A 57,671-nucleotide genomic window follows, 5' to 3' on the forward strand; every position below is an offset into this window, starting at 1 on the left:
CTGTCACCGACCAGACTCCGGGCGGTATCGGTTCGGTAACCGACGCGCCACATCGGCCCGCTGACGCGCTAGGTTCTCTTCGGGGTGGGGCTCTGAAGGAGCGACAGAAAAGTCATGGCACGCAATGCCTCTCGGATCACCGCTGCGGCACTTGCCGTGGGAGTGATGGGGCCGCTGCTGGTCTGGATCCACCCTGCGGGTGCGCAACCCAGTCCGGGCGTGCCGTGTATGGATCTTGTGCAGCACCTGGCAGCCGAGCCGCCCAGCGTGCCTGACGCTCTGGCGACGGCTGCCAATGTCCTCGATGGCGCGGTTCCCGCAGAGCCACCCAACGTGCCCGCACTGCCCGTCGCCGAGGTTGTCCACGGCATAACCGCGCTGACCGCACCGGGCCCGGTGCCGGTGCCTGTCGATCTGGTGGCGCCGGCCGTGGTGGAGGCCGCGCCGCTGGCCCACGCGGCAGCCGCCGCGCCGCCGGGCCCCATTGCCGCACCTGCTGCACCTGCGGGCCCTGCTGTCATGCCACCGGTTCCTGCTGCGGTGCCACCGGTTCCCGTCGCGGTGCCGGCCGTTGCGGAGGCCGGCCCCGCTATCGCAGCGCCGGTCATTCCGGAGGCTTCTGCTGTCGCGCCGCCGGCCGACACCATCGCAGCATCGTCGGGGGCAGACGAAGCGGTCGTCCCGGCGCCTGCCGCGACGCCGCCAGAACCTGTTGGGCTCGAATCGATTCCGGACGGCGCAGTGCAGGATGCTGTCGAGGTGGCGGCGCTGGTGCCCGAGGCCCACGCACCGCCTGTCGTCGCGCCCGAGTCGGCACCGGTGCTGCACGCCGCGGGCGGGCCCGGACTCGCGCCGGCTCCCGGGCCGGTCCCGCCCGTGGTGCCGGCCGGGATGCCGGTCACCGCGCCTGCCCTGTCCATGCCGGCGGTGCCGTTGGGTGACGCCTTCCCGGCGCTACCGCTGCTCCCCGCGACGTTGCCGATGCCGACCGATCTCATCTGCGAGGGCACCGCGTGGTCAGCCGGGGCAACTGACGCCGGCGAAAATCCGCCCGAAACCGTCGATGCGGTGCGCGCCGAACAATGGTGATTCCTGTTGTGGCAGTAAACGTGTACCCGTCGTCACGTGTCACCCATCAGGGTGACGTTGCCGTCAAAGCACCCATCACCATCTGCAACGATGGCATCTTGGTGTGGTGATTCGTGCCCATGCCCGCCTGATACCGGGTTACTGTCTCGGGTGGTTCTGGAACTGACGCTGGGAGGATATGGATGAGCACCTATCAAACCGTGGTGGTTGGTACCGACGGATCTGATTCGTCGTTGCGTGCCGTCGACCGTGCCGGCCAGATCGCTGCCGGGGCGAACGCCAGGCTCGTGGTCGCCACCGCCTACTTCCCGCAGAACGAGGATCAACGAGCCGCCGATGTGCTCAAGGATGAGGGCTACAAGATGTCGGGCAACGCCCCGATCTATGCCATCCTGCGCGAGGCCCGCGACCGTGCCAAGGCGGCCGGCGCACAGAACATCGAGGAGAAGGCCGTGGTCGGCGCTCCGGTCGATGCGCTGGTGGAGCTGGCCGAAGAAGTCGGTGCCGACCTGTTGGTCGTCGGCAACGTCGGTTTGAGCACCATCGCCGGACGCCTGCTGGGCTCGGTGCCGGCCAATGTGGCGCGACGGTCCAAGACCGACGTGCTCATCGTGCACACCACGCCCTGAGGGCAAGACTTCAGCGAGTGGACCCTGGGCCGGTGAGACCGACCCAGGGTCCTGCGCTGTCTAGGTGTTGGATGCCTTGGCGATCGCACTGATCGCGGAGTCGAGCGCGGCATTGAACTCATCCTCGCTCTGCTGGGCGCTCAGGCCCTCGGTGAGCGCTCGGGAGAAGCTCGCGATCACACCGTGGTTGGCAGCCAGTTTCTCGCAGGCTTCGTCGCGGTTGTAGCCACCTGAGAGCGCCACCACCCGCAGTACCTTCGGATGGTCGACCAGTTCGCGGTACAGATCGGTCTCGGTGGGCAGCGTCAACTTCAGCATCACGACCTGGTCCTCGGCGAGGCTGTCGAGGCCCTTGCGCAGTGCGGCCTTCAACTGCTCCTCGGCCTTCGCCTTTTCCGGGCTGTGAATGTCGACCTCGGGTTCGATGATCGGCACCAGTCCTGCGCCCAGGATTTGTCGGCCCACCTCGAACTGCTGGTCGACTACGGCTTCCAGCCCTTCGCCGGGCAGCTTGATGACCGACCGCATCTTCGTTCCGAAGACGCCCTTCGCGCGTGCACGCGCGAGCAGATCGTCGAGGCCGGGAATCGGCTTCATCACCTGGGCGCCCGCGTTCTCCTCGGCCAGACCCTTGTCGACCTTGAGGAACGGCACGATCTTCTTGACGTCCCAGAGGTATTCGGCGGTGCCCCGGCCGTCGATCTCGCGGTCCATGGTGTCCTCGAACAGAATGGCGCCCAGGATGCGGTCTCCGTCGAAGCTCGGGCTGGTGATGATGCGGGTCCGCATCTCGTGCACGAGGTTGAACATCTCCTCATCACCGGAGTAGGCGTCCTCGGCGATGCCGTAGAGCTTCAATGCCTTGGGCGTGCTGCCACCGCTCTGGTCCAACGCGGCAATGAAGCCGGCGCCGCTCTGCGCCTTCTTGAACTGATCGCTGCTCATGTTCCCTTTCCTGACTACCTCGTCACCATTGCGTCACCAGCCACGCTCTCGCCACTCGCCCAGATGAGGGCGCTCGGCACCGAGCGTGGTGTCATCGCCGTGTCCTGGATACACCACGGTCTGATCTGCGAAGACGTCGAACACCCTGCTGCTGACATCACTCAGCAGCTGCTCGAAGTCGCCTTCTTTCCAGGTCTTGCCGACGCCGCCGGGGAAGAGGCAGTCGCCGGTGAACAAATGCACCCTGTCATCGGTCGCGGGACCGCTCAACGCCAACGCGACCGAGCCCGGGGTGTGTCCCCGCAGGTGGATCACGTCGAAACGGAGCATGCCGATGTCGATCGTATCGCCGCCGGCGAGCAACGTGTCCGGCGTCACCGGCAGTGGCTCGGCATCGAGGGAGTGCGCCGCGGTCGGGGCGCCGGTGGATCGCACGACCTCCTCCAGTGCCAGCCAATGGTCCGGATGCTGATGGCTGGTGACGACCAGCGACAGCTTCGGGGCGTAGCGCTCGACGAGCTCCAGCAGGATCGGCGAATCGTTGGCGGCATCGATGAGCAATGTCTCACCTGTTCGGGAACACGTCACCAGGTAGGCGTTGTTGTCCATGGGTCCCACCGACACCTTGACGATGGATGCGCCGGGGAGGGTCCGTCGCGCCGCCGTCTGAGGCTCGACGTGGCCCGTGTAGTTGTCGTCGACCACTGTCATGATCGTCACGTTACTTTGCCTGGTAAGGCGCTTGCAGACGCCGTCGGTCAAACGTGACGCCAACCGTCGGTGGGGAACGTGTCGCGGCTCTTGTCGGTGGGCACACCTAGCATGGGCCTGTACTGCGTCCCGATCACATTCGGGGACGCATTGGGCATGACTTGAAAGGACATCGTTGGCCGACCGCCTGATCGTCAAGGGTGCCCGGGAGCACAACCTTCGCGGGGTCGATCTCGACCTGCCGCGTGACGCAATGATCGTTTTCACCGGACTCTCGGGTTCCGGTAAGTCTTCGCTGGCTTTCGACACCATTTTCGCCGAAGGTCAGCGGCGGTACGTGGAGTCGCTGTCGGCCTACGCACGGCAGTTCCTCGGACAGATGGACAAGCCCGATGTCGATTTCATCGAGGGCCTCTCGCCTGCGGTGTCGATCGACCAGAAGTCCACCAACCGCAATCCTCGGTCCACGGTGGGCACCATCACCGAGGTCTACGACTACTTGCGCTTGCTCTACGCCCGGGCCGGCACGCCGCACTGCCCGGTGTGCGGTGAGCGCATCGCGCGCCAGACTCCGCAGCAGATCGTCGACCAGGTCCTGGCCATGGACGAAGGTCTGCGTTTCCAGGTGCTCGCTCCGGTGGTCCGTACCCGCAAAGGCGAGTTCGTCGACCTTTTCGACAAACTCAACACCCAGGGATACAGCCGCGTACGGGTCGACGGTGTGGTGCATTCGCTGAGTGATCCGCCCAAGCTGAAGAAACAGGAGAAGCACGATATCGAGGTGGTCGTCGACCGCCTCACGGTCAAAGCCACCGCCAAACAACGCCTGACCGACTCGGTAGAGACGGCGCTGAACCTCGCCGACGGCATCGTGGTCCTCGAGTTCGTCGATCGCGAAGACGACCACCCGCACCGCGAGCAGCGGTTCTCCGAGAAACTGGCCTGCCCGAACGGGCACCCGCTGGCCGTCGACGACCTGGAGCCTCGTTCCTTCTCCTTCAACTCGCCCTACGGAGCCTGTCCGGAATGCCTGGGGCTGGGTATCAAGAAAGAGGTCGACCCCGACCTGGTCGTGCCCGATCCGGACCTCACCCTCGCCGAGGGAGCCATCGCACCCTGGGCGGTGGGGCACACCGCCGAGTACTTCACCCGGATGCTGTCCGGGCTGGGTGACCAGCTGGGCTTCGACGTCGACACCCCGTGGAAGAAGTTGCCGGCCAAGGCGCGTCGGGCGATTCTCGAGGGCTGCGACGAGCAGGTGCACGTGCGCTACAAGAATCGTTACGGACGCACCCGGTCCTACTACGCCGACTTCGAAGGCGTGATGGCTTTCTTGCACCGTCGGATGGAGCAGACCGACTCCGAGCAGATGAAGGAGCGGCTCGAGGGCTATATGCGCGACGTGCCGTGCCCGGAATGCAATGGCACCCGGCTCAAGCCGGAGATCCTGGCGGTGACAATGACCGCCGGAGCGTTCGGGGCGAAGTCGATCGCGGAGGTCGCCGAGTTGTCCATCGCCGAGTGCGCAGAGTTCCTCAATGCGCTGACGCTGGGCACGCGCGAAGCCGCGATCGCCGGTCAGGTCCTCAAGGAGATTCAGTCGCGGCTGGGGTTCCTGCTCGACGTGGGTCTGGACTATCTGTCGCTCTCACGCGCCGCCGGAACGTTGTCCGGCGGTGAGGCGCAACGCATCCGGCTGGCCACCCAGATCGGGTCCGGACTGGTGGGCGTGCTCTACGTGCTCGATGAGCCCTCGATCGGCCTGCATCAGCGTGACAACCGCCGACTGATCGACACGCTGGTGCGGCTGCGTGACCTGGGCAACACCCTGATCGTGGTCGAACACGACCTCGACACCATCGCGCACGCCGACTGGGTCGTCGACATCGGCCCGGCCGCCGGTGAGCATGGCGGTCAGATCGTGCACAGCGGCACCTATGCCGACCTGTTGAGGAACCCGAATTCGATTACCGGGGCCTATCTTTCGGGCAAGGAGGAAATCGAGGTCCCGGCGATGCGGCGGGTCGCGGACAAGAAGCGCCAACTCACCGTGGTCGGTGCCCGCGAACACAACCTGCGCGGAATCGACGTTTCGTTCCCGCTCGGTGTGCTGACCTCGGTGACGGGGGTGTCCGGGTCCGGTAAGTCCACACTGGTCAACGACATCCTTGCCTCGGTGCTGGCCAACAAACTCAACGGCGCCCGGCTGGTGCCGGGCCGGCACACCCGGGTCAACGGCCTCGATCATCTCGACAAGCTGGTTCGGGTCGACCAATCGCCGATCGGGCGCACCCCGCGGTCAAACCCGGCCACCTACACAGGCGTCTTCGACAAGATCCGCACCCTGTTCGCGGCCACCACCGAAGCCAAGGTGCGCGGCTACCAGCCCGGGCGGTTTTCGTTCAACGTCAAAGGCGGCCGCTGCGAAGCCTGTTCGGGTGATGGGACCATCAAGATCGAGATGAACTTCCTGCCCGACGTGTACGTGCCGTGTGAGGTCTGTCAGGGTGCCCGGTACAACCGAGAGACGCTCGAGGTGCACTACAAAGGCAAGACCATCGCCGAGGTACTCGACATGTCGATCGAGGAGGCCGCGGAGTTCTTCGCACCGATCACCTCGATCCACCGTTACCTCAAGACACTGGTCGACGTCGGTTTGGGCTACGTGCGGCTCGGACAACCGGCCCCCACCTTGTCTGGCGGCGAGGCCCAGCGCGTGAAGTTGGCCTCCGAACTGCAGAAGCGTTCCACCGGCCGGACCATCTACATTCTCGATGAGCCGACCACCGGATTGCATTTCGAGGACATTCGCAAACTGCTGACAGTGATCAACGGCCTCGTCGACAAGGGCAACACAGTCATCGTGATCGAGCACAATCTCGACGTCATCAAGACCTCGGACTGGATCGTCGACATGGGACCCGAAGGCGGTTCCGGTGGCGGCACCGTGGTCGCAACAGGCACCCCCGAGGATGTCGCGGTCAACCCCGACAGCTACACGGGGCACTTCCTCGCAGAGACCTTGGGGTTGACCCGGGCCAAGCCCAAGCCGACGGTCAAGTCGAAGACGCGCAGCCGTAGCAAGGTCAGCGCCTGATCGTCGCGGCGGACAGGCCTTTGCTCGCGGGCGAAGGAAAGCGCGGATTCACCCGCACGCCACCAAGCCAGGTGGTCAGATCATCGGCACGTGCCATCAGCGCCTGGTGCGCCGCACGCCCCACATCCTCGAACATCACCAACGCGACCCGTCCTTCGGCATCCTGGCCCCACGCACCGACGATGCGACCGTCCACCCATACCGTCGGTCCCGCGTTACCGTTGCGGTCGAACACCTGACCGCGATACGGGCCCAGATACCAGCCCCGGTCTGTCCAACCCATCGTCGTGACATCGAGTGCGGGCAGCAGGGCGCACCACGGCTCAACCTCGTGCACCGCTTCCTCGTCACCGGGCAGGACGTAGCCCGGGACGCCGTCGAGATCGACCTCGACGGCGTCGACATCGGCCAACGCCTGCCGCAGCCAGCCGAGGGTGGTGCCGAACCACCATCTGATGTCGGCGACGGTGGCGGGCCCGAAGGCATACAGCCAGCGTCGGATCAGCTCCGCGCGGGCCGCCTCTGCTCCTATCGCGGCATGCGAGGTCAGCCACTGCCCGGCGGCCACCCACCTCGGCCGGGACGCTGTCCAGCCGCCGTCGTTGGGGCCCCGGAAGATGTCACCGCGCGCAGACAGCACGGTCAGCACGCGCGGGGCCAGATGCCCCTTGCCGCCGTAGGGTTTCCCGGGGGCGGGGTCGTATGTGCCGGTCAGTTCGGGAAGCGCCGCGCGCAGTTCCGTGGCTGTACATGGACCCGCGGTCCCCAGGTGATGCACCACCGCGGCGCACGCTGCCTCGAGCCACGCAAGACCGTCACCGGCCACACCCGCTTTCTCGGCGTCGGCGGCAAGCCTGCGACTCTCGTTGGCGGCCACGCGATCACTGGCCACCGACTGAACCGCAGGCAGGTCCTCGGGGCGTATCACCCACAGCGTGCGCCGCATCGCGAGGTGCTTGACCAGCGAGCGTTCCTTGAAGAGAGCGGCATTCATGTCCTCGACGGTGTATCCGGGTAGCCGCGCCCACAGTGACAGATGAGGAGTTGCCGGGTCGGTCGCGTGTAGACCCACCATCCTGGCGGTCACCTCGCGCAGTGAGCTAAGGAGTTCCGGGCCGGGAGCCAGGTGGTGACGCACGGCCATTCTGGCGCGTCGTTGATCAGCGGTGAGGGACGGCATCGAGGAGAACCTACCGCCACCCCCCGACGAGACGGCGGCAGAAGTTGGGATCGGTAGCTGCCCACCTCGGATGGACTCACCCCGACGACGCCATGAGGCGTTGCACGAACGAAGGGAAAACACGTGGACGGGAAGACCGCTGTCAATCGGATGGTTGCGGCCGTGATCGGCGTGAGCGTGGGTACCGCGCTGCTGGTGGGCTGCGCCGACGACAAGAGCGACCCCGCGCCCTCGCCGGCGCAACGCACCGAGGCCGCTGCCCAGCACCAGGCCAACACTGCAGGCCAGACCGAAGTCAAAGTCGACGGCGCCGATCTGGCCGGACTCGACCTCAACTCGGTCACCTGCGTCAAACAGGGCGGGAAGATCAACGTCGCCAGCGCAGCGATCGGCGGCCAACAGGGTCTGGGCATCGTCATGACCGACGAACCGACGCCGGTAGTGGAGTCACTCGGCATGGTTGTCGACGGCAATGCGCTCGCCGTCGCCAATGCGATGGGTGCACAGTCGGGCTCCGCGGAGGTGACGGTCGACGGAGACAACTACACCATCACCGGCGAAGCCGTCGGCGCGGACATGAGCAATCCGATGGCGGGCATGATCACCAAATCGTTCACGGTCACGGTGACCTGCACCTGATTGGTGGCTCGCGCCGAAGCGGCGGGCGTGCCCGACGCGCCCGCCGCTTCCTATGATTGCGCGGTGACCAGCAGTCCCGGGCGTCCCGACCTTGAAGCAGAACTCGACCGGGCGCGGCGCCTGGCCGTGGCCGCCGACGAGGGCGCGGCCAAGCAGCTGCTGTTGTCGTTGATGCCTCGCATCGAGCAGGCCGACCGCGACGATCTCATGCTGGAGGTCTACGCCCAGCTCGGCGAGATCTACCTGGTCCGAACGGCTTACGACGGGGTGACCGAATGCCTGAGGCGCATCGAGGAGTGTCTGCAGATCTACCGGGAAGTCCGGGCCGGCCTTCGTCCGGACGCTGCCGCCGAGGTGTCCCTGTCGGCCGACCGGATCGAACAGATGATGTCCCGATACCATCGGCGGGCCCTGTTCCTGCGGACCGGTCTGTCGGCGGCAAAGGGTGAACACGAATCCGCTGCAACCAGTTTGGCCGCTCTCATGGACGATGCCGGCAACTTCGCCGGGCTGTCGCACGAACACGCCCACCTGGTGATCCACGCCCACATCCTGTGCGCCGTCGCGCTGTGCGACGACGATCTCCACGTGCAGTCCATCCCACTGTGGCGCAACGCATTCGATGCGCTTGACAGACAGGACCACGCCGATGAGTCCGCTGACGTGCTCAGGGTGCTCGCCGGAACCGGTTACGGCCGGTTCTGCGTCGAGACAGGGCGTCTGACCGAAGCGGGGCCCTGGCTGCGTCGCGCCGAAGCGCGCGCCGGCGCCCGTGGGTGGCGGCTAGCTGCTGCGCGGGCACAACTGGAGCGTGCCACCGCGGCGTGGGCGGCAGGAGAGCGCGCACAGGCGCAGCATCTCGTCCACCGGGCCTACCCGGACATCGCCGAACATGCCCGTGCTCATGACGTCTCGCGCAGCTGGCTGTATTTCGGTCTGATCAGCATCTCGGTCGGAGCGCTCGACGACGCCGACGAGCGTCTGGGCCACGCCGAACGGCACTGGCGGGAGCTGGGCAAACCATTGCACATTCACCGGATCCTGCTGCAGCGCAGCTGGGTTGACATCCTGCGCGGAGATTTTGTCGCGGCCTCCGACCGGGTGGCGCAGGCCCGCGCACTTCTGGACAGCTGGCCCCGGCGCAGCTGGTTGCAGTACGCGCGTCTCGACGACCATCAGGGGTCCATTCTGCGAGCACAGGCACTGGACGACCCCGACACCGCGCCGGAGAAATTCGCGCAAGCCGCCGACCTCAAAGTGCCCGCTGCGCTGGCCGTCGACTCGGTGCGCTACGCCCTCGGCGATGCGGATGCCAGGATGCGCTGGGCCGCACATGTGTCGGCCCGCCTGCTTGCCGGCGCTTTCGCGGTGGCCTGGGAGTGGGGGAACACCGCTTTGGTGAGCGAGCTCATCGAATATCACTGCGCCAGAGGAGTGTTCAGTGTTCCGACGATTCCGCACGGTGCGGACTGGACGGACACCGCCACCGCCGCGTCCCCGGTCGAGGACCCAGACGACTACGCGCTCGTCGCGGCCGGCGACCGGAGTGCCGGCGGGGGAGCGCTCACCCGGCTCGGACCGCTGCCGCCGTTGCGAATGGATCCGCAGGCCGGCCCGGTGCTCGCGCGATACCGCGAGCTGGCTCATCGGCGCTACGGTCGGCAGATCACTGCCGGCGAGACCGAATGGCGCACGTGGCCGTGAACAACACGGCCGAGACCCTGGTGTTGCGCTATGCCGATGTTGGCGTCGCGACCTACGCCAGCCTGCGGATCGTCGGACGGCCGGAAAGCACCGTCACGTGGGTGGTCGAGGAGTCCGCGCTCGGTGGCGTGGACAGCGTGCTCAGCGCTGCGCTGCCTGACCCCAAAGCTTCCGAGAGCATTCATGAGGCCCTCGAACGCGCCTTCACCGTGGGGTCGTTCGCGTCCCCGGTGGCCGAGCAACATCTCGCCGATGCCCTCGGCGAGCAGCTGATCCCGGCCGGGGCCTGGGAACTGATCATCCGACAGTCCGCGGCGCGACACTGCACGCTGTTTGTCGGGCCGACCGGAAGACTCGCGCAGGTTCCGTGGGCGCTGTTGGCGGACCCGCGCGACGGCAACCGACGGCTTCTCGACCTCGCCGACGTCCTGATCGCAGCACCACCGAACATCGCCAATGCCGTCCGCACACCTGCGCGATGGGAACAGCGCCGTGACCACGGACCGCGGTTGCTCGTCCTCGATCCCCGAGTGCCGGGCCAGCGTCCCGACTCGGCGCTCGGCTCGGTGCTGGGGCGTCCGGATCCCGATAGCGCTTTGACAAAGCACTTCGACGATCTGCGGGCACGGCGCCCAGTGTTGCCCGAGGTAGCCACCACCGTCGAGTTGTTCCGCAACCCAAACGCCGACCGCAACTGGCTGGCCACTCAGCTCAGCTGCGCACCCAGCCGACTGTTGTTCGTCGGTCACGCCACGGCCGCCGACGGGGACGTCGGCGACGCCGCGCGCGCCTTGCTACACCTGGCCGACGAGCAGCCCTTGAGCGCTGCCGATCTGATGACCGCGAAGCTGGAAATTCCGCCCCGGGCCGCGCTGCTGGCGTGTTCGTCCGGCGGCGATTATCGCTTCGACGAGGCGACCGGCCTGGTGGCGGCCCTCATTCTCGGCGGTGCCCTGGTGGTGACTGCCACGCTGTGGTCGCTGCCCACCGCCGCTGGCTACCGCCGGTTCGCCACCGCCGGCGCGTCCCACGATCCGATGTCTGAGGTGGTCGTCGCCGTCGACACCGCCCACGAGGCCGAGAACGCCGGGCGTGCCGTCAACGCGTGGCAACGTAGCCAACTGCGCCGGTGGCGCACCGGGGACGGCACGGCCAGCCCGGTGTACTGGGCGGCGCTTGCCACCTTCGCGGTGGACGGGGCGCGATGAGCGGCGGTCACCGGGCTGCCGGCACCCACACCGCGGCCGACGTGTCGTCGCCGGGGTGGTAGCAGATGTCGACCACGCTGCCGGGAACGAAACGATCCAATGAGGATCCGGGAATCGGAACGGTGTGGCGGGCTGCGAACTGCCGGCCACCCGGACGGCGGACCATCACATCGATTTCGACCGAGAGGCACTCGGCATCGAACTCGTCGGTGGGGCGCAGGGCATGTGGCCAGGCTGGAGCACCCGGTCGGCTACCGGACGCAACTTCTATCCTGATTCGATGAGCGCCGCCCCCGGGACCTCGGCGACCGTGCGGCAGCCCCGCCGCGCGGTCATCGATCGCGGCTGGCGCGCGATCGGTCCCGGCGTCGAGGTTCTCAGCACCGACGACGGAGGACCACTGAGTCGGACGGTGAAAAGGATCATCGACCCGCTGGTGCTGCGGCTACGCGTCAACACCAGGTACTCCGCGCCCTTCGTGGCACCCGACGTCGGTGCCGAGATGCATGCGGAGATTGTCGGACAAGCCGATACGCTGCGTGCCGCCGCGTCGTGGTTCGACGTGCTCAAGCGGGAGCGGCGCCGACTGCGGATCACCAACGGGAACGCCCAGGAACTGTACTTCCCGTTCTGCTTCGAACTCGCCGTCACCCGTGGAGACCCCGACGAGAACGACTGTGGTGCAGCGGAATCACTGCTGATCGAACTCCATTCCGGGCGGAACCGGACGGCGGCCGAGGCGCTCGACAGGTATCTCGGAGACGACGACGCCGTCGAAGCGCTCGCAGTGCAGCTGGAATGTAGCTGGCGTGACGTGCGCCCCGGTGACGAGATCACCGGGCCGTTCCTGGCCGGACTGTCGACAGTGCTCGGCCGCGCCGACGGTCACACTGCGGTGATGGCGCGTCAGCGGGTCTGGTCGGCGCTGATCGCCGATGTCACCCCGTACAACTTGGGCGCCTCCGCGCACCGGTCCGGTGCGATGCTCCCGTGGTCGATCGTGGAGCTCGGGCTGAGTTCGGCACTGCCTCAACAACCTCCGGCGATCACAGGCAGCCGCGGCGATCGACCGCTGGACCGCAGTATTGCCGACCGGGTACGGGCAACGCTGCGCCGCACCTCGCCGGCCCGCGACGAGCTTCCCGACATACCGCTGTTGTGTGCCGAAGAGGTCGACCGGGCCTGCGCGCCGTGGGGTCTGCTGGGTGAGGACAAGCAGGCGACGGTGATCGCCGGAATCGAGGTCGGGGTCGACCTTGCGCCCCTTGAGGACGCCGCGCAGGCCCGCCATGATCTGTCCCGGCATATCCAAGCCCGCCTGCGCAAAGAGGCCTATGTGCTGCACGCGCGGCGCTACCTCGTCGATGGTGGGCCGGTGCATCCGCGCCAGCAGGCGGTCATCGACGAACTGGCGGCGTTCCGCCGACCGTATCTGAGCCGGCTGTGGGCCCGGCTGCACGGTCGCGACGTGTGGCAGGAACCGTGCTCAGACGTCGACGAAGTTCGCGAGCTCCTCGAGGGGGTCGCAAGGTCGGTCAGTCTGGACCACCGTCAGCGGATCAAGTCGATGCTCGCCGCGGGGCAGCGGTGATGCGGTTCATCGCCCAAGCGGGTCTGTGGACCACCGGATCGGCCCCGGATGCGCCGCCGGTGACCGCGGTGCTGGAGGTCTCCGGTGCGGTGTTGTCCTGGACGGTTGACGGAGCACCCAATGACGTCCACTTCGCGTTCACCGATCCCGCACGGGCGGACTGGCTGTGGCGCATCACCGGCGAAGAGGCACACAGCGCGGTGATTTCCGCGCTCGGGTCGGCCGTCGCCCAGGGGGAGCTGGAGGTCGGCAAGGCCGACGTGCAGCCCGACACCCTGCAGCCGCTGCGCCGCCTCGCGCTCGGTCACTGGCTGCGACGTTGGTGGCCCGCAAGTCGGCGCGACGGTATCGCCGAGCTAGACGCGGCGGTTCTCGACGGCGAGCTCGCATTGCTGACCGCGGCCGCGCCGGATTATTTCACCGACGACACGTTCGACTCTGACGTCGAAGCGCTGCTCGGGCCGCACACCGCGGCGCTGGACGGTCTGACCCGGCACGTAGACCAGCGGGTCCGGGATCTTGCGTATGCCTGCGCCGAGTTGATCTCCGAACTCGGCGTGCACCCGATCGGTGTGGGGCCCGTTGACGAGCGAGCAACCCGCCAGGACGACTACGCCCTGGTCGCCGGTGCGGGTGCCACCGGCGCCGCAGCGGCCATCGCGACCGGGGTTTCCTCGGTACGCTGGGCTGCCGTTCCGGCCGGGGTCTTCGACGCGGCCGACAACACCATTGCCTGGCGCATCGAATCGACCGGCTCTGTCGTTGAAGCGGTGGTCCAGGTCGAGCTGTCCGGTCCTGGGTCGCCCGCAGGCATCCCGGTGTCGGTGAGGTCGGGCGGGTTCGGCGGAACGGGAACGCTGGACGGTTCGGGAACGGCATCCGTAACGATCGTGGATGCCGAACTGGCCCCGCTGACCGAATCTGTTGCCTGGGGCCTTGATTGGGTGCAGGCAGCGGTTACGGTAGGAGTCGAGGTCGCCGAGCCGGCGCAGCTTCGGGAACGGGTACGCAGCTACGCGCGCAGTCGCCTGGCACTGCGCGGACCCGATACCTTCCTGGCCGAGATCCTCGCCGCCGAATCGGATTACTGATCGTCGCGGTGGTTCGCCGTCATGGACTTGCGGATCTGGGCAAGCCGCTCAGCGGCGGCTCGCTGACGCGCGTCGTACTGCTGCTCGACGGCGCGTCCCTCCGGCGTCTCGGCCGCCAACTCGGCGGAACCGATCGAGGTGGCGTAGCGGTTCTCGATCTTCTCGCGCACCGAGTCGAAGGTCGGCACCCCATCGTCGGTATAACCAGTGTCGACCGGGATCGCCGGGTCGTCGGACAGTGCCGGGCCGTCCGGCAACGCTGAGGCGTCAGGCAGGTCGCTGGGTTCATCCGGCATGACACCAAGCTACCCGGCCGTGCAGTCGTGGCTGTCAACTCACCGGGGCTTGGCCAGTGGGAACGGAAGCGTCTCCCGGATCGATCGCCCGGTGATCAGCATAACGACCCGGTCCACACCCATACCGAGCCCGCCGGTGGGCGGCATCGCGTATTCCATCGCCTGCAGGAAGTCCTCGTCGAGCTCCATCGCTTCTGGGTCCCCGCCCGAAGCCAGCAGTGACTGCTCCTGCAGTCGACGCCGCTGTTCGACCGGATCGGTCAGCTCGCTGTATGCCGTCCCGAGTTCCACGCCCCAGGCCACCAGGTCCCAGCGTTCGGCGACGCCGGCAGTGCTGCGGTGCGGCCGGGTCAGCGGCGACACCGAGGTGGGGAAGTCCTTGTAGAACGTCGGCTCACGGGTCTGGTCCTCGACGAGGTGCTCGTAGAGCTCGAGGACGACGGCCCCGGCGTCCCAGTGGCTCAGGTACGGGACGCCGGCGGCATCGCAGAGCCGCCGCAGCGTGGAAAGCTCGGTATCGGGAGCGACGCGTTCACCCAGAGCTTCGGACACCGCGTCGTGGACGGTCTTGACCGCCCACTGCCCGGAGATGTCCACCGGCTCCAAGACGCCGTCGGCGCGCGATCGCATGAATACCTGAGCACCGTTGGCGGCCTGCGCGGCGTTCTGGATGAGCTCACGACACCCGTTGATCCAGACGTGGTAGTCGGCGTGCGCTTGATAGGCCTCCAGCAGCGTGAACTCGGGGTTGTGGCTGAAGTCCACGCCTTCGTTGCGAAAGGCGCGGCCGAGCTCGAAGACCCGTTCGACACCGCCCACACACAGCCTCTTCAGGTACAACTCGGGCGCGATCCGTAGATAGAGGTCGAGGTCGTAGGCGTTGATGTGGGTCAGGAACGGCCGGGCATTGGCGCCACCGTGAATCTGCTGCAGGATCGGTGTTTCGACCTCCAGGAAACCGTTGGACACCAACGTTTCGCGAATCGCGTGCAGAACCCCGCTGCGCGCGGTGATCAGCTCTCGCGCCTCGCTGTTGACCGCGAGATCGACGTAGCGGGCACGCACGCGGGCCTCCTGGTCGGTCAGCCCCTTCCACTTGTCCGGCAACGGACGCAGGCACTTGCCGATCAGCCGCCACCGGGTCAGCAGCGTCGACCACACCCCGGAACGGCTGTGGCCCATCTCGCCGGTGGCCTCGATCAGGTCGCCGAGGTCGATCGTTCGGGTGAAATCCGCGGGTGTGCTGCCGTCGAGAAGCGACGTGTCGAGCACCAGCTGAATCTCGCCGGACCAGTCCCGCAGTTGGACGAACAGCACGCCGCCGTAGTCCCGCATCCGCAGTACTCGACCGGCAACCGTCACCGGTGTGCCTGCCTCTTCCGAAAGCGCCTGCGCCACTGAGTGTGTCGGCGGGACGCCGACGGGGTAGGCGTCCACGCCGCTGTCCTGCAATGCTTTCAGCTTGGTGAGCCGAACCCGTACCTGCTCGGGCAGACGGGGCATCTGGGCGGGGTCGGTACCTATCTCGACCGTGCCCGCATCCGGTGCGGTGCCGTCCTGATGGAGCAGGCCGGTGGCCACCAGGGTTCCCGGGGCGGCGACATGCCGGCCGGTGTGCGGCTGCTCATGGCGTCGCGAAAACGGCAGCACCAGAAAGCCTTCGGCGATCACCGAGGCAACTCCGACCCGGGGCACTTCCCGTGCGTCGTCGTAACATGCATACCGCGGCACCCAGTCGGGCTGGTATTTCATGTTCGACCGATACAGCGTTTCCAGTTGCCACCAGCGGGAGAAGAACACCAGAAGCCGGCGCCAGAGTCGGGCAACGGGCCCGGCGCCCAGTTGTGCCCCCTGTTCGAACGCGGATCGGAACATCGCGAAGTTCAGTGACACCCGCGTGATCCCGATGTCCTGAGCCTGTCGGCACAACTCGCTGACCATCAGCTCGATGGTGCCGTTGGGCGATCGCGGGGAGCGGCGCATCAGATCCAGCGACACACCGGTGGTGCCCCACGGCACCAACGACAACATTGCTACCACCTTGTCACCGTCGATACCCGCCTCGACGGCTTCGACCAGTAGACAGTCGCCGTCAGCGGCATCGCCGAGGCGGCCCAGCGCCATGGAAAAGCCACGTTCGTCGTCGGTGTCGCGCCACGCGTCGGCGCGCTCGATCACCGCCGCCATCTCCTCGGCACCCAGGGTGCGGTGCCGACGCATCCGGACGGTGACGCCGGCGCGACGTGCGCGAGTGACAGCCTGGCGTACCGCACGCATATCTGGTCCGGAGAGCCGAAATTCATCGGTGTGCAAGATTGCTTCGTCACCCAGTTGCAGGGTGTTGAGTCCGGCGCTGCGGAAGGCCTGGGCGCCGGCCGCGGAGGCACCCATCACTCCGGGTGCCCATCCGTAGCGCTGGCACATCTGCAGCCACGCATCAATGGCCGCCGGCCAGGCTTTGGGATCACCGATCGGGTCACCGCTGGCCAGGCATACCCCGACCTCGACCCGGTAGGTGATCGCAGCTCGCCCGCTTCGTGCGAACATCACCGCTTTGTCGCGGCGGGTGGCGAAGTAGCCGAGTGAATCGTTGTTGCCGTAGGCCTCCAGCAGGCCGCGGATCGCCGATTCGTCCTGCCCGGTCAGCGCGTTGACGGCGCGTTGCGACTGAAACAGCACGATCGCGGCCGCCACCAGCGCCAGTGCGCCGAACAAGCCGAGCAGGGCGTTGACGAAGACATGTGGTTCGCCCGAGAAGGAAGCCGCGTCGGCGCCGGCGAACGCACCGACCCGGTTGAGCGCATACCAGAACCGGTACGGGCGAGTCAGGGTCCCGGGGAACAGCTCCAGCAGCGCCCAGCCGATCAGCGTTCCGATACCCATCCCGGCGATCAGGACGACTGCTGCCTTCAGCAGCGCCCCGCGCCGCACCTTGGCCCAGAACTCCTTGCGCGCCAGGAGCAGGAACGCCACCGCTGCGACGTGGAAGCCCAGGCCGATCAGCTCCCCGACGTGCTCGGGCCAGCGCTGGCCACCGCTGATCAGATCGATGGCGTTCACGATGCCGGCACCGACGAGATAGCCGAGCAGGATCCACCAGGCGATACGTTTGCGGGCGGCCAGCGCCGCGGCCAACAGCGCCAGCACGACAGCCCACGCGAAGCTGGTGTCGGGAAAGTTGAAGATGTAGTCGTCGACGAATTCGCGGGGCACCCGGATCACCGACCGCACCAGCGGGGAGATGCTCGCCAGCAGCGACAACGTCGCGATCACGCCGACGAACCAGCCGGCTGCCGCCGGAACCCACCGGTTACCGGATGGCGACCGGGTCCGCCCGGCGGTGATGTGCGTCATGGGCCGCGGTGAATTCGGTGTCACCAGACCGGGCCGGTGTATTTCTCGCCTGGACCTTTTCCGGGTTCGTCCGGAGCAGCGCTGGCCTCGCGGAAAGCCAGCTGCAACGTCTTGAGTCCGTCGCGGACCGGTCCGGCGTGCGGGCCCAGATATTCTGCAGACGCCGTGACCAGCCCGGCCAACGCGGTGATCAGGCGACGGGCTTCGTCCAGGTCGCGATGTGGGCTGTCGTCGGGATCGTCGGCCGACAATCCCAGCTTCTCGGCCGTCGCGCTCATCAGCATCACGGCGGCCCGGGTGATCACCTCGACGGCGGGAACCTCGGCGAGCTCGCGCACCGGCGGAGCGTCCGGGGATTCGGCGTGTGCAGGATCATCGGTCATAGCTGCTAGACTTGCACGCGCGACCGCCCCGGCGAACGCTGGGCGCAACAAGTGGAGTCCCACTCCCACCGCTGGCCGATGAAGTTTCGAGGGTACAGCGGTCCGGTCACAGACATCGATGATGTCTGTTCTGGTCGGCACTGGGCCCTGCATTGAGCAGGGCTTTCTGTTCTGAGGAACAGGGTGTCGACGGCGTGGGCACTCCTGAGGACAGCAGGCACTATCCAGGGAGGCCCCATCAGCACTGAGACCCGCGTCAACGAGCGCATTCGCGTACCTGAGGTTCGCCTGATCGGACCGGGCGGTGAACAGGTAGGCATCGTGCGCATCGAAGATGCTCTCCGCGTCGCCGCGGATGCTGATCTCGATCTCGTCGAAGTAGCTCCCAACGCCAGACCACCGGTCTGCAAGATCATGGACTACGGCAAGTACAAGTACGAGACGGCCCAGAAGGCGCGCGAGTCTCGCAAGAACCAGCAGCAGACCGTCGTCAAGGAACAGAAGCTGCGTCCCAAGATCGACCCGCACGACTACGAAACCAAGAAGGGTCACGTCATCCGCTTCCTGGAGGCGGGGTCGAAGGTCAAGGTGACGATCATGTTCCGCGGACGCGAGCAGTCGCGGCCCGAACTGGGTTTCCGGCTCCTGCAACGCCTGGGCGCCGACGTTGCCGAATACGGCTTCGTCGAGACATCGGCCAAGCAGGACGGCCGCAACATGACGATGGTGCTGGCACCGCACCGCGGCGCGAAGACTCGCGCCAAGGCGGCGCACGACGCCGATGCGCCGGCCCGGGGATCCGGCGGCGCGCAGGCCGACCATCAGACCGACCCACAGAACTGAGGAAACATGCCCAAGGCGAAGACCCACAGCGGCGCTTCGAAGCGGTTCCGTCGCACCGGCACCGGCAAGATCGTGCGGCAGAAGGCAAACCGTAGGCACCTGCTGGAGCACAAGCCGTCCAGCCGCACCCGCCGCCTCGACGGCCGCACCACAGTGTCCGGCAACGACACCAAGCGCATCGCGAAGATGCTGGACGGCTGAGCTTTTCCGCCGTTGAGCCCCTGAACTGACCCGTACGAGATAGGAACACCCCATGGCACGCGTGAAGCGCGCAGTCAACGCGCAGAAGAAGCGGCGCACAATCCTCAAGGCTTCCAAGGGTTACCGCGGCCAGCGGTCGCGCCTGTACCGCAAGGCCAAGGAACAGCAGCTGCACTCCTTGACCTACGCTTACCGGGATCGCCGCGCCCGCAAGGGCGAGTTCCGCAAGCTGTGGATCTCGCGGATCAACGCGGCCGCCCGCGCCAACGACATCACCTACAACCGGCTGATCCAAGGGCTCAAGGCCGCCGGCATCGAGGTGGATCGTAAGAATCTCGCCGAGATCGCCGTCAGCGATGCGGCCGCCTTCACCGCGTTGGTGGAGGCTGCCAAGGCTGCGCTGCCCGCCGATGTCAACGCTCCGTCAGGCGAGGCTGCCTGACCCTCACCGAGCGATCTGCCCGGGTGGTCGCGGCGACCAAGCTGCACCGCCACACCGGGCGCCGCCGCGCCGCACGCTTCCTCGCCGAGGGCCCCAATCTCGTCGAGGCAGCGTTGCGGCGCGGAGTCGTTTCCGAGGTGTTCGCCACCGAGGTTGCCGTACAGCGATTTCAGACGCTGCTGACAGACGTTCCGGTCCAACTGGTCACCGAGCGCGCCGCCAAGGCGCTGTCGGATACCGTGACTCCGGTTGGTCTGGTTGCCGTGTGCACGATGCCCGAGGCGTCGCTGTCTCACCTCGTGGAGAGTCGGCCACGATTGGTGGCCGTGGCCGTACAGATCGCCGATCCCGGTAATGCCGGAACGCTGATACGGCTCGCCGATGCCATGGGCGCCGACGCGGTGGTCCTTTCGGGCGACGCCGTCGACCCATACAACGCCAAGTGCCTGCGGTCGTCGGCGGGCAGCATCTTCGCGCTGCCAGTTCTCGAGGCGCCGGATACCGCCGCGCTGATCACCGCGCTGCAGGAAGCGGGCATGACGGTGCTGGCCACCACCATCGACGGCGAGGTGCCGCTCGATGATGCGCCGCTGTCGGGACCGACCACCTGGCTGTTCGGATCCGAGGCTCACGGGTTGTCTGCGGCCACCGCGGCTGCCGCGGACGTGCGAGTGCGCATTCCCATGGCCGGTAGTGCCGAGAGTCTGAATGTCGCTGCTGCCGCCGCGATCTGCTTGTACCAGAGCGCCCGGGCGCATCGACGATAAGGGCGCTGTTCTGATCCTCAGCTGATCATCAAGAGTTAGCTGACATCGTCGGTTCTGCGTAGCCTGGGCTCCCGTCTGCCGGCCGACGCACCGTCCGCCTCGGAGATCCATAGCTGATCATGGCAGCATCTCACCGCGCCATGACGACGTGGCGAACCCTCGGAACTCATTGCTGTACTGCCTTTTTGGCTCACAGCAAAGCGGCGTCGCCGGCTGGCATCATCGGCTTGCCGGTTTGCTGTTGCCCACCCGTCAATATCGTGCGGGTGACTGTGGTCACCATCCGGTAGGCTGGGACTACGTTCGCTCTTGCAGATTCAGCGAATCGCCAGGGGAATCACAGTGGCAGGGGGGCCATGAAGAGAATTTTCGTATTACTCAGCGCCGTGGCCATCGGGTTCGCACCCGGTGTGGCCCACGGCGCGACCGCGCTGATCGTCGGCGGGGCAGGGCCCTACGCCGAACTGAACGAACAACAGATCCGCTCCGCGCTCGGTGGGTATTTCGCGGACTACGACCTCGTCAAGGTGCCGTTCCCCGGCTGGTCGACCTTCGCCTACTCGATCGATGTCGGTTCCGACAACATGATGGCCGCCATCGAGCGGACAGCCGGACCGAAGACCATCGGCGGAGTATCCAAGGGCGGGCCGGTGATCGACGAGGTACTGCGTCGGTTGATGGCAGATCCAGACCGACCGCCGCGCGAGGAACTCAATGCCGTCATCTACGGCTATCCCAACCGCACCGTGTTCGAGAGCAACGGGGTCGAGTATCGTCCGCTGCCAGAAACCCCATACGACATTCTTATCGTCAAAGCCGAGTACGACGGCCTGGCCGACTGGCCGGACGATCCGAGGAATTTCCTGGCCGTGGTCAACGCGTTGATGGGTGCTACCCAGCTGCATGTGAACGCCGCGTTCTACGACATCAACACCGTGCCTCGGGAGGCGCCCTATTACATCGAGACCACCAATAGTCTGGGCGGAACCACAACGAGCATCCTGATTCCCACGCCGATCCTGCCGTTGTTGCGTCCGCTGGCGCCTTTCGGCACGAATCCCTTCGTGCGGTACCTGGACGCGAGCCTGCGACCGATCATCGATGCCGCCTACGACCGTCCCGCGGCGCCGACACAGTCCGCGAGGACACCTGTTGCGCAGCGGTCGAAGGTCGAAACCGACACGTCCGCAGAGGAGTTGGTGCCGGTCGAGTCACCCGCCGTGCGCGAGACCAAAGTCACCGCGGACCTCGCGGACCTCACGGACCGAGCAGACCTCGTCGCCGATCCGCCGTTGCCGGCGAAGGAGCGCACACGGCCGTCGCGCGCGACCGACGCCGGTGAGACGTCGGTGCGCCGGGCCGGCAGCCGCGCGGGGGTCCGATCCTCCACGGGATCAGGCGAGTCCCGGACGTCGACCGGACGAAACCCGTAGCTGAGCCACAAATATCACGCAATACTCTGCAGTCACACCGGTCACAGCGGTACCTCGCGAAGTAAGGGCCCGCGAGTGCCCGCCTCGCAGCGACAACGCAGCGACACGGCCGTCGTGTCAGCCCGGCATGTCATCGTCCGACCATGCGGAGAAAAACGTTGGTACGTGGCCTCGACCAGCGGTACCTCTTGACGACCTACATTCACGAGCGCGGAGTAGCGACTGTCGACGAGCTCATCGATTGCCCGGACTACCACGGGTTCGAAGTCGGGGACCGGGCTTGGAAGGTGGTATCGGATGCGCTGCGATGGGAGTGTTTGCGCGAGCGGGTGATTCGTGTCGGCCGCGGTCGGTACCGACAGGGTTATCTGCTGCGCGCCACCGCCTACCGTATCGATCTGCGGGTATGGGCGTTGCGCCAGCAGGCTCGGGGAGGGGACGGGGCGACCGGTGCGGCATGACCGGCCGTGGCGTCTTGTCGCTGCGCTGTCGCTATGAGCCGGGCATCTGCCGGTGGTTGGTCTGGTCGTGACCGGTGTGGCCCAAGGACGTACCACCCCTCACCGGTCTCAGTCGCGTAACAACCCCTTGGCCACATGAGTGATCTGTACCTCGTTGCTCCCGGCGTAGATCATCAACGATTTCGCATCGCGGGCCAACTGCTCGACCCGGTACTCGGTCATGTAGCCGTTGCCTCCGAACAGTTGGACGGCTTCCATCGCGACGTCGGTAGCCGCCTGCGAGCAGTACCACTTGATGGCCGAGGCCTCGGCCAGCGACACGGGCTGGCCGGCCTCGGAGGCTTCGATCACCCGGAAAAGCATGTTGCGCACGTTCATTCGTGCAACTTCCATGTTGGCCAGCTTCAACTGGATCAGCTGGAACTGTCCGATCTCCTTGCCCCACAGCGTGCGTGACTTCGCGTAATCCACACTCAGGCGCAAGCACTCCTCGATGACACCCAGAGCCATCGCAGCCACCCCGATGCGCTCGGCGGAGAAACTCGACCGCGCGCTTTCACGGCCATCGCCGGCGCTGTTGTCCTCGGTCTCACCCAGCAGTCGATCCCTGCCGAGTCGGACGTCATTGAAAAACAGTTCACCGGTGCGGGAGGAGTGAATCCCCATCTTGTGGAATGGCTTGGACTGGACGAAACCCGGCATGCCCTTGTCGAGTACGAAGGTCAGGACCTTGCGGTCGCGTTTGTCGATCGACGGGTTCCCCTCTTCGAGCTTGGCGTAGACCACCACCACGTCGGCATCGGGACCATTGGTGATGAATGTCTTCTGCCCGTTGAGGATGTAGTCGCCCGAACCATTGGGGTCACGCGTCACATAGGATTTCATGCCACCGAAGGCATCCGATCCCGAGTCGGGTTCGGTGATGGCCCACGCGCCGACCTTGTCGTAGGTCACCAGGTCCGGCAGCCAGCGTTCCTGCTGCGCCAGGGTACCCCGGCTCATGATGGTCGGGACGGTCAAACCGAGGCTGACGCCCATACCGGTCACCACGCCCATGCTGACCCGGCAGAGCTCACTGACCACCACGAAGCCCATCCCCGGCGAACCGCCCGCGCCGAACATGCCCCCGCCTGCGCCCTTGGCCACCGTCACCTCTCCGCCGCGCAGCCGCTCGAGTCGCTTGTTCAGCGATTCGCGGGCCATGTCGGCGATGCCGAACGTGGCGAAGAGCTTCCGGATGATCGGGTAGGGCTCCATCTCGCCGCTTTCCAGCGCGTCGACATGAGGCCGAATCTCCTTGTCGACGAACTCGCGGACCGCGTCACGCACGGCAATATCAACGTCAGACCATTCCAGCATGGCTTCAGGCTGCCTTATCTGCGTTCGGCGGGCGTACCCCGGCCAGCGAAAACGTGGTGTGGATGAGCGACCCGACACGGTTGAGCAGCGATTTGTGCGGCGGGAAGTAGTGCATGGGCATATTCCGGCGGTCCCGTGGCGGTGCCATGAAGGACGGCGCTTCCACCAGCGGAGCGTCGACTGCAGTCTTGCCTTCCGTGCGCCGGTAGGCGGCCACGGCACGGGGATGCAGCCGGATCTCGTCGGGGACGGCGAGGAACGCGATCTCGACTGCCTTGCCGAACAGCCGCAGCAGAATCTCGTCGCCCGGCGTCCATCGCAAACCCGCCTTTTCGCGAACGGCCGCATCGAACACTCCCGCAGCGATCCACCGCTGAGCGTCGACCATGGGCTTGAACAACTGATCCCACAGCACGGTCGGCATCAGCACGAACCGGGGCTTGGGAATGCGGATCGAGAAAATGTCCAACGTGGCCTGGTTGATCTCCAGCTCCTCGCGGCACTTGCGGTCCCAGTACTCGCAGAAGCCCTCCCACGATTCAGGCACCGGACGCATACTCATCCCGTACATCCGGTACCACTGCACATGTTCGTCGAACAGCTGGCGCTTTTCGGCCTCGGTCAGCCCGCCGCAGAAGTACTCGGCGGTCTTGATGATCAGCATGAAGAACGTCGCGTGGGCCCAGTAGAACGTCTCGGGGTTAAGCGCGTGGTAACGGCGTCCGTGGGCGTCGGTGCCCTTGATGGTCTTGTGGTAGCCGCGGATCTGTGCGCCGGTCTGTGCGGCACGCTCGCCGTCGTAGACCACCCCCATGATCGGGTACACCGAACGGGCCACCCGTTGCAGCGGCTCACGCAACAGGATCGAGTGATCCTCGACACCGGCACCCAACTCCGGGTACATGTTCTGGATCGCCCCGATCCACACTCCGAGCATGCCGGTGCGGACATCGCCGAAGTACTTCCACGTCAGCGAATCCGGGCCGAGGGGATTGTCTCGCACCCCCCCAACGTACTGTTGACAACATTGGTTGTCTACGAGTCGGATCGTGTGTCGCGCAGGCGTTACGGACCCTCCATCCGGCCGGCATTTGGCCGTGACCTGCTGCTTTATCGGGTGTGTTGCGCTGGATTAGGCTGAGCGTCGTGGACGACGACCCGCCGGGTGAACAGACACGGGGCCCGGCATCCGGGCCGATCGACTGGTTGCGGATCGCCAACCAACACACCGGTGTCATCTCCCTGGTGCGGCGAGCCCGCAAGGCGTTGCCGGGAGATCCCGACTTCGGCGATCCGCTCTCGGTGGCCGGGGTCGGTGGCCCTCGCGCAGCAGCCCGGGCCGCCAGTCGCCTGCTCGACGGCAGCGCCGTGACCCGCGAGGTGAGCCTGGGGGCACTGCAGGTCTGGCAGGCGCTCACCGAACGCGTCTCGGGTCGGCCGGCCAACGCCGAGGTCACCCTCGTGTTCACCGACCTGGTGGGCTTCTCGGCGTGGTCGCTGACTGCCGGGGACGACGCCACACTGCGCCTGCTGCGGCGTATCTCCCAGGTGGTGGAGCCGCCGCTACTGGAATCGGGCGGTCACATCGTCAAGCGAATGGGTGACGGGCTGATGGCGGTATTCGCCGACCCGACGACGGCCGTGCGTGCGGTGCTGACCGCCCGCGAAGCAGTCAAGGTTCTCGAGGTCGACGACTACACACCGCGGATGCGGGTGGGAGTGCACACCGGCCGTCCGCAGCGTTTGGGCTCGGACTGGCTGGGTGTGGACGTGAACCTGGCGGCGCGCGTGATGGAGCGCGCCACCCGCGGCGAATTGGTGGTCTCGCAGGCGGCTCTGGAGCGGATCCCGCCCGAAGAGTTCGACACCCTGGGTGTGACGGCGCGCAAGCTGCGCAGACAACTGTTCGCTCCCAAGGCCGACGGTGTGCCGCCGGATTTCGCCATGTACCGGCTCAAACCTGCTGAGGCGCCCTAGGAGAAGCGCGCACTCGAAGGGCCTTCGGTGGCATCGCCTATGATCGCCGGGTGGCTGATCAGCCAGTAGACCTCTCAGACGATGCGCTGGCCGAAGCGGTCAGCGCAGCCGGGCGTGCGTTCGGTGCGGCCACCAGCCTCGACGAGCTTGCCCGGGCGAAGACCGAGCACCTCGGTGACCGCTCACCGGTCGCGCTGGCGCGACAGTCCCTGGGCGCGCTGCCCAAGGCCGACCGCGCCGACGCCGGCAAGCGTGTCAACGTCGCACGCGCCGATACGCAGCGTGCCTACGACGAACGGCTGGCCCAGCTGCGGGCCGAGCGCGACGCGGCCGTGCTGGTCGCCGAACGTATCGATGTCACCCTGCCCTCCACACGTCAGCCCATCGGTGCGCGGCACCCGATCACGATCCTGGGTGAGAACATCGCCGACACCTTCATCGCGATGGGCTGGGAGCTCGCCGAAGGTCCCGAGGTCGAGACCGAGCAATTCAACTTCGATGCGCTGAACTTTCCGCCCGACCATCCGGCGCGCAGTGAGCAGGACACCTTCCATGTGGCGCCGGACGGTTCCCGGCAGGTTCTGCGCACGCATACCTCTCCGGTGCAGATTCGCGCACTGCTGGAGCGCGAGCTGCCCGTCTACATCTTCTCGATCGGACGCACTTTCCGCACCGACGAACTCGACGCGACCCACACGCCGGTCTTTCATCAGGTCGAGGGTCTGGCCGTCGATCAGGGCCTGACGATGGCGCATCTGCGCGGAACGCTGGATGCGTTCGCCCGGGCCCAGTTCGGCCCGCAGGGGCGCACCCGCTTCCGGCCGCACTTCTTTCCGTTCACCGAGCCTTCTGCCGAGGTCGACATCTGGTTTCCGAACAAGAAGGGCGGACCGGGCTGGGTGGAGTGGGGCGGCTGCGGCATGGTCAATCCGAATGTGCTGCGCGCGTGCGGTATCGACCCCGACGTTTACTCCGGCTTCGCCTTCGGCATGGGATTGGAGCGCACCCTGCAGTTCCGCAACGGTATTCCGGACATGCGCGACATGGTCGAGGGAGACATCCGGTTCTCGCTGCCGTTCGGGGCGGGAGCCTGATGCGCCTCCCGTACAGCTGGCTGCGCGACGTGGTGTCGGTGGGCGCCCCCGGTTGGGACGTCACGCCCGAGGAGCTTGAGCAGACGTTCATCCGGATCGGACACGAAGTCGAGGAAATCATCCGACTCGGACCCGTCACCGGACCACTGGTGGTGGGCAGGGTCGTCGAGATTGACGAATTGACCGGCTTCAAGAAGCCCGTCCGCGCGGTCAAGGTCGACGTCGGTGAAAGTCATCCGCGCGACATCGTCTGCGGTGCAACTAATTTCGCGGTCGACGACCTGGTCGTGGTCGCCCTTCCCGGCGCCGTGCTGCCCGGCGACTTCGCCATCGCCACCCGCACCACCTATGGGCGCACCTCCGACGGGATGATCTGCTCGGCTTCGGAGCTCAACCTCGGCTCCGATCACACCGGGATTCTGGTGCTGCCGGCGGGTACCGCCGAACCCGGCGCGCCCGCGGCCGACGTGCTCGGGCTCGACGATGTGGTCTTCGACCTCGCGATCACCCCGGACCGGGGCTATTGCCTGTCGGTGCGTGGGATGGCCCGTGAGGTCGCCAACGCCTACGGCGTCGACTACGTCGACCCCGCCTTCGACCCGGCGCGAGTCACGCCGCTGCCGGCCGAGGGGGAAGCGCTGCCGGTGACCATCGACGCCGGCACCGGCGTGCTGCGCTTCGGTCTGCGACCGGTCACCGGGATCGATCCAAGCGCGGTGTCGCCGTGGTGGGTTCAGCGTCGGCTTCTGCTCAGTGGCATCCGGGCCATCTCGCCGGCGGTCGACGTGACGAACTACGTGATGCTCGAACTGGGTCATCCGATGCACGCCCATGATCGATCGCTGATATCGGGCGGGTTCCGGGTCCGGTTCGCCGAAATGGGGGAGAAGGTCGTCACACTCGATGACGTCGAACGCACACTGGATGCCGCCGACGTGCTGATCGTCGACGACGTCGCCACCGCGGCAATCGGCGGCGTCATGGGGGCGGGGACCACCGAGGTGCGTGACAGCACCACCGACGTCCTGCTCGAGGCCGCGGTGTGGGACCCCGCCGCCGTGTCCCGCACCCAGCGACGCCTACGGCTCTACAGTGAGGCAGGACGGCGCTACGAGCGCACCGTCGATCCGGCGGTGTCGGTGGCCGCACTGGACCGCTGCGCAGCGCTGCTGGCTGAGATCGCCGGTGGCACAGTCGAACCGACACTGACCGACTGGCGGGGCGAGCCGCCGCGCAGCAACTGGTCGCCCCCGGCGGTCACCATCGCAGCCGACCTGCCCGACCGGACCGCCGGGGTTGTTTATCCCGCCGGCACCACCGAGCAGCGGCTGCGCCAGATCGGCTCCGAGGTGACCGTTGACGGCGATCAGGTCTCCGTCGTGCCGCCCAGCTGGCGCCCTGATCTGCGCCAACCCGCGGATCTGGTCGAAGAGGTGATGCGCCTGGAGGGCCTCGACGTAATCCCGTCGGTGTTGCCGGCCGCTCCTGCCGGACGGGGCTTGACAGCCGTCCAGAAGCGCCGCCGGGCGATCGGTAAGTCGTTGGCGCTCAGCGGGTTCGTCGAGGTGCTGCCCACGCCGTTCCTGCCTGCCGGGGTCTTCGAGCAGTGGGGGTTGCCGGCTGACGATGTCCGCCGCAACACCACCCACGTCCTCAACCCGCTCGAGGCCGACCGCCCCCAACTGGCCACCACGTTGTTGCCGGGCCTGTTCGAGGCACTGTCGCGCAACGTCTCCCGCGGATCGGTCGACGTGGCTTTGTTCGCCATCGCCCAGGTGGTCGAGCCCACCAGCGAGACTCGTGCGGTCGAGCGCATCCCCAACGACCGGCGGCCCACCGAGGATGAAATCGCGATGCTCGACGCGTCGCTGCCGCACCAGCCTCAGCACGTCGCGGCGGTGCTGGCCGGCTTGCGCGAGCTTGCCGGACCGTGGGGTCCGGGTCGTCGCGTCGAGCCCGCCGATGCCTTCGAGGCTGTCCGGGTCGTCGGCCGCGCTGCCGGCGTGGACTTCGTATTCCGAGCTGCCGAGTATCTGCCGTGGCATCCGGGGCGCTGCGCGGAGTTGCTGATCGGCGAGCAGGTGGTCGGCCATGCGGGGCAGTTGCACCCGGCGGTGGTCGAACGGTCGGGCCTGCCAAAGGGTACTTGCGCGATCGAGATCGACCTCGACGCCGTGCCGATCACCGAGCGGTTACCGGCGCCGGGCGTGTCGCCGTTCCCTGCGGTGTTCCAGGATGTCGCCCTGATCGTCGAGGGCAGCGTGGCGGCGCAAAGCGTGATCGACACGGTCCGCGACGGGGCCGGCCCGTTGTTGGAGGACGTGCGACTGTTCGACGTCTACACCGGCCCGCAGATCGGTGAACACCGCAAGTCACTGGCATTGGCGCTGCGGTTCCGGGCCCCCGACCGGACCCTGACCGAAGACGAGGCCAGCGCCATGCGCGACGCTGCGGTCGAGGCGGCGGCCCGCCGGCACGGAGCCGTCCAGCGCAAGTAATGGGTTTGCATGCTTATGCATAACCATGCAGAATGTTGGCCATGACCTCCGTCGCCGTCGCCGGTGCCAGCGGGTACGCCGGTGGCGAGATCCTCCGCCTGCTCCTCGGCCACCCGGCTTACACCGAGGGTCGGCTGACCATCGGTGCGCTGACCGCTGCGGCCAGCGCCGGATCGGTTCTGGGTGAGCACCATCCGCACCTGTGGCCGCTGGCTGATCGCGTGCTCGAACCTACCGAGATCGGTGCCCTGGCCGGTCATGACGTCGTGTTCCTCGGGTTGCCGCACGGGCATTCCGGCCCGCTGGCCGAACAGCTCGGTCCCGACACGCTGGTCATCGACTGCGGCGCCGACTTTCGGCTCACCGATGCCCAGGTGTGGCAGCGCTTCTACGGCTCTGACCACGCGGGCAGCTGGCCCTACGGACTGCCTGAACTGCCCGGCGGACGGGACCGACTGCGCAACACCAAGCGCGTCGCCGTGCCCGGCTGCTACCCGACCGCGGCGCTGCTGGCACTGTGGCCGGCGTTGGCCGAAGGGTTGATCGAGCCGGCGGTCTCCGTCGTAGCGGTCAGCGGCACCTCCGGAGCGGGCCGATCCGCGAAGGTCGATCTGCTGGGGGCTGAGGTGATCGGTTCGGCCCGGGCCTACAACATTGGTGGTAAGCACCGCCACACCCCCGAGATCGCTCAGGGTTTGACCGCGGTGTCCGGCGCGCCGGTCAGCGTGTCCTTCACCCCGGTCCTCATCCCGACGTCGCGGGGCATCCTGGCAACCTGCACCGCGCGGACCACCAGTTCGCTGTCCCAGCTGCGGGCCGCATACGAAAAAGCCTATGGTGGCGAGCCGTTCGTGCGTCTGCTCGCCGACGGGCAGCTGCCCAGGACCGGTTCGGTGATCGGCAGCAATGCCGCACACCTGGCGGTGGCGCTGGATGAGGACGCTCAGACCTTCGTCGCCATCGCCGCCATCGACAACCTGGTCAAAGGCACGGGCGGAGCTGCCGTGCAGTCGATGAACCTCGCGCTCGGATGGCCGGAGACGGCCGGGTTGTCGACGGTCGGAGTCGCGCCGTGACGCGTCTGCTGCGCACCCAGGGGGTCACTGCTCCCGCAGGTTTCCGGGCGACCGGGATCGCTGCCGGCATCAAGGCCTCCGGTGCCGCCGATCTTGCCCTGGTCTTCAACGAAGGTCCCGACTACGCCGCGGCCGGGGTGTTCACCCGCAACAAGGTCAAGGCGGCCCCGGTGCTGTGGTCCCAGCAAGTCTTGACCACCGGCAGGTTGCGCGCGGTGATCCTCAACTCCGGTGGGGCCAACGCCTGCACCGGGCCCGGGGGGTTCCAGGACACCCACGCCACCGCCGAAGCGGTGGCCTCGGCGCTGTCGGACTGGGGTACCGAAACCGGTGCGATCGAAGTGGCGGTCTGCTCGACCGGCTTGATCGGCGACCGTCTGCCCATGGAGAAGGTTCTGGCCGGGGTCCGCGAGATCGTGCACGAGATGGCCGGTGGGCTGACCGGAGGTGAGGAAGCCGCCCGTGCCATCATGACCACCGACACCGTGCCCAAACAGGTTGCGCTGCACCATCCGGACAAGTGGACGGTGGGCGGTATGGCCAAGGGCGCCGGGATGTTGGCTCCCTCGCTGGCGACAATGCTGTGTGTCATCACCACCGACGCCGTCGCCGGTCCTGACGCGTTGCGCGCGGCGCTGGACCGGGCTGTGGCGCAGACTTTCGACCGGCTCGATGTCGACGGCAGCTGCTCGACCAACGATACCGTGCTGGTGCTGAGTTCGGGAGCCAGCGAGATTGCGCCCAGTCAGCACGAGCTCGACTCCGCGATGTTGGCGGTCTGCGACGACCTGTGCGCGCAACTGCAAGCCGACGCCGAGGGTGTCACCAAGCGCATTGCGGTGACCGTCACCGGCGCCGTCACCGAGGCCGACGCCGTGGTGGCGGCGCGGCTTATCGCCCGCGACAGCCTGGTCAAGACGGCACTGTTCGGCTCCGACCCGAACTGGGGGCGGGTGCTCGCCGCGGTGGGTATGGCCCCCGTCGAGATGGATGCCGACCGGATCGCCGTGTCGTTCAATGGATTTCCGGTGTGCGTCGACAGCGTTGGCACGCCCGGCGCCCGCGAGGTCGACCTGTCCGGCGAGGACATCGCGGTCACCGTGGACCTTGCCGTCGGATCGGCCGCGGCGACGATCCGCACCACCGACCTGTCACACGCCTACGTCGAAGAGAACTCGGCTTACAGTTCATGACCTTGCAGACCCCGGATAAAGCCAACGTGCTGGCCGAAGCGCTGCCCTGGCTCAAGGCGCTGCACGGCAGGATCGTCGTGATCAAGTACGGCGGCAACGCGATGACCGACGCCATGCTCAAGTCCGCGTTCGCCGACGACATGGTGTTCCTGCGAAACTGCGGCATTCAGCCCGTCGTGGTCCATGGCGGCGGCCCGCAGATCAGCGCGATGCTCAAGAAGCTGGGCATCGCCGGCGATTTCAAGGGGGGATTTCGCGTCACCACGCCCGAAGTTCTCGATGTGGCCCGCATGGTGCTCTTCGGTCAGGTCGGCCGGGAACTGGTTAACCTGATCAACGCTCACGGCCCGTACGCGGTCGGGATCACCGGTGAGGACGCGCAACTATTCACCGCGCAGCGGCGTTCGGTGCTCGTCGAAGGTGTACCCACCGACATCGGGCTGGTCGGCGACGTCGCGCAGGTCAACACCGACGCAGTGGTCGACCTCATCCGGGCAGGACGCATCCCGGTGGTCTCGACGATCGCGCCCGACGTCGACGGCGTGGTACACAACATCAACGCCGACACCGCCGCGGCCGCGCTGGCCGAGGCGCTGGGCGCCGAGAAGCTGTTGATGCTCACCGATGTCGAGGGCCTCTACACCAACTGGCCGGATCGCAGCACGCTGGTCAGTGAGATCGACGCAGCGGCTTTGACACAGCTGCTGCCGACGCTGGAAGCCGGTATGGTGCCCAAGATCGAAGCATGTCTGCGGGCCATCAACGGCGGTGTGCCGAGCGCCCACGTCATCGACGGCCGGGTTGCGCACTGCGTGCTGGTCGAACTGCTCACCGACGAAGGTACCGGCACCAAGGTGGTGGGGAATTGAGCGACGAATCGACGCTTCTGCACCGCTGGTCGGCGGTCATGATGAACAACTACGGCACCCCGCCGGTGGCGTTGGCCAGTGGGCACGGCGCCACCGTCACCGACGTCGAGGGCACCACCTACCTCGACTTGCTGGGCGGTATCGCGGTCAACGTGCTGGGGCATTGTCACCCCGCGGTGACCGAGGCGGTGCACCGGCAGATGAGCACTCTGGGCCATACGTCCAACCTGTATGCCACCGAGCCGGGCATCGCATTGGCCGAAGCGCTGGTAGGGCATCTCGGTGCGCCGGCGCGGGTGTTCTTCTGCAATTCCGGGACCGAGGCCAACGAGGTGGCCTTCAAGATCAGCCGTCTGACCGGCAGAACGAAACTCGTTGCCGCCCAAGGCGGCTTTCACGGTCGCACGATGGGGTCCCTGGCGCTGACGGGTCAGCCGACCAAGCGGGCGCCGTTCGAGCCGCTGCCCGGATACGTCACCTTCGTGCCCTACGGCGACGCCGAAGCGCTGTCCGCTGCCGTCGATTCCGAGACCGCCGCGGTGTTCCTCGAGCCGATCATGGGGGAGAGCGGAGTCGTCGTCCCGCCGCCGGGCTACCTGGTCGCCGCCCGCGAGATCACCGCGAAGCACGGTGCGCTACTGGTGCTCGACGAAGTGCAGACCGGGGTGGGGCGCACCGGCGCCTTCTACGCCCACCAGCACGACGGCATCACCCCTGATGTGGTGACGTTGGCCAAAGGGCTCGGCGGTGGACTGCCGATCGGTGCGTGCCTGGCCGTGGGGGACACCGCCGAGTTGCTCACCCCCGGCCTGCACGGCAGCACGTTCGGCGGCAACCCGGTGTGCACCGCGGCCGCGCTGGCCGTCCTGGGTGTCCTGGCCGACGACGGCCTGATCGAGCGCGCCGACATCCTCGGCAAGACGTTGGCCGACGGCATCGAAGCGCTCGCGCATCCGCTGGTCGACCATGTGCGTGGTCGCGGACTGCTGCGCGGCGTGGTGCTGAACGTCGACGCGGCCAAGCAGGCCGAGGCAGCCGCTCGACAGGCCGGCTTCCTGGTCAACGCCGCCGCGGCGAACATCGTGCGGCTGGCCCCACCGTTGGTGATCACCGAAGCTCAGGTCGACACTTTCGTATCCGCACTTCCCGCCATCCTGGACCAGGCGGATGCAGAGATGAGGACCTCATGATCCGGCACTTCCTGCGCGACGACGACCTCTCGCCCGACGAACAGGCGGAGGTGCTGGCCCTGGCAGCACAGCTCAAGCAGCATCCGTTCAGCCGTCGGCCGCTCGAGGGCCCACGTGGTGTCGCGGTGATCTTCGAGAAGAACTCGACCCGCACCCGATTCTCGTTCGAGATGGGCATCGCCGCACTCGGCGGGCACGCCGTCGTGGTCGACGGCCGCAGCACCCAACTCGGCCGCGAGGAAACCCTGGAGGACACCGGGGCGGTCCTGTCCCGTTACGTCGATGCCATCGTGTGGCGCACCTTCGCCCAGGAGCGCTTGACCGCGATGGCCTCCGGTTCGACCGTTCCGATCGTCAACGCGCTGTCCGACGAATTCCACCCGTGCCAGGTGCTCGCCGACCTGCAGACCCTGGCCGAGCGTAAGGGCGCACTGGGTGGGTTGCGGCTCAGCTACTTCGGTGACGGCGCCAACAACATGGCGCATTCGCTGATGCTGGGCGGAGTGACCGCCGGAGTCAACGTCACCATCGCCGCCCCGCGGGGTTTCGAGCCGCACCCGATGTTCGTCGCCGCAGCTGAGACCCGGGCCCACCAGACCGGGGCAACGGTGACCGTCACCGATGATGCGCGCAGCGCGGCAGACGGCGCCGATGTGCTGGTGACCGACACCTGGACCTCGATGGGTCAGGAGAACGACGGCCTGGATCGGGTCCGGCCGTTCCGGCCCTTCCAGCTCAATGCCGACCTGTTGGCCCGTGCTGACTCCGAAGCCGTTGTGCTGCATTGCCTTCCGGCGCACCGTGGACACGAGATCACCGATGAGGTCATCGACGGTCCGCAGAGTGCGGTCTGGGATGAGGCCGAGAACCGGCTGCACGCCCAGAAAGCCCTGCTGGTGTGGCTGCTGGAGAACCGATGACCGCCTCTGCCACCCGGGCAGGGCGGCAGGCCAGGATCGTGGCACTGTTGTCGGAGCGCTCGGTGCGCAGCCAAAGCGAGCTGGCAGCGCTGTTGGCCGACGAAGGTATCGAGGTGACCCAGGCGACGTTGTCGCGTGACCTCGAGGAACTCGGTGCGGTCAAATTACGCGGCGCCGACGGCGGCGTCGGGGTCTACATCGTCCCCGAGGACGGCAGCCCGGTGCGCGGCGTCAGCGGCGGCACCGATCGGGTGACCCGACTGCTCGGCGACCTCCTGGTGTCGACCGACGCCAGTGGCAACCTGGCGGTGTTGCGCACTCCTCCCGGAGCCGCGCACTACCTGGCCAGCGCCCTCGACCGGGCGGCGCTGCCGTACGTGGTCGGAACCATCGCCGGCGACGACACCATCCTCGTCATCGCGCGCGAACCGATGACCGGCGCGGAACTGGCCGCCACGGTCGAAGATCTTTCCCGAAGCCTCAAGTAACACGTAGTAGAAGGAGTTCCCTATGTCCGAGCGCGTCATCCTGGCGTATTCCGGCGGTCTGGACACCTCGGTGGCGATCAGCTGGATCGGCAAGGAGACCGGTCGCGAGGTGGTCGCCGTGGCCATCGACCTCGGACAGGGCGGTGAGGACATGGAGGTGGTGCGGCAGCGGGCGCTGGACTGCGGCGCCGTCGAAGCTGTCGTCGTCGACGCCCGGGACGAGTTCGCCGAGCAGTACTGCCTGCCCGCGATCCAGTCCAACGCGCTCTATATGGACCGATACCCGCTGGTGTCGGCTCTGAGCCGGCCGCTGATCGTCAAGCACCTCGTCGATGCGGCCCGCGAGCACGGTGGCGGCATCGTTGCTCACGGTTGCACCGGCAAAGGCAACGACCAGGTCCGCTTCGAGGTCGGATTCGCTTCCCTGGCACCCGATCTCGAGGTCCTTGCGCCCGTGCGCGACTATGCGTGGACCCGCGAGAAGGCGATTGCCTTCGCCGAGGAGAACGCCATCCCGATCAATGTCACCAAACGCTCGCCGTTCTCGATCGACCAGAACGTCTGGGGCCGCGCGGTCGAGACCGGGTTTCTCGAGCACCTGTGGAATGCCCCGACCAAAGACGTCTACGACTACACCGAGGACCCCACCGTGAACTGGAGCAGTCCCGACGAGGTGGTCATCGGTTTCGACAAGGGCGTGCCGGTGTCGGTGGACGGGCGCGCGGTATCGGTGCTGCAGGCCATCGAGGTGCTCAACCAACGCGCCGGAGCCCAGGGTGTGGGGCGCCTCGATGTCGTCGAGGACCGGCTGGTGGGCATCAAGAGCCGGGAGATCTACGAAGCCCCAGGGGCGATGGTGCTCATCACCGCACACACCGAGCTCGAACACGTCACTCTGGAGCGTGAACTCGGCCGGTTCAAGCGCACGACCGACCAGAAGTGGGGTGAGCTGGTCTATGACGGGCTGTGGTTCTCCCCGCTGAAGTCGGCGTTGGAGTCGTTTGTCGCCCATACCCAGCAGCACGTCACCGGCGAGATCCGGCTGGTGCTGCACGGCGGCCACATCGCGGTGAACGGCCGTCGGAGCGCGGAGTCGCTCTACGACTTCAACCTGGCGACCTACGACGAGGGCGACACCTTCGACCAGTCCGCGGCGCGGGGTTTCGTCCAGATCCATGGCTTGTCGTCGAGCATCTCGGCGCGCCGCGACCTGGGCATCGGGTGAACACCACCAACGAGGGGTCGCTGTGGGGTGGGCGGTTCACCGACGGACCGGCGCAACCGCTGGCGGCGCTGAGCAAGAGTACCCACTTCGACTGGGCGCTGGCGCCTTACGACATCGTCGCCTCCAAAGCCCATGCCCGGGTATTGTTTTCGGCCGGCTTGCTCACCGCAGAGCAGCGCGACGAACTGCTGGCCGGGCTGGACAATCTGGCCGGCGATGTCGCGGACGGCAGTTTCGGTCCGCTCGTCTCCGACGAGGACGTCCACGGGGCGCTGGAACGAGGACTGATCGACCGGGTCGGGGCCGACCTGGGCGGCCGGCTGCGGGCCGGGCGATCCCGCAACGATCAGGTCGCAACCTTGTTCCGCTTGTGGCTGCGCGACGCGATCCGCCGGGTCGCAGATGGCGTCCTGGAGGTGGTGTCGGCACTGGCCACCCAGGCTGCCGCCCATCCGACCGCCATCATGCCGGGTAAGACGCACCTGCAGTCGGCACAGCCCATCCTGCTGGCCCACCACCTGCTCGCCCATGCGCATCCGTTGTTGCGCGATGTCGACCGGCTTGTTGATGCCGACATACGGGCTGCGGTCTCGCCCTATGGTTCGGGTGCCTTGGCCGGTTCCTCGCTGGGACTGGATCCGGACGCGATCGCCGCTGAACTCGGCTTCAGCGCTGCAGCTGACAATTCCATCGACGCAACCGCGGCCCGGGATTTCGCTGCCGAAGCGGCGTTCGTGTTCACGATGATCGCGGTGGACCTTTCTCGGCTCGCCGAGGACATCATCTTGTGGAGCACCACCGAGTTCGGCTACGTGACATTGCACGACGCATGGTCGACCGGCAGCTCGATCATGCCGCAGAAGAAGAACCCCGATATCGCCGAATTGGCGCGCGGCAAGTCGGGCCGGCTGATCGGCAATCTGACCGGGCTGCTGGCCACGCTGAAGGCGCAACCGTTGGCCTACAACCGCGATCTACAGGAGGACAAGGAGCCGGTCTTCGACTCGGTCGCTCAGCTCGAATTGTTGCTGCCGGCGATGGCGGGGCTGGTCGCGACGTTGCGCTTCGACGTCGACCGAATGGCCGAACTGGCGCCGCTGGGCTACACGTTGGCCACTGACGTCGCCGAATGGCTGGTGCGGCGCGGCGTCCCCTTCCGCGTCGCACACGAAGCGGCCGGTGCCGCGGTGCGAGCCGCGGAGGCCCGCGGCGTCGGTTTGGAGGACCTTGCCGATGCCGAACTGTCCGACCTGCACCCAGAACTGACCCCGCAGGTCCGCGAGGTGTTGACCACCGAAGGATCGGTCAACTCGCGCGACGCCCGCGGCGGCACTGCACCGGTGCAGGTGGCCAGACAACTAGGTGCGGTACGACAGGCCGCCGACGCGTTGCGATTGCGCCTGCGCCGCTAGCATCGTCTGCGTGATGGCCGCCCAGCCGGAGCAGCAACTGCCCGCCGCCAGTCCGGGCAGTCACCTACGACGCTGGCTGGCTGAGCGCGGTCCGCGCCGGTCGTGGACAACGGTGCTGGCGGTGATCCTCGCTGTGGCAGCGTTGTTCGGTGGCCTCGACCGAGTCGAGACCGGGGCTACGTCTTTCGCGGTGGGGCAGCCGTTCGACGACGGCCAATACACCGTCACCGTGCACCGCGCCCGTCTGGTCACCGAACTGAGCAGCTCAGGTTTCTCGCTCGCACCGGAGAAACCGGGCCGACGCTATCTCGGTGTGGTTCTCACACTGCGAAACGACGGTACTGCTCCCGGACGCCTCGACCGGGCGCTGGACCTGTCGGGGGTCGACAACGCCGAGTTTGTCGGGGTCGCGCGCATGACCGACGGATCGCGCGCCATCACGCTGGGGCCGGGGCTGGAAGAGGAGCTCGCCTACGTCTGGGAACTGCCAGAGGGTGAACTGGTACCCGGAGACGCGGTCACCGTGCGGGTCTGGAGGAAATCTCTGCGCGAGGGCATGGTCATCTACGGCGAGCACTACATCGACAGCGACACCGAATACGGGTACGTCGTGCTCGAGGTCGCGGGCCCCCGATGACGACACAACCACGCTGTCGCGCCGTGTGGCGGACGACGGCCACTGGGGCGGTCATCATCGCCGCCGCGGCGCTCTGGCACAACCTGCCCGCCCCGTCGGATGTGTACCGGCCCTTCGACGTCGGCGCCACGCTCGGCGAGCAGGTCAGTGGCAGGGTGTTCGATCTCACGGTGACCGGGGTCCGAGTCGGTCGGCAGGCACAGTCACCGCGTCGCCCGCCGATCCCGGCACTGGGCGAGTGGGTGCTCGTCGACGCCGAACTGCGCGCCACCTCCGAGTTCGTGCTGCCCCGAGCCGAACTACTGGTCGGCCCCAACACCTATGCGCCGTCGGACCGCTTTCAATTCGTCCAGCTCGGTGCTGAACTCGCCCCGCTGATCACCCAGCACGGGTCGTGGGCGTTCGACGTCGCGCCCGACCAGCTCACCTCGTCATCCCTGCTGACATTGCGCGTGTGGAGTGGCGACAGCCGGTTCGACTCACGAAGCGTCGTGAAGATCCCGCTGCGCGATGCGGTGCGGGAGACTGCGCCGCTCACGGTGCAGCCGGCACGGGAGAGCGCATGATGCGGCCGCTGAGGTTGTGGCAACGTAACCTGATCGGGACAGTCGTGATAATCGTCGCGCTGGCCGTGGTGATCACCACCGACCTCGTTCCGAAGTGGTCGCACTACCGATCCACGATGGCGCCCGCGGCAGTGGTTCCGGCTCGGCAGAGCCTCACCGTCGAAGGACAGAGCTGGTCGATCGCCGAGGTCAGACACCTTGGGCAGCGCGTCAAGCCGCTCGGCACCACGCTACCGGCGGGCACCGTGGTCACGGCGGTGACGGTGCGTCGCGACGGACCCGTCACCGCCGACCCGGCCTGCGTCGGGGTCCTCACCGACGGTCACCATCGCTGGCGTGGCCAACCGCTGTCCCGGTACAACATCAAGCCCGCCGGCGACGCCCCGCTCTCGTGCGCCCAACCCGGGCCGCTGCAGTGGGCCTTCCTGATTCCCGAGGACGTGGTGCCGACCGCTGTCGATGTCACGACGCTGGACGGCTCGATAGCGATCCGGTTGCAGCTGTAGCCGACGGAACACGATGCAGGCAGTAACCCAGCGTCACTGCGATCAGGCAGATCCGCAGCGGCTCGATGATCAGATGCGTCAGAAGTTCCCACGCCGGGATGCCGGCATACCAGAACTGTTGGGACTGCGGTCCGATCAGCCACGCCATGGCACGCAGCAGATACCCCGATCCGAGCTGGGCTCGGTAGAAACTGCCCGACATGTCCAGCCAGGCCAGCCCGAGGTAGGCCAGGACATACAGCGACAACGCGAAAACCCCACCGTGCAACAGGATTCGACCGGAGTCCACGATCGGCTTGAACTTGCCCAGCTGTGACTCGAAGTAGGCTCCGGCATCACTGCGCCATTTCTCCGGCAGGCGCTGCCAGCGCGAGCGCACATGCTGATGGGTCTGCGCGTGGCGTGACATCAGCGCACGTGCCCGCTGGCCGGCGACTCGCTCGAGGAACGCGCGCCAGTCCGGACTCGCCGAGATTCCGTAGACGATTCCGGCGACGGCCAGCCAGATCAGCGGCACTGCCGCACCCCCGAACACCGTGCGCACCGCCCACAGCACTGAATCCCACGCTGTCTCCAGCAACGCGAAGTGGGCAAATGCCGCTTCCCGGGTTTCGTTGAACCACACCACTATCCGTCGTTGGGCAAGCCAGCCGCCAGGATTGAGCACGACGGTCAAACCCTGGTTGACCGACAGCGTCAATACCAGGAACACCCACAGCGCATCGACGTAGATGCGGATGGCGACGAACCATCCCGGTAGTTTCTCGGCGTAACGCGACAGTGCGAAACGTGCCGCCAGCGCGAGGACGATGACCACCCAGGTGGTTGCGCTGACCGGTAGGGCTTCGGGGTGCAGTTCGGTGGGTCCGGGTGCGGTGATCGAGTCGGCGATCCGGTAGCCCAGGGCCCGGACTTCGAAGGCCAGCCAGTCCTCACGGAACATCTGCCATGCGAGATAGATCGCGAAGAACGGCAGGATGACCGAGGCGAACAGGTCCACTCCGCGCACCGAACGGCGAGGCAGCTCGGCGATTCCGGGGATTGCGGGCCGCAGCACGAAGAACATCGCGACGTAGGAGCCCAGCCGGGCGATACCTGCCAGCGGCATGATCAGCGACGCCCAGAGATCGTTGTCATAGCCGGCCCACGCGGCGAGCTCGATGGCGCCGTTGCGGCCCAGCACGCCGAGCAGGTAGCACGCGGCCAGCTGCGGCCAGTAGCGCAGGCAGATGGTGAACGGCTGCCACAGCCAGTTCATTGACCGTCCTCGGCCAGCGCCAACCAGGTCTCCTCGAGCGTGTTCTTTTTGGCCAGCAGCTCGGTGAGTTCGGCGTTGAGCTCGCCGGCGCGCACGTGGTCGGCCGCTGCCTGTGCCATCGACTCGTGCAGCGCGGCGATACGGTCGTCCAGCTTGCCCAGTTGACTCTCGATGCGCGACAACTCCTTGCCGGTGCGTCGATCCCGAGCGGCTGCGGTCTCTGCCCGCGGCTGATTGCCAGACGCCTGCGGCTTCTCGGCGGCGGCCCGCGCAGCCAGGTACTGCTCGACGCCGCCGGGCAGCAGATCGCAGCGGCCCCCGCCGGTCAACGCGTAGGTGACGTCGCTGACCCGCTCCAGGAAGTACCGGTCGTGACTGACCACGATCAGGGTGCCGGGCCAGCCGTCGAGGTAGTCCTCGATCACCGTCAACGTGTCAATGTCGAGGTCGTTGGTGGGTTCGTCGAGCAGCAGCACGTTGGGCTCGTCGAGCAGCAGGCGCAGGAACTGCAGTCGGCGGCGCTCCCCACCGGACAACTCGGAGACGCGGGTGGTCAACTTGTCGCCGACGAATCCGAAATCCTTCAGCAGGGTGTCTGCGCTGATCTCCCTACCGCCGGCCAGTTCGGTGATCCGTCGCCGGTCCTCCACGGCGTCGAGCACACGCTGAGACTCGTCGAGTTCTCTCACAGCTTGGCTGAGATAGCCGATGCGCAGTGTCACTCCGCGTTTGACCCGGCCCGACGCGGGATTCAGATCGCCGAGCAGCAGACGCAGCACCGAGGTCTTGCCGGTTCCGTTGACTCCGACCAGTCCGATCCGGTCGCCAGGCCCGATGGACCAGTCGACACCGTCGAGCACCACCCGGGCAGGCTCACCGACCTCCAGTCGCACCCGATGCAGATCGAAGACGTCTTTGCCCAAACGCGTCGTCGCGAACTTCTGCAGGACAAGGGAATCGCGGGCAGGGGGTTCGTCGGCGATCAGGTCGTTGGCAGCTTGGATGCGGAACTTGGGTTTGGACGTCCGAGCCGGCGGGCCGCGCCGCAACCATGCCAACTCCTTGCGCATCAGGTTCTTGCGGCGCGCCTCGATGCCGGCCGCCATCCGCATGCGCTCCGCGCGCGCCAGTACGTAGGCTGCATAGCCCCCGTCATAGGAGTCGACTGTTCCGTCGTGCACCTCCCAGGTTTTGGTGCACACCGCGTCGAGAAACCAGCGGTCGTGGCTGACGATGACCACAGCGCGGGCTGGGCGAGTGCTCAATTGCTCGGCCAGCCAGCCGATCACCTCCACATCGAGGTGGTTGGTCGGTTCGTCGAGTATCACCACGTCATGCGGGGCGATCAGCACCTCGGCCAACGCGACGCGACGACGTTCGCCGCCTGACAACGTGGCCACCGACGCATCCAGATCCACCCCCGCGAGCAGATGCTCGACCACCGACCGGGTGTGGGTGTCGGCGGCCCATACGTGATCGGCGCGCCCGTCGACGATCACCGACCGCACCGTGGCGCCGGACTCGAAGTCGTCGGCCTGGCGTAGGTAACCGACGGACAGGCCGGAGGTATGTGTCACCCGCCCCGAATCGGGTTCCTGAGTTCCGGTCAGCACCTTCAACAGAGTCGACTTGCCGTCGCCGTTGCGACCGACCACACCGATCGCATCGCCCTCCTCAACCCCGAGACTGACGCCGTCGAGCAACGCACGGGTGCCGTAGGCGACCGTTACCCGTTCGGTGTTGATCAGGTTTGCCATCAGCGCCCGATGATAGGCGGCGCCTGTGCCATGATGTCGACGGCAGGTGAGGTGAGGACGGCTACAGGGGAGCGCAGGTTGGTGGACCTCTCGGCGATTACCGGGCCGGTGGGCCGATTGGTGGCCACCGCGCAGAATGGCCTGGAGGTGCTGCGCTACGGCGGACTGGAGACCGGTGCCGTCCCGTCACCGTTCCAGATCATCGAGAGCGTCCCGATGTACCGGCTGCGGCGCTACTTTCCGCCCGACACCCGGCCCGGCGCCAAGCCCGCCGGACCTCCGGTGTTGATGGTGCATCCGATGATGATGTCTGCCGACATGTGGGACGTCACCCGTGAAGACGGTGCGGTCGGCATCCTGCACCGAGCCGGAGTTGATCCGTGGGTGATCGACTTCGGGTCGCCGGACAAGATCGAAGGCGGCATGCAACGCACGCTTGCCGACCACATCGTGGCGCTCAGCGAAGCCATCGACACGGTCAAGACCGTCACGGGCCGCGACATCCACCTGGCCGGATACTCACAGGGCGGCATGTTCGCCTACCAGACTGCGGCGTATCGCCGGACCAAGGACATCGCCAGCATCGTCGCGTTCGGCTCACCGGTCGACACGCTGGCTGCGCTGCCGATGAATCTGCCCGCCAGCCTGGCCCCGGCAGCAGCCGACTTCATGGCCGATCACGTGTTCAGCCGCATCGACATCCCCGGCTGGCTGGCCCGGACCGGCTTCCAGATGCTCGACCCGATCAAAACTGCGCAGTCACGGATCGAATTCCTGCGTCAACTTCACGACCGGGAGGCACTGTTACCGCGCGAGCAGCAGCGCAAATTCCTGGCGTCGGAGGGTTGGATCGCGTGGTCGGGTCCGGCGATCTCCGAACTACTCAAACAATTCATCGCCCACAACCGAATGATGTCCGGCGGGTTCGCAATCCACGGTGACCTGGTCACGCTCTCTGACATCGACTGCCCGGTACTGGCCGTGATCGGTGAGGTCGACGACATCGGACAGCCCGCCTCGGTGCGCGGCATCAAACGCGCCGCGCCAAAGGCCGACGTCTACGAATTCTTGATCCGGGCAGGGCATTTCGGTCTGGTCGTCGGTTCGAAGGCGTCAACCCAGACCTGGCCCGCGGTGGCCGACTGGGTGCGCTGGCTCGACGGTGGGGAATCGATGCCCGACGGTGTGGCACCGATGCCGTTGCAGCCGCCGGCAACCACCGAGAGTGGGGTGTCGCTGACCTCCCGGCTGGCCCACAGCACCGCAGCCGCCACCGAGATGGCGTTCAGCCTCGCCCGGTCGGCAGCTGATGCGTTGGTGTCGGCGAACCGCTCGGCGCGCACCCTGGCCGTCGAAACCGCTCGGACCTTGCCGCGCTTGGCGCGTCTCGGACAGGTCAATGACCACACCCGAATCTCACTGGGTCGCATCATGAGTGAGCAGGCACGCGACTACCCGCAAGGGGAGGCGTTGCTGTTCGACGGCCGGGTGCACACCTACGAGGCGGTCGATCGCCGGATCAACAACGTGGTGCGTGGACTCATCGAGGTCGGGGTCCGTCAGGGTGCCCGGGTCGGCGTATTGATGGAGACCCGGCCGAGCGCACTGGTCGCGATCGCCGCGCTGTCACGCCTGGGCGCGGTCGCGGCGTTGCTGCCTCCCGATGCCGACCTGGCCACCGCGGTGCAACTCTCCGCTGTCACCGAGATCATCGCCGACCCCAGCAGTCTGGACACCGCTCGAAAACTCAACACGCGGGTGCTGGTCCTCGGTGGCGGCGAGTCCCGCGACCTCCATGTTCCGGCCGACGCCGATGTCGTCGACATGGAGCGGATCGACCCCGACCGGGTCGAGCTGCCCGGCTGGTACCGGCCCAATCCCGGTCTGGCGCGCGACCTGGCCTTCGTGGCGTTCAGCACGGTCAGCGGGGAGCTGGTGGCCCGCCAGATCACCAATTACCGGTGGGCGCTGTCGGCGTTCGGCACCGCGTCGGCGGCCAACCTCAGCCGTAGCGACACCGTGTACTGCCTGACTCCGCTGCACCACCAGTCCGGCCTGTTGGTCAGCCTAGGCGGGGCGGTGGTGGGCGGCGCGCGCATCGCGTTGTCGCGGGAACTGCGCCCGGACCGCTTCGTTCAAGAGATCCGCCAGTACGGCGTGACCGTCGTCTCGTACACCTGGGCGATGCTGCGTGAGGTCATCGACGACCCGGCGTTCTCACTGACCGGTAACCACCCGGTGCGGCTGTTTATCGGCTCGGGGATGCCGGCGGGGCTGTGGAAGCGCGTCGTCGAGGTGTTCGAACCCGCCAACGTCGTCGAGTTCTTCGCGACCACGGACGGGCAGGCCGTGCTGGCCAACGTCAAGGGCGCCAAGATCGGCAGCAAAGGAAGGCCGCTGCCGGGCGGCGGTGAGATCGCGCTGGCGGCCTACGACCCTGAAGAAGATCTGATTCTGGAGGACGAGCAAGGGTTCGTGCGCCGAGCCGACACCAACGAGATCGGCGTGCTGCTAGCCCGTCCGCGCGGCCCCGTCGACCCGCTGGCCTCGATCAAGCGCGGCGTCTTCGCGCCGGCTGACACCTGGGTGTCCACCGAATACCTGTTTCGTCGTGACGAGGACGGAGACTATTGGCTGGTCGACAACCGCGCCGCGGTCATCCACACCGCGCGCGGGCCGGTGTTCGCCGCGACGGTCAATGACGCCGTCGGGCGGCTCGGCGCCGTCGACATGGCGGTCACCTACGGCGTGGATGTCGACGGCGAGACGAAGGCGGTGACCGCGCTGGCGGTGTGTCCGGGCGGCAGTGTCCCGTCGGCGGACCTCAGTGAAGCGCTGAACGGGCTGCCCGTCGGCGAAGCGCCTGACCTGGTGCACGTGGTCTCGGATATGACGTTGACCGCCACCTACCGACCACTGGCCGGGCCCCTGCAGCGGCAGGGCATCCCGAAGCCCTCTCGTAACGCCTGGTATCGCGACCCCGATAGCACTCGGTACAAGCGCTTGACAGGAGCTGCTCGCAATGGGATCGCCGGCAATCAGTCGTGATGCCGGTGCCAGGGCGCGCTGTTAGGCTCGCGCTGTTCGACGAGGAGGGTTGATGTCATCTCAGAGCAGGCGTCGCACTGCGGCGGTCGCGGTGGCCGCAGCAGCGCTTGCGGGGGTTCTGGCGGCACCCGCCGCGTGGGCCCAGCCGGCCCAGCCTCCGCAGCCGGCCCAACCGACCCAGACCGCCGCGGCGGGTCAGCAGCAGGACACTCCGCGCCGGGTCAACCCCGACCAGGTGTTGATGACCATCTCGCAGGAGTATCAGAGCGGTGCCGGTGGTGGCCAGGTCTCCAAGCTGATCGACCAGGCCATGACGCTGCGGATGCGTGGATTCCGGCCGTCGATGGCCAATGCCCAGGCGCTGGCCGACGCGCTGGAGCGCCGTCCCAACCAGACCCCGCTGATCGAGGCACTCCGGGCCACGGTGGCCTACCAGCGCAAGTTGATGGCGCAGAGCGCCAACGCGCCGGCCCAGCAGCCGGGTCCGCAAGGTCCGATCGGACCACAGTCACCCGGTGCGCCCCCGCAGCCGGCATGGGTCCCGGACAATCCGATGCAGGGCTCGCAGATCTTCCCGATGCCGGGCCGCAGTTGAGCGGCGCCGCGCTCGACGAGAAGCTGCTGGCAATTTTGGTGTGCCCGCAGGACCGTGGTCCGCTGCTGTTTGTCGACGACTGCTTGTACAACCCTCGGCTGCACCGCAGATACCGCATCGAGGACGACATCCCGGTCCTGCTGGTCGACGAGGCTGTTGCGGTGGACGACAACGAGCATCGCCGGCTGATCGCCGCCGCCGAAGGACAGTCCTGACTGGAGTGGTCGAGGAGTCCCTGCGTGTCATCCCCGACGGCACGGCCGATGTGACTGTGCCGGCGTCGATCGACGGCCTGAGCTACATCGACCCGGACGATCCGGCGATGCCGATGTACCGGGTCATCGCCAACAACCGTCAACCGGTCGCGTTGCGCGATCTGATGATTGCGCCGGTCCGGTCAGGCTATATCGGCGACGGCCGACAACCCGATCCGGCGTTGGTGCCGCCCAGCGGCGCCGAGGCCGTACCCGACGTCGACATAGACCAGGTGTACCTGCCGGTCCGCGACGGCGTGGCCCGCTGCCAGCTTTACCGGCCCGCCGGCTCGGCGCAACGGCCACTACCGGTGATCGTGTACTACCACGGCGGCGGATTCACCGTCGGCTCGTCGGAGGACTGCGATTTCCTGGCCCGCAAACTGGCCATCAGCAACGACGCGCTGGTCGTGTCGGCCAACTATCGCTGCGCACCCGAGTTCACCTTCCCGGTGCCCTTCGACGATGCCTTCGACGTCTACGCCTGGGTGGCGACCCACGGTGGCGACATCGGTGCGGACACCGCACGGGTGGTCGTCGCAGGAGACTCTGCCGGCTCCAACTTCGCCGCCGCGCTGCCGTTGCGTGCCCGCGACGAGGGTGTGCGGATCCCCGATGCAGTGGTCATGCTAGGTGCGTTCGCCGATTTCCACTTCGAACGGTGGCCCTCGTTCCTCGAGCTCGCACCGCGCGGCATCGTCTACGACATGGCCTTCGCCGGCTTCATCCGAGGCGCGTACGTCGGTGCCACGCCGTGGGATCACCCGTGGGTCAGTCCCATCGAGGGGCAGTTGGACGGGTACCCACCGGCCGTGGTCATCGCGGGCACCCACGATCCGATCGTCGATTCGGCCAGGGCATTCGCCGACCGCATCCGCCAGGCGGGCGGCCGGGCTGTCGGCTACTTCCCTGAAGGCATGCCGCACGGGTTCTATTTCTTCCCGGGAATCCATCCCGAAGAAGACGTCGCCTACCGCGTCGTCGCCGAGACCCTGGCCGGCGTGCTCAGGGGCTGAGGTGTCTGCCGAGGAACTCGCGGTCGACCCATTGACCGCAGCGCGGCTGCTGCTGGGGTCGAACCTGATCGGTCGCCAGGTCGACGCCGTCATCGTCGAGGTCGAAGCCTATGGCGGCCCGGCCGACGGCCCATGGCCGGATGCCGCAGCGCACTCGTTCGGCGGACCCGGACTGCGTAACGCCGTGATGTTCGGTCCGCCCGGACGGCTCTATGCCTATCGCAGCCACGGAATCCATGTCTGTGCCAACGTGGCGTGCGGGAGCGACGGGGTGGCCGCAGCGGTGCTGCTGCGTGCCGCGGTCGTCCACCGGGGCGTCGAGGTTGCCAGCCGCCGGCGCGGTGAACAGGTCAAGCCCGCTGCGCTGGCGCGGGGCCCCGGGAACCTCTGCTCGGCACTCGGCATCACGATGGAGGACAACGGGGTTGACCTCTTCGATCCGAGCTCGCCGGTTCGGCTGTCGCTCAATACGCTGCGGGTCGGTGACACCGGGCCCCGGGTCGGGGTGAGCAAGGCCGCCGACCGGCCGTGGCGGATGTGGCTGCCCGGCCACCCCGAGGTGTCGGCCTACCGGCGCAGTCCACGGGCACCGGGTCCGGGGCTCAGCGACTGATGCGGAAAGATCGACGACGTGGGTAGCGACATCCTCGAGGATCTCCAGTGGCGCGGGCTGGTTGCCCAATCCACCGACCGCGATGTACTCGGACAGGCATTGGCCGGTGGTCCGGTGACGGTGTATTCGGGATTTGACCCAACGGCGCCGAGCCTGCACGCGGGTCACCTGATCCCGTTGCTCACCTTGCGCCGGTTCCAGCAGGCCGGCCACCGCCCGATCGTGCTCGCCGGCGGCGCGACCGGGATGATCGGCGATCCTCGTGACGTAGGCGAACGCAGTCTGCAGACCGCCGACACGGTAGCCGAATGGGCCGGACGCATCCGAGGACAGCTCGAGCGGTTCGTGGAGTTCGACGACTCACCGACCGGCGCGCTGATCGCCGACAATCTGTCCTGGACGTCCCAGTTGTCGGCGATCGAGTTCCTGCGCGACATCGGCAAGCATTTCTCGGTCAACGTGATGCTCGACCGCGACACCGTGCGGCGCCGGCTCGACGGCGAGGGGATCTCCTACACCGAGTTCAGCTACATGTTGCTGCAGGCCAACGACTTCGTCGAACTGCATCAGCGGTTCGGTTGCACGCTGCAGGTCGGCGGGTCCGACCAGTGGGGAAACATCATCGCCGGCGTGCGCCTGGTCCGGCAGAAGTGCGGCACCACGGTGCATGCGCTGACCACCCCACTGGTGACCGACTCCGAGGGCCGCAAGTTCGGCAAGTCCACCGGCGGCGGCAGCCTCTGGTTGGACCCCGACATGACCAGCCCATACGCCTGGTACCAGTACTTCATCAACACCTCCGACGCCGACGTTGTCCGCTACCTGCGGTGGTTCACGTTTCTGGACGCAGAGCAACTCAGTGAGTTGGAGCAGGCGACCGCGCAGCGCCCTCACGAACGCGCCGCCCAGCGGCGGCTGGCGCGCGAGCTGACCACACTGGTGCACGGTGCGTCGGCGACGGCGTCGGTGGAGCACGCCAGCCAGGCATTGTTCGGACGAGGCGAGCTCACCTCGCTTGATGAGTCGACGCTCGCTGCAGCGCTGCGTGAGGCCTCGGTGGCCCGGCTCGAACCGGGGGGAGCGGATTCGATCATCGACTTGTTGGTCGCTACCGGGCTGTCGGCCAGTAAAGGCGCGGCACGGCGGACCCTTGCCGAAGGCGGCGTCGCGGTGAACAACGTGAAGATCGCCACTGACGACTGGTTCCCCCGGGACGCGGACTTCTTGCACGGCAAGTGGTTGGTGGTCCGACGTGGTAAACGCAACATCGCCGGCGTCGAGCGTGTCCGCTGACGAGACCCGTGAAAACTGGTATGCGGCAATTTCGAGCTTTCGGGAACAACCCGGTGTTACCCGACGTTGACCAACTCAGAGTCAATGCACCGATCGGTGCCGCACGCGGCATCCAATCTGAAATAGGCGTCCTAGCAGGCGATTTGACTCTGCGTTATCCCTGACGTAACTTATCGGAGTCGCCGCGACACGGGCCCAGCCCGGAGAGCGCGGCCGACTCCCAGAGGGAAACCCACTTCGGTGGGTTCCTGATCGTCCGGACGACCTACAGCGGCTTAAACGCCGCGGTTCGTCGCGCGGTCGAGCGGGTGTGTTGTTTGAGAACTCAATAGTGTGTTTGGTGGTTTTTGTTTGTTGTTTTTTTGCCGCACTTCTTTTTCCCGTTTAGGGGTGTGGTTTTTTTGATGCCAGTTTTGGTGTCTTTTGTTTGGTCAGGCTTGTTCTGAATGTTTTTTGTTTGGAGAGTTTGATCCTGGCTCAGGACGAACGCTGGCGGCGTGCTTAACACATGCAAGTCGAACGGAAAGGCCCTTCGGGGTACTCGAGTGGCGAACGGGTGAGTAACACGTGGGTGATCTGCCCTGCACTTTGGGATAAGCCTGGGAAACTGGGTCTAATACCGGATATACCCTGCTGGTCGCATGGCCTGGTGGGGGAAAGCTTTTGCGGTGTGGGATGGGCCCGCGGCCTATCAGCTTGTTGGTGGGGTGATGGCCTACCAAGGCGACGACGGGTAGCCGGCCTGAGAGGGTGACCGGCCACACTGGGACTGAGATACGGCCCAGACTCCTACGGGAGGCAGCAGTGGGGAATATTGCACAATGGGCGCAAGCCTGATGCAGCGACGCCGCGTGGGGGATGACGGCCTTCGGGTTGTAAACCCCTTTCGCTCACGACGAAGCGCAAGTGACGGTAGTGAGAGAAGAAGGACCGGCCAACTACGTGCCAGCAGCCGCGGTAATACGTAGGGTCCGAGCGTTGTCCGGAATTACTGGGCGTAAAGAGCTCGTAGGTGGTTTGTCGCGTTGTTCGTGAAAACTCACAGCTTAACTGTGGGCGTGCGGGCGATACGGGCAGACTGGAGTACTGCAGGGGAGACTGGAATTCCTGGTGTAGCGGTGGAATGCGCAGATATCAGGAGGAACACCGGTGGCGAAGGCGGGTCTCTGGGCAGTAACTGACGCTGAGGAGCGAAAGCGTGGGGAGCGAACAGGATTAGATACCCTGGTAGTCCACGCCGTAAACGGTGGGTACTAGGTGTGGGTTTCCTTCCTTGGGATCCGTGCCGTAGCTAACGCATTAAGTACCCCGCCTGGGGAGTACGGCCGCAAGGCTAAAACTCAAAGGAATTGACGGGGGCCCGCACAAGCGGCGGAGCATGTGGATTAATTCGATGCAACGCGAAGAACCTTACCTGGGTTTGACATGCACAGGACGCCGGCAGAGATGTCGGTTCCCTTGTGGCCTGTGTGCAGGTGGTGCATGGCTGTCGTCAGCTCGTGTCGTGAGATGTTGGGTTAAGTCCCGCAACGAGCGCAACCCTTGTCTCATGTTGCCAGCACGTTATGGTGGGGACTCGTGAGAGACTGCCGGGGTCAACTCGGAGGAAGGTGGGGATGACGTCAAGTCATCATGCCCCTTATGTCCAGGGCTTCACACATGCTACAATGGCCGGTACAAAGGGCTGCGATGCCGTGAGGTGGAGCGAATCCTTTCAAAGCCGGTCTCAGTTCGGATCGGGGTCTGCAACTCGACCCCGTGAAGTCGGAGTCGCTAGTAATCGCAGATCAGCAACGCTGCGGTGAATACGTTCCCGGGCCTTGTACACACCGCCCGTCACGTCATGAAAGTCGGTAACACCCGAAGCCGGTGGCCTAACCCCTTGTGGGAGGGAGCCGTCGAAGGTGGGATCGGCGATTGGGACGAAGTCGTAACAAGGTAGCCGTACCGGAAGGTGCGGCTGGATCACCTCCTTTCTAAGGAGCACCACGAGACCTGGCCGGCCCCGTAGATCGCGGGATCAGCCGATTGTCAGGCGATTCGAGTGGATAGCCCCGCGCCTGTAGTGGGTGGGGGTTTGGTGCACGACAGACGTTGAGATGCGGTGTGGGAAACATCGTGTCGATGGAATCACCGGACACACTATTGGGCTTTGAGACAACAAGCCCGTTGTTCCCTGGCCACTGCGTGTGGTGGGAGGCGTGTTGTTGCCCTGCTTTGGTGGTGGGGTGTGGTGTTTGATTTGTGGATAGTGGTTGCGAGCATCGAGATGGTGACTTGTATGAGGGCCTGCCTTCCTTGTGGGGGTGGGTGTTCTTGTGTGGGTTGTCATTTCATGTAATGCAAATTTTCTGATGAGCCTGGGGCTTTCGTTTCGGCGGGAGTGTTCAGGTGACTCATTTTTTGGTTTTGTGTTGTAAGTGTTTAAGGGCGCATGGTGGATGCCTTGGCACTAGGAGCCGATGAAGGACGTGGGAGGCTGCGATATGCCTCGGGGAGCTGCCAACCGAGCGTGGATCCGAGGATGTCCGAATGGGGAAACCCGGCACGAGTGATGTCGTGTCACCTGCATCTGAATATATAGGGTGCAGGGGGGAACGCGGGGAAGTGAAACATCTCAGTACCCGTAGGAAGAGAAAACAACCGTGATTCCGTGAGTAGTGGCGAGCGAAAGCGGAGGATGGCTAAACCGTGTGCATGTGATACCCGGCGGGGGTTGTGTGTGCGGTGTTGTGGGGCGTTTCTTCTCTCATCCGCCGATGAGGGCGAAAGTGATAAACCGTTGGGTTAGTTGAAGTGGTCTGGGATGGCCTGCCGGAGAGGGTGAGAGCCCCGTGGACGAAAACTCAACGGCTTTCGTGGAATGTTCCCGAGTAGCAGCGGGCCCGTGGAATCTGCTGTGAATCTGCCGGGACCACCCGGTAAGCCTGAATACTTCCTAGTGACCGATAGCGGATTAGTACCGTGAGGGAATGGTGAAAAGTACCCCGGGAGGGGAGTGAAAGAGTACCTGAAACCGTGCGCTTACAATCCGTCAGAGCTCTCGCCTTTTGGTGTGGGGTGATGGCGTGCCTTTTGAAGAATGAGCCTGCGAGTCAGGGACATGTCGCGAGGTTAACCCGGGTGGGGTAGCCGTAGCGAAAGCGAGTCTGAATAGGGCGTATCCAGTCCGGAGGGGCTGGTGTAGTGGTGTGTTCTGGACCCGAAGCGGAGTGATCTACCCATGGCCAGGGTGAAGCGCGGGTAAGACCGCGTGGAGGCCCGAACCCACTTAGGTTGAAGACTGAGGGGATGAGTTGTGGGTAGGGGTGAAAGGCCAATCAAACTCCGTGATAGCTGGTTCTCCCCGAAATGCATTTAGGTGCAGCGTCGCAGTGTTCGTGTCGGAGGTAGAGCTACTGGATGGCCGATGGGCCCTACTAGGTTACTGACGTCAGCCAAACTCCGAATGCCGACACGGTGTAATGCGGCAGTGAGACGGCGGGGGATAAGCTCCGTGCGTCGAGAGGGAAACAGCCCAGATCGCCGGCTAAGGCCCCTAAGCGTGTGCTAAGTGGAAAAGGATGTGCAGTCGCGAAGACAACCAGGAGGTTGGCTTAGAAGCAGCCACCCTTGAAAGAGTGCGTAATAGCTCACTGGTCAAGTGATTGTGCGCCGATAATGTAGCGGGGCTCAAGCACACCGCCGAAGCCGCGGCAGCACACCTTGTGTGTGCTGGGTAGGGGAGCGTCCTGCATCCGGTGAAGCCACCGAGTGATCGAGTGGTGGAGGGTGTGGGAGTGAGAATGCAGGCATGAGTAGCGATTAGGCAAGTGAGAACCTTGCCCGCCGAAAGACCAAGGGTTCCTGGGCCAGGCCAGTCCGCCCAGGGTGAGTCGGGACCTAAGGCGAGGCCGACAGGCGTAGTCGATGGACAACGGGTTGATATTCCCGTACCCGTGTGTGAGCGTCCCTGACGAATCTGTTCTGCTAACCGCCCAAAAGGCGGATCACTGATCCCTTCGGGGTGACGGGTCTGCCGGCTGCGCGGGACCCGGATGGGTAGTAGTCAAGCGATGGGGTGACGCAGGAAGGTAGCCGTACCAGTCAGTGGTAATACTGGGGTAAGCCTGTAGGGAGAGATCTAGGCAAATCCGGATCTCACATATCCTGAGAGGTGATGCATAGCCGATTGAGGCGAATTCGGTGATCCTAAGCTGTCGAGAAAAGCCTCTAGCGAGCACACACACGGCCCGTACCCCAAACCAACACAGGTGGTCAGGTAGAGAATACCAAGGCGTACGAGTGAACTATGGTTAAGGAACTCGGCAAAATGCCCCCGTAACTTCGGGAGAAGGGGGACCTCCACACCGTGTAAGCCCTTGCGGCCCAAGCGGGAGGGGGTGGCACAAACCAGTGAGAAGCGACTGTTTACTAAAAACACAGGTCCGTGCGAAGTCGCAAGACGATGTATACGGACTGACGCCTGCCCGGTGCTGGAAGGTTAAGAGGACCCGTTAACCCCTTCGGGGGTGAAGCGGAGAATTTAAGCCCCAGTAAACGGCGGTGGTAACTATAACCATCCTAAGGTAGCGAAATTCCTTGTCGGGTAAGTTCCGACCTGCACGAATGGCGTAACGACTTCTCAGCTGTCTCAACCATAGACTCGGCGAAATTGCATTACGAGTAAAGATGCTCGTTACGCGCGGCAGGACGAAAAGACCCCGGGACCTTCACTACAACTTGGTATTGGTGCTCGATACGGTTTGTGTAGGATAGGTGGGAGACTATGAAGCAGTCACGCCAGTGATTGTGGAGTCGTTGTTGAAATACCACTCTGATCGTATTGGGCCTCTAACCTCGAACCGTCTATCCGGTTCAGGGACAGTGCCTGGTGGGTAGTTTAACTGGGGCGGTTGCCTCCTAAAAAGTAACGGAGGCGCCCAAAGGTTCCCTCAACCTGGACGGCAATCAGGTGTTGAGTGTAAGTGCACAAGGGAGCTTGACTGCGAGACGGACATGTCAAGCAGGGACGAAAGTCGGGACTAGTGATCCGGCACCTCTGAGTGGAAGGGGTGTCGCTCAACGGATAAAAGGTACCCCGGGGATAACAGGCTGATCTTCCCCAAGAGTCCATATCGACGGGATGGTTTGGCACCTCGATGTCGGCTCGTCGCATCCTGGGGCTGGAGCAGGTCCCAAGGGTTGGGCTGTTCGCCCATTAAAGCGGCACGCGAGCTGGGTTTAGAACGTCGTGAGACAGTTCGGTCTCTATCCGCCGCGCGCGTCAGAAGCTTGAGGAAAGCTGTCCCTAGTACGAGAGGACCGGGACGGACGAACCTCTGGTACACCAGTTGTCCCACCAGGGGCACCGCTGGATAGCCACGTTCGGACAGGATAACCGCTGAAAGCATCTAAGCGGGAAACCTTCTCCAAGACCAGGCTTCTCACCCTCTAGGAGGGATAAGGCCCCCCGCAGACCACGGGATCGATAGACCAGACCTACACACGCAGCAATGCGCTCAGGGAACTGGCACTAACCGGCCGAAAACTTACAACAAACCCAAAACCTCGCAACCACACCACGGTCAAACACAACGACCACACCCCACCACCAAAACACACAAAGACTTCACCCAAAAAGTGAATAAAGTTACGGCGGTAATAGCGGCAGGGAAACGCCCGGACCCATCCCGAACCCGGAAGCTAAGCCTGCCAGCGCCGATGATACTGCCCACACGGGCGGAAAAGTAGGACACCGCCGAACACACATTAGAAATCGCCCCCCACGATTACCTGGGGGGCGATTTCCTTTTCTCGCGCGCCATTGAAACTGCTTCAATTGTGTGCCTTTAGGCCCAGCCCGTATCCTTTTCTGCGTGTCTCAAGACGATCAGCGCGGTCAGGGCGACCGGCCCCCACGTCGCGGTGCCGATGCCCGCCGGCAGCGCCCGCGGGATGATCGCCGGTCGGCGCCCCGTTCGTCGGGTCCGCGCCGGGCCCGGCCGGTGCAGCCCAGGCCGGATGCGGAGGACACAACGCCCAAGGGGCCGCGCATTCCCGACGAGATCGAAGCCCGACAACTCGCACCCGAGATTCGCGGCGAGCTCACCACATTGGATCGTGGCACGGCCGACATGGTGGCACGACATCTCGTTGCCGCGGGGGAACTGCTCGACGACGATCCTGAAGCCGCGCTGGCCCACGCCCAGGCCGCCCGCGCTCGCTCCGGCCGCATCGCTGCGGTGCGCGAAGCTGTCGGAATCGCTGCGTATCACTGTGGTGACTGGGCTCAGGCGCTGGCCGAATTTCGCGCCGCGCGTCGGATGGGCAGCCGATCACCGCTGTTGGCCTTGATCGCCGACTGCGAACGAGGCATCGGACGCCCCGAGCGCGCCATCGAGTTGGGCCGCAGCGCCGAAGCCGCCGCGCTGACCGGAGACGACGCCGATGAGTTGAAGATCGTCATCGCCGGCGCACGTTCGGATCTCGGCCAGCACGACGCCGCACTGGCCGTATTGGCCACACCGGAGCTCGATCCGTCCCGCAGCGGTCAAACCGCGGCGCGGTTGTTCTACGCCTATGCCGACACGCTGCTGGTTCTCGGACGCGCCGACGAGGCGCTGCAGTGGTTCCTGCGTGCTGCCGCGGCCGATCTCGAAGGCGTCACCGACGCCGAAGACCGCGTCACGGAGTTGTCCTGACGTGGCTTCCCTTGTGCAGCAGCATGATTGTCTGCTGCTCGATCTCGACGGGACGGTGTTCCGCGGACACCAACCCACCCCGGGTGCGGTCGAGACGTTGGCGACGGTGGCGGCACGGGTCCTCTACGTCACCAACAACGCCTCGCGCGGGGCGGCGCAGGTGGCCGAGCATCTGAGCCAGTTGGGCTTCGCGGCGGTTGCCGACGACGTAGTCACCAGTGCGCAGAGCGCGGCTCGGCTGTTGGCCGAACAACTCCCTTCGGGCACCAAGGTCCTGGTTGTGGGCACCGAAGCGCTGGCCGACGAGGTGAGCGCGGTGGGCCTGACGCCGGTACGTCAGTGGGCCGACGATCCCGCCGCTGTCGTCCAGGGGCATTCGCCATCGACCAGCTGGCCCGACCTTGCCGAGGCGGCACTGGCTATTCGCAGCGACGCGCTATGGGTTGCGGCCAACGTCGACAAGACGCTGCCCTCGGAGCGGGGGTTGCTGCCGGGCAACGGGTCGATGGTCGCCGCACTGTGCACCGCCACCGATCGCGAACCGCAGGTGGCGGGCAAACCGGCGCCCGCGTTGATGAGAGATGCTCTGTCCCGCGGCGACTTTCGTACACCATTGGTGGTCGGTGACCGGTTGGACACCGACATCGCCGGCGCCCGGGCCGCGGCGCTGCCCAGCTTGATGGTGCTGTGCGGCGTGCACACGGCCGTGGATGCGATCTGGGCCGAGCCCGATCAGCGTCCCGACTTCATCGCCGAGGATCTTCGCGCGATCAGCGTCGAGGCCGAGGTGCTGCGGATCGGGACCCAGCCGGACTGGCACGTCGACGTCGATGCCGACGCGGTGGTCGTGCGCGCTACCCCCGGCAACGGTTCCACAGAACCGCTGTCGGTGGTCCGCGCCATCGCCGCCGCGGTGTGGACCGCCACCCCCGCGGTGCGGCCCCGACCTCTGACGGCAGCCGATGACACGGCCCGACAGGCCATGGCCCGCTGGTCGCTGCTCTGAGTCGGCATCGACTAGCGTGTGCACCGACATGAGTAACGATCCCGACCAGATCCGTGCCCAGATCGCCGAGTTGCTCGGCGATCAGACCGAACCGTCGGTGTCCGAACTCGATGATGTGGCCACCCGCCTGGAGGAAGCCCACGACATGCTGGTGCGGGCGCTGGAATCAGTCGAGAAGAGCTGATCCTCATGACGCGGCGCGCACGTGTGGACGCCGAGCTGGTGCGGCGCGGTCTCGCTCGTTCCCGTCAGCAGGCTGCCGAGCTGATCGGCGCCGGGCGGGTCTGCATCAACGGGATGCCCGCAAACAAGCCCGCCACAGCTATCTCGGTCGACGCGCGACTGACCGTTCAGGCGGGGGAAACCACCTGGGTCTCGCGAGGCGCGCACAAGCTGATCGGAGCGCTCGACACGTTCGGCATTCCGGTCGCCGATCGCCGCTGCCTGGACGCGGGGGCGTCGACCGGGGGTTTCACCGAGGTGCTGCTGGACCGCAACGCGCGCGAGGTCGTCGCGGTCGACGTCGGATACGGGCAGCTGGCATGGTCGCTGCGCAACGACCCTCGGGTGACGGTCATGGAGCGCACCAACGTCCGGGAGCTCACCGGGGACAGCATCGGTGGCCCGGTCGACGTGGTGGTCGCCGATCTGTCGTTCATCTCGCTGTCCACGGTGCTCCCGGCGCTGACTTCCTGCGCGTCGCTGACCGCCGATATCGTTCCCATGGTGAAGCCGCAGTTCGAGGTGGGCAAGGAGCGCGTCGGGGCAGGCGGAGTGGTGACCGACCCGTGCCTGCGTGCCGATGCGGTGCGTTCGGTGTCCCACCGGGCCGGTGAAATCGGCTGGCACACCGTCGCGGTGACGGCCAGCCAGCTGCCCGGCCCGGCCGGCAACGTCGAGTATTTCCTGCATCTGCGCGCCGACACCGCCGCCGCGCTGACCGGTGCCGATCTCGAGGCCGCGATCGGCACTGCCGTCGAGGAGGGTCCGCAATGAGCGCTGAGCGCACCATCCTGTTGGTCGTGCACACCGGTCGCGACGATGCGACCGAGGTGGCCCGACGCGTCAAGAAGG

General features: G+C 66.2%; 50 protein-coding genes and 3 rRNA genes (1 of these 53 cut by a window edge). 42 read left to right on the top strand and 11 right to left on the bottom strand.

The window, feature by feature from the left end; translation table 11 throughout:
• Positions 1-114: 114 nt before the first annotated feature.
• Together KXD98_RS13000 and KXD98_RS13005 are read left to right on the top strand one after the other, a co-directional pair.
• On the top strand, positions 115-1,089 hold the full coding sequence (locus KXD98_RS13000) for a hypothetical protein (protein ID WP_260764803.1): 975 nt from the start codon (positions 115-117) through the stop codon (positions 1,087-1,089).
• 182 nt (positions 1,090-1,271) lie between these two features.
• Positions 1,272-1,718, top strand: a complete 447-nt coding sequence (locus KXD98_RS13005) for a universal stress protein (RefSeq protein WP_260764804.1) — start codon at positions 1,272-1,274, stop codon at positions 1,716-1,718.
• Positions 1,719-1,778: 60 nt separating this feature from the next.
• Here the strand turns inward: KXD98_RS13005 and KXD98_RS13010 are convergent, their stop codons facing one another.
• Positions 1,779-2,663: a fructose bisphosphate aldolase gene (locus KXD98_RS13010; RefSeq protein ID WP_260764805.1), complete on the bottom strand. Its 885-nt coding sequence runs from the start codon at positions 2,661-2,663 to the stop codon at positions 1,779-1,781.
• A 33-nt stretch (positions 2,664-2,696) separates the two neighbouring features.
• Positions 2,697-3,374 carry an MBL fold metallo-hydrolase gene (locus tag KXD98_RS13015; RefSeq protein ID WP_260764807.1) on the bottom strand — a complete coding sequence of 226 codons (678 nt, stop codon included), beginning with the start codon at positions 3,372-3,374 and terminating at the stop codon, positions 2,697-2,699.
• 175 nt (positions 3,375-3,549) lie between these two features.
• On the opposite strand from KXD98_RS13015, the gene uvrA reads away from it, so the two are divergent.
• Positions 3,550-6,471: an excinuclease ABC subunit UvrA gene (gene uvrA / locus KXD98_RS13020; RefSeq protein WP_260764809.1), complete on the top strand. Its 2,922-nt coding sequence runs from the start codon at positions 3,550-3,552 to the stop codon at positions 6,469-6,471.
• Here uvrA and KXD98_RS13025 read toward each other — a convergent pair.
• Positions 6,461-7,651 carry a winged helix DNA-binding domain-containing protein gene (locus KXD98_RS13025; protein WP_260764810.1) on the bottom strand — a complete coding sequence of 397 codons (1,191 nt, stop codon included), beginning with the start codon at positions 7,649-7,651 and terminating at the stop codon, positions 6,461-6,463. The two genes, uvrA and KXD98_RS13025, sit on opposite strands and share 11 nt — an antisense overlap.
• Before the next feature lie 150 nt (positions 7,652-7,801).
• Here KXD98_RS13025 and KXD98_RS13030 point away from each other — a divergent pair, with 150 nt between their 5' ends.
• From KXD98_RS13030 to KXD98_RS13040, 3 genes are read left to right on the top strand one after another with little or no spacing between them, the layout of a single operon-like run.
• Positions 7,802-8,290, top strand: coding sequence for a lipoprotein LpqH (locus tag KXD98_RS13030; protein ID WP_260765175.1), 489 nt, complete (start codon positions 7,802-7,804; stop codon positions 8,288-8,290).
• Between the two features lie 27 nt (positions 8,291-8,317).
• Positions 8,318-9,994 (top strand): hypothetical protein, encoded by a 1,677-nt coding sequence (locus KXD98_RS13035; protein ID WP_396883036.1) that lies wholly within the window; start codon positions 8,318-8,320, stop codon positions 9,992-9,994.
• Positions 9,976-11,202, top strand: coding sequence for a CHAT domain-containing protein (locus KXD98_RS13040; RefSeq protein WP_260764813.1), 1,227 nt, complete (start codon positions 9,976-9,978; stop codon positions 11,200-11,202). Before KXD98_RS13035 ends, KXD98_RS13040 begins: the two co-directional genes overlap by 19 nt.
• A gap of 7 nt (positions 11,203-11,209) precedes the next feature.
• On the opposite strand, the gene KXD98_RS13045 is transcribed toward KXD98_RS13040, so the two are convergent.
• A complete protein-coding gene (locus tag KXD98_RS13045; RefSeq protein WP_260764814.1) occupies positions 11,210-11,368 on the bottom strand; it encodes a hypothetical protein in 159 nt (52 codons plus the stop codon).
• Positions 11,369-11,482: 114 nt separating this feature from the next.
• Here KXD98_RS13045 and KXD98_RS13050 point away from each other — a divergent pair, with 114 nt between their 5' ends.
• Together KXD98_RS13050 and KXD98_RS13055 are read left to right on the top strand one after the other, a co-directional pair.
• A complete protein-coding gene (locus KXD98_RS13050) occupies positions 11,483-12,793 on the top strand; it encodes a hypothetical protein (protein WP_260764815.1) in 1,311 nt (436 codons plus the stop codon).
• On the top strand, positions 12,793-13,884 hold the full coding sequence (locus KXD98_RS13055) for a hypothetical protein (RefSeq protein ID WP_260764816.1): 1,092 nt from the start codon (positions 12,793-12,795) through the stop codon (positions 13,882-13,884). The genes KXD98_RS13050 and KXD98_RS13055 overlap by 1 nt, the downstream gene beginning before the upstream one ends.
• Here KXD98_RS13055 and KXD98_RS13060 read toward each other — a convergent pair.
• From KXD98_RS13060 to KXD98_RS13070, 3 genes are read right to left on the bottom strand one after another with little or no spacing between them, the layout of a single operon-like run.
• The gene (locus KXD98_RS13060; protein WP_260764817.1) at positions 13,878-14,180 is read right to left on the bottom strand and encodes a PspA/IM30 family protein; all 303 of its coding nucleotides are present in this window, start codon (positions 14,178-14,180) and stop codon (positions 13,878-13,880) included. The two genes, KXD98_RS13055 and KXD98_RS13060, sit on opposite strands and share 7 nt — an antisense overlap.
• A 39-nt stretch (positions 14,181-14,219) precedes the next feature.
• Positions 14,220-17,534, bottom strand: coding sequence for a bifunctional lysylphosphatidylglycerol synthetase/lysine--tRNA ligase LysX (gene lysX / locus KXD98_RS13065; RefSeq protein WP_260764818.1), 3,315 nt, complete (start codon positions 17,532-17,534; stop codon positions 14,220-14,222).
• A 20-nt stretch (positions 17,535-17,554) separates the two neighbouring features.
• A complete protein-coding gene (locus KXD98_RS13070) occupies positions 17,555-17,917 on the bottom strand; it encodes a DUF1844 domain-containing protein (RefSeq protein WP_260764820.1) in 363 nt (120 codons plus the stop codon).
• A gap of 237 nt (positions 17,918-18,154) precedes the next feature.
• On the opposite strand from KXD98_RS13070, the gene infC reads away from it, so the two are divergent.
• The 6 genes from infC (at position 18,155) to KXD98_RS13100 (ending at position 22,064) form a co-directional block, all read left to right on the top strand.
• Positions 18,155-18,760, top strand: coding sequence for a translation initiation factor IF-3 (gene infC, locus KXD98_RS13075; RefSeq protein ID WP_260765176.1), 606 nt, complete (start codon positions 18,155-18,157; stop codon positions 18,758-18,760).
• A 6-nt stretch (positions 18,761-18,766) separates the two neighbouring features.
• Positions 18,767-18,961 carry a 50S ribosomal protein L35 gene (gene rpmI, locus KXD98_RS13080; protein WP_260764822.1) on the top strand — a complete coding sequence of 65 codons (195 nt, stop codon included), beginning with the start codon at positions 18,767-18,769 and terminating at the stop codon, positions 18,959-18,961.
• A gap of 52 nt (positions 18,962-19,013) precedes the next feature.
• Entirely contained in the window at positions 19,014-19,403 is a 390-nt protein-coding gene (rplT, locus tag KXD98_RS13085; RefSeq protein ID WP_260764823.1) for a 50S ribosomal protein L20, read from the top strand.
• Positions 19,404-19,426: 23 nt separating this feature from the next.
• A complete protein-coding gene (locus KXD98_RS13090; protein WP_260764825.1) occupies positions 19,427-20,170 on the top strand; it encodes an RNA methyltransferase in 744 nt (247 codons plus the stop codon).
• A 356-nt stretch (positions 20,171-20,526) separates the two neighbouring features.
• Positions 20,527-21,603, top strand: a complete 1,077-nt coding sequence (locus KXD98_RS13095; protein WP_260764828.1) for a PE-PPE domain-containing protein — start codon at positions 20,527-20,529, stop codon at positions 21,601-21,603.
• A gap of 143 nt (positions 21,604-21,746) precedes the next feature.
• A complete protein-coding gene (locus KXD98_RS13100; RefSeq protein ID WP_260764829.1) occupies positions 21,747-22,064 on the top strand; it encodes a hypothetical protein in 318 nt (105 codons plus the stop codon).
• Between the two features lie 108 nt (positions 22,065-22,172).
• Here the strand turns inward: KXD98_RS13100 and KXD98_RS13105 are convergent, their stop codons facing one another.
• Positions 22,173-23,423 (bottom strand): acyl-CoA dehydrogenase family protein, encoded by a 1,251-nt coding sequence (locus KXD98_RS13105; protein ID WP_260764830.1) that lies wholly within the window; start codon positions 23,421-23,423, stop codon positions 22,173-22,175.
• Between the two features lie 4 nt (positions 23,424-23,427).
• Positions 23,428-24,426, bottom strand: a complete 999-nt coding sequence (locus KXD98_RS13110; protein WP_260764832.1) for an oxygenase MpaB family protein — start codon at positions 24,424-24,426, stop codon at positions 23,428-23,430.
• A gap of 143 nt (positions 24,427-24,569) precedes the next feature.
• Between KXD98_RS13110 and KXD98_RS13115 the strand changes: the two genes are divergently transcribed.
• From KXD98_RS13115 to KXD98_RS13180, 14 genes are read left to right on the top strand one after another with little or no spacing between them, the layout of a single operon-like run.
• Complete coding sequence (locus KXD98_RS13115) at positions 24,570-25,400, top strand: adenylate/guanylate cyclase domain-containing protein (protein WP_313901282.1); 831 nt, start codon at positions 24,570-24,572, stop codon at positions 25,398-25,400.
• A gap of 50 nt (positions 25,401-25,450) precedes the next feature.
• A complete protein-coding gene (pheS, locus tag KXD98_RS13120) occupies positions 25,451-26,494 on the top strand; it encodes a phenylalanine--tRNA ligase subunit alpha (protein WP_260764833.1) in 1,044 nt (347 codons plus the stop codon).
• Positions 26,494-28,992, top strand: coding sequence for a phenylalanine--tRNA ligase subunit beta (pheT, locus tag KXD98_RS13125; RefSeq protein WP_260764834.1), 2,499 nt, complete (start codon positions 26,494-26,496; stop codon positions 28,990-28,992). Before pheS ends, pheT begins: the two co-directional genes overlap by 1 nt.
• Positions 28,993-29,024: 32 nt before the next feature.
• Positions 29,025-30,068, top strand: a complete 1,044-nt coding sequence (gene argC, locus KXD98_RS13130; RefSeq protein ID WP_396883045.1) for an N-acetyl-gamma-glutamyl-phosphate reductase — start codon at positions 29,025-29,027, stop codon at positions 30,066-30,068.
• Entirely contained in the window at positions 30,023-31,261 is a 1,239-nt protein-coding gene (argJ, locus tag KXD98_RS13135; RefSeq protein WP_260764836.1) for a bifunctional glutamate N-acetyltransferase/amino-acid acetyltransferase ArgJ, read from the top strand. The genes argC and argJ overlap by 46 nt, the downstream gene beginning before the upstream one ends.
• On the top strand, positions 31,258-32,130 hold the full coding sequence (gene argB, locus KXD98_RS13140; protein WP_260764837.1) for an acetylglutamate kinase: 873 nt from the start codon (positions 31,258-31,260) through the stop codon (positions 32,128-32,130). Before argJ ends, argB begins: the two co-directional genes overlap by 4 nt.
• A gap of 38 nt (positions 32,131-32,168) precedes the next feature.
• Positions 32,169-33,320, top strand: a complete 1,152-nt coding sequence (locus KXD98_RS13145; RefSeq protein ID WP_260765178.1) for an acetylornithine transaminase — start codon at positions 32,169-32,171, stop codon at positions 33,318-33,320.
• Entirely contained in the window at positions 33,317-34,240 is a 924-nt protein-coding gene (gene argF / locus KXD98_RS13150; protein ID WP_260764839.1) for an ornithine carbamoyltransferase, read from the top strand. Before KXD98_RS13145 ends, argF begins: the two co-directional genes overlap by 4 nt.
• A complete protein-coding gene (locus tag KXD98_RS13155; protein WP_260764841.1) occupies positions 34,237-34,728 on the top strand; it encodes an arginine repressor in 492 nt (163 codons plus the stop codon). Before argF ends, KXD98_RS13155 begins: the two co-directional genes overlap by 4 nt.
• 22 nt (positions 34,729-34,750) lie before the next feature.
• Positions 34,751-35,953 carry an argininosuccinate synthase gene (locus KXD98_RS13160; RefSeq protein ID WP_260764842.1) on the top strand — a complete coding sequence of 401 codons (1,203 nt, stop codon included), beginning with the start codon at positions 34,751-34,753 and terminating at the stop codon, positions 35,951-35,953.
• Complete coding sequence (gene argH, locus KXD98_RS13165; RefSeq protein WP_260764844.1) at positions 35,950-37,365, top strand: argininosuccinate lyase; 1,416 nt, start codon at positions 35,950-35,952, stop codon at positions 37,363-37,365. Before KXD98_RS13160 ends, argH begins: the two co-directional genes overlap by 4 nt.
• Before the next feature lie 13 nt (positions 37,366-37,378).
• The gene (locus KXD98_RS13170) at positions 37,379-38,002 is read left to right on the top strand and encodes a DUF4352 domain-containing protein (protein WP_260765179.1); all 624 of its coding nucleotides are present in this window, start codon (positions 37,379-37,381) and stop codon (positions 38,000-38,002) included.
• A gap of 23 nt (positions 38,003-38,025) precedes the next feature.
• Complete coding sequence (locus tag KXD98_RS13175; RefSeq protein ID WP_260764845.1) at positions 38,026-38,568, top strand: hypothetical protein; 543 nt, start codon at positions 38,026-38,028, stop codon at positions 38,566-38,568.
• Positions 38,565-39,074, top strand: coding sequence for a hypothetical protein (locus KXD98_RS13180; RefSeq protein WP_260764847.1), 510 nt, complete (start codon positions 38,565-38,567; stop codon positions 39,072-39,074). The genes KXD98_RS13175 and KXD98_RS13180 overlap by 4 nt, the downstream gene beginning before the upstream one ends.
• On the opposite strand, the gene KXD98_RS13185 is transcribed toward KXD98_RS13180, so the two are convergent.
• Together KXD98_RS13185 and KXD98_RS13190 are read right to left on the bottom strand one after the other, a co-directional pair.
• The gene (locus KXD98_RS13185; RefSeq protein ID WP_260764849.1) at positions 39,031-40,332 is read right to left on the bottom strand and encodes a hypothetical protein; all 1,302 of its coding nucleotides are present in this window, start codon (positions 40,330-40,332) and stop codon (positions 39,031-39,033) included. The two genes, KXD98_RS13180 and KXD98_RS13185, sit on opposite strands and share 44 nt — an antisense overlap.
• A complete protein-coding gene (locus KXD98_RS13190; protein WP_260764850.1) occupies positions 40,329-42,089 on the bottom strand; it encodes an ABC-F family ATP-binding cassette domain-containing protein in 1,761 nt (586 codons plus the stop codon). The genes KXD98_RS13185 and KXD98_RS13190 overlap by 4 nt, the downstream gene beginning before the upstream one ends.
• A gap of 33 nt (positions 42,090-42,122) precedes the next feature.
• Between KXD98_RS13190 and KXD98_RS13195 the strand changes: the two genes are divergently transcribed.
• The 14 genes from KXD98_RS13195 to KXD98_RS13260 form a co-directional block, all read left to right on the top strand.
• Positions 42,123-45,137, top strand: a complete 3,015-nt coding sequence (locus KXD98_RS13195; protein WP_396883192.1) for an acyl-CoA synthetase — start codon at positions 42,123-42,125, stop codon at positions 45,135-45,137.
• A 52-nt stretch (positions 45,138-45,189) separates the two neighbouring features.
• The gene (locus KXD98_RS13200; RefSeq protein ID WP_260764852.1) at positions 45,190-45,732 is read left to right on the top strand and encodes a hypothetical protein; all 543 of its coding nucleotides are present in this window, start codon (positions 45,190-45,192) and stop codon (positions 45,730-45,732) included.
• A complete protein-coding gene (locus KXD98_RS13205; RefSeq protein ID WP_260764853.1) occupies positions 45,729-45,947 on the top strand; it encodes a Trm112 family protein in 219 nt (72 codons plus the stop codon). Before KXD98_RS13200 ends, KXD98_RS13205 begins: the two co-directional genes overlap by 4 nt.
• A 5-nt stretch (positions 45,948-45,952) precedes the next feature.
• On the top strand, positions 45,953-47,002 hold the full coding sequence (locus KXD98_RS13210; protein ID WP_260764855.1) for an alpha/beta hydrolase: 1,050 nt from the start codon (positions 45,953-45,955) through the stop codon (positions 47,000-47,002).
• Position 47,003: 1 nt separating this feature from the next.
• Positions 47,004-47,615 (top strand): DNA-3-methyladenine glycosylase, encoded by a 612-nt coding sequence (locus KXD98_RS13215; RefSeq protein ID WP_260764857.1) that lies wholly within the window; start codon positions 47,004-47,006, stop codon positions 47,613-47,615.
• Positions 47,616-47,633: 18 nt separating this feature from the next.
• Positions 47,634-48,908, top strand: a complete 1,275-nt coding sequence (gene tyrS / locus KXD98_RS13220; RefSeq protein WP_260764858.1) for a tyrosine--tRNA ligase — start codon at positions 47,634-47,636, stop codon at positions 48,906-48,908.
• Between the two features lie 454 nt (positions 48,909-49,362).
• Positions 49,363-50,884, top strand: a 16S ribosomal RNA gene (locus tag KXD98_RS13225).
• A 438-nt stretch (positions 50,885-51,322) separates the two neighbouring features.
• Positions 51,323-54,447: ribosomal RNA gene (locus KXD98_RS13230) — 23S ribosomal RNA — on the top strand.
• Between the two features lie 94 nt (positions 54,448-54,541).
• Positions 54,542-54,654 (top strand): 5S ribosomal RNA (rrf, locus tag KXD98_RS13235).
• Together the 16S, 23S and 5S rRNA genes form the textbook arrangement of a ribosomal RNA operon.
• Before the next feature lie 241 nt (positions 54,655-54,895).
• Positions 54,896-55,591: a tetratricopeptide repeat protein gene (locus KXD98_RS13240; protein WP_260765181.1), complete on the top strand. Its 696-nt coding sequence runs from the start codon at positions 54,896-54,898 to the stop codon at positions 55,589-55,591.
• Between the two features lies 1 nt (position 55,592).
• Positions 55,593-56,597, top strand: coding sequence for an HAD-IIA family hydrolase (locus KXD98_RS13245; protein ID WP_260764860.1), 1,005 nt, complete (start codon positions 55,593-55,595; stop codon positions 56,595-56,597).
• Between the two features lie 28 nt (positions 56,598-56,625).
• Positions 56,626-56,781, top strand: coding sequence for a hypothetical protein (locus tag KXD98_RS13250; RefSeq protein WP_260764863.1), 156 nt, complete (start codon positions 56,626-56,628; stop codon positions 56,779-56,781).
• 5 nt (positions 56,782-56,786) lie between these two features.
• Positions 56,787-57,593 (top strand): TlyA family RNA methyltransferase, encoded by an 807-nt coding sequence (locus KXD98_RS13255; protein ID WP_260764864.1) that lies wholly within the window; start codon positions 56,787-56,789, stop codon positions 57,591-57,593.
• Positions 57,590-57,671 carry the start of an NAD kinase gene (locus tag KXD98_RS13260; RefSeq protein ID WP_260764866.1) on the top strand. Its footprint extends 842 nt past the window's final position, so only the first 82 of its 924 coding nucleotides appear in the window; it begins with the start codon at positions 57,590-57,592; its stop codon lies off the right edge, out of view. Before KXD98_RS13255 ends, KXD98_RS13260 begins: the two co-directional genes overlap by 4 nt.

Origin of the sequence: Mycobacterium sp. SMC-4, assembly GCF_025263265.1 — a bacterium.
Classification (GTDB): domain Bacteria; phylum Actinomycetota; class Actinomycetes; order Mycobacteriales; family Mycobacteriaceae; genus Mycobacterium.

Coding starts and splice junctions, on each gene's coding strand:
- pheT (WP_260764834.1), top strand. CDS start 26,494: ATGCGCCTCCCGTACAGCTGGCTGCGCGACGTGGTGTCGGTGGGCGCC.
- argJ (WP_260764836.1), top strand. CDS start 30,023: ATGGCCGGAGACGGCCGGGTTGTCGACGGTCGGAGTCGCGCCGTGACG.
- KXD98_RS13250 (WP_260764863.1), top strand. CDS start 56,626: ATGAGTAACGATCCCGACCAGATCCGTGCCCAGATCGCCGAGTTGCTC.
- KXD98_RS13195 (WP_396883192.1), top strand. CDS start 42,123: ATGTCGACGGCAGGTGAGGTGAGGACGGCTACAGGGGAGCGCAGGTTG.
- KXD98_RS13040 (WP_260764813.1), top strand. CDS start 9,976: ATGGCGCACGTGGCCGTGAACAACACGGCCGAGACCCTGGTGTTGCGC.
- KXD98_RS13200 (WP_260764852.1), top strand. CDS start 45,190: ATGTCATCTCAGAGCAGGCGTCGCACTGCGGCGGTCGCGGTGGCCGCA.
- KXD98_RS13070 (WP_260764820.1), bottom strand. CDS start 17,917: ATGACCGATGATCCTGCACACGCCGAATCCCCGGACGCTCCGCCGGTG.
- KXD98_RS13060 (WP_260764817.1), bottom strand. CDS start 14,180: ATGCCGGATGAACCCAGCGACCTGCCTGACGCCTCAGCGTTGCCGGAC.
- KXD98_RS13025 (WP_260764810.1), bottom strand. CDS start 7,651: ATGCCGTCCCTCACCGCTGATCAACGACGCGCCAGAATGGCCGTGCGT.
- KXD98_RS13105 (WP_260764830.1), bottom strand. CDS start 23,423: ATGCTGGAATGGTCTGACGTTGATATTGCCGTGCGTGACGCGGTCCGC.
- argC (WP_396883045.1), top strand. CDS start 29,025: ATGTTGGCCATGACCTCCGTCGCCGTCGCCGGTGCCAGCGGGTACGCC.
- KXD98_RS13005 (WP_260764804.1), top strand. CDS start 1,272: ATGAGCACCTATCAAACCGTGGTGGTTGGTACCGACGGATCTGATTCG.
- KXD98_RS13055 (WP_260764816.1), top strand. CDS start 12,793: ATGCGGTTCATCGCCCAAGCGGGTCTGTGGACCACCGGATCGGCCCCG.
- argB (WP_260764837.1), top strand. CDS start 31,258: ATGACCTTGCAGACCCCGGATAAAGCCAACGTGCTGGCCGAAGCGCTG.
- rplT (WP_260764823.1), top strand. CDS start 19,014: ATGGCACGCGTGAAGCGCGCAGTCAACGCGCAGAAGAAGCGGCGCACA.
- KXD98_RS13185 (WP_260764849.1), bottom strand. CDS start 40,332: ATGAACTGGCTGTGGCAGCCGTTCACCATCTGCCTGCGCTACTGGCCG.
- KXD98_RS13015 (WP_260764807.1), bottom strand. CDS start 3,374: ATGACAGTGGTCGACGACAACTACACGGGCCACGTCGAGCCTCAGACG.
- KXD98_RS13160 (WP_260764842.1), top strand. CDS start 34,751: ATGTCCGAGCGCGTCATCCTGGCGTATTCCGGCGGTCTGGACACCTCG.
- argF (WP_260764839.1), top strand. CDS start 33,317: ATGATCCGGCACTTCCTGCGCGACGACGACCTCTCGCCCGACGAACAG.
- lysX (WP_260764818.1), bottom strand. CDS start 17,534: ATGACGCACATCACCGCCGGGCGGACCCGGTCGCCATCCGGTAACCGG.
- KXD98_RS13095 (WP_260764828.1), top strand. CDS start 20,527: ATGAAGAGAATTTTCGTATTACTCAGCGCCGTGGCCATCGGGTTCGCA.
- KXD98_RS13100 (WP_260764829.1), top strand. CDS start 21,747: ATGCGGAGAAAAACGTTGGTACGTGGCCTCGACCAGCGGTACCTCTTG.
- KXD98_RS13045 (WP_260764814.1), bottom strand. CDS start 11,368: ATGGTCCGCCGTCCGGGTGGCCGGCAGTTCGCAGCCCGCCACACCGTT.
- KXD98_RS13010 (WP_260764805.1), bottom strand. CDS start 2,663: ATGAGCAGCGATCAGTTCAAGAAGGCGCAGAGCGGCGCCGGCTTCATT.
- KXD98_RS13000 (WP_260764803.1), top strand. CDS start 115: ATGGCACGCAATGCCTCTCGGATCACCGCTGCGGCACTTGCCGTGGGA.
- KXD98_RS13180 (WP_260764847.1), top strand. CDS start 38,565: ATGATGCGGCCGCTGAGGTTGTGGCAACGTAACCTGATCGGGACAGTC.
- KXD98_RS13030 (WP_260765175.1), top strand. CDS start 7,802: ATGGTTGCGGCCGTGATCGGCGTGAGCGTGGGTACCGCGCTGCTGGTG.
- KXD98_RS13255 (WP_260764864.1), top strand. CDS start 56,787: ATGACGCGGCGCGCACGTGTGGACGCCGAGCTGGTGCGGCGCGGTCTC.
- KXD98_RS13170 (WP_260765179.1), top strand. CDS start 37,379: ATGGCCGCCCAGCCGGAGCAGCAACTGCCCGCCGCCAGTCCGGGCAGT.
- rpmI (WP_260764822.1), top strand. CDS start 18,767: ATGCCCAAGGCGAAGACCCACAGCGGCGCTTCGAAGCGGTTCCGTCGC.
- KXD98_RS13050 (WP_260764815.1), top strand. CDS start 11,483: ATGAGCGCCGCCCCCGGGACCTCGGCGACCGTGCGGCAGCCCCGCCGC.
- KXD98_RS13155 (WP_260764841.1), top strand. CDS start 34,237: ATGACCGCCTCTGCCACCCGGGCAGGGCGGCAGGCCAGGATCGTGGCA.
- KXD98_RS13145 (WP_260765178.1), top strand. CDS start 32,169: ATGATGAACAACTACGGCACCCCGCCGGTGGCGTTGGCCAGTGGGCAC.
- KXD98_RS13190 (WP_260764850.1), bottom strand. CDS start 42,089: ATGGCAAACCTGATCAACACCGAACGGGTAACGGTCGCCTACGGCACC.